The sequence below is a fragment of the Natronobacillus azotifigens genome (assembly GCF_026805325.1).
In the GTDB taxonomy this organism is placed as follows: domain Bacteria; phylum Bacillota; class Bacilli; order Bacillales; family Amphibacillaceae; genus Natronobacillus; species Natronobacillus azotifigens.
In genome coordinates this window covers 1-46,554 of sequence record NZ_JAPRAT010000029.1, presented here as the reverse complement: position 1 = coordinate 46,554, position 46,554 = coordinate 1, and the positions used below count along the sequence as shown (strand labels likewise).

Sequence of the window (46,554 nt, the reverse complement as noted above, 5' to 3'; positions counted from 1 at the left end):
CAATGTTTAGTGACAATAGCGAAGAGGTCACACCTGTTCCCATGCCGAACACAGCAGTTAAGCTCTTCAGCGCCGATGGTAGTTGGGGCCTTGCCCCTGCAAGAGTAGGACGTCGCTATGCATAACAAAATAGCTTATTGTAGATATTATATATATCTACATTGTCGCGGGGTGGAGCAGTTCGGTAGCTCGTCGGGCTCATAACCCGAAGGTCGTAGGTTCAAATCCTACCCCCGCAACCAATAATGGTCCGGTAGTTCAGTTGGTTAGAATGCCTGCCTGTCACGCAGGAGGTCGCGGGTTCGAGTCCCGTCCGGACCGCCATTTTACTTTTAAAAAATACATAAGTTTAAACTGTCTCTTACTATAAAGAGGCAGTTTTTTGTTGTTTTTAGTAATACCACTCAGTGAGGGAATACGCAAAAAACCCCCACGGAGTGAAGGTTCGCTTTACGTGATCTTCCTTTTACTTCGGATATTTTTGTAACACTTCATGCTTAAAATCAATTAACTTCGCTAAAGATTCCTCCGAACTAACAAAAAATTCGTTCTCTTTAACCGACTTATAGGGTACATAGAGATTATCTTCCGTAACACTCAGAATAACATGCTCTTTATCTTCATAATTAAAAATAGGTGGAATAATCAAGCTAGGTGTCTGATAGATCTTCTCATCCGAGTTAAACGTATTAAGCTTGTTATCTAAAAAGATTAAATATTCATTATTCGGCTGCATAAGATTAATAAAACTAGCATTAACAGACATATTGTCAAATATGACGTGCCAATTGAAGTCAATAATCTCAATTTGATCTCCAACTTTTAATCCGTCCCCTCGATACACCTCCTCAACAATGATCTCTTGAGTGAAATTTTGAAATGTATATTTAGTTTTCCCTTCTGATTTAGCTCGAATAATGATAGGACTATCTTCTACTGTTTGGTTCATTATATTTATTAAGTTTGGTGAATAATCAAAGTCCCACAAAGCTACTGAAAAATGATCTAACATGTTTTCATCTGCTGATACATTCGTATAGGTCTGCCGAAAGAATAAACCAGTGCCAGACGCGACAAGCAAGGTCAGACCAATTAAACTAAATAGTATTTTATTCAGCATGAGGGTAAACCTCATCCACTAAGCGACCAGCATCTAAATAGAAAACTTTATCAGCGAGCAATTGAATATCTTCTTTATTGTGACTAGCGAGTAGAATCATCGCACCACGTTGTTTTTCTTCCCGAATAACTTGGCGAATTAATCGCACACCTTCTTCATCCAAGGAATTCGTTGGTTCATCTAATAAGATAAGATCCGGTTGCTCCATGATCGCTTGAGCTATAGCAATTCGTTGTTTCATACCTAATGAATATTTTCGAAACGAACGTGAATCATTTGGTTCTAAACCCACACGTTTGATTGATTTTTTGATTTGTTCAGTGTCAATTTTTCGATTAAGTTTGGCTAATAATTGAAGATTCTTCAAGCCTGTAAACTCAGGATAAAGCCCGGCATTTTCAATTGTGATTCCTAAATTAGGTAGAACTAGAAAGTCCTGATGCAACTTTTTCCCTTGGTAACTAATGTCACCAGCATCAACTTTCATCAGGCCAGAAATGGCTCTAAACAGCATGGTCTTACCTGAGCCATTACGCCCTACAAAGCCATAAATCGTCCCAGCATTTAATGTCAAACTAATATCATTAAGAATAACCTTACTTTTTATGGTTTTACGAATACGATTAACCACTAACACTTACATTCCTCCGCTCTCTTGGTTCAATACAATCCATTCTTTTTGTTTTACGATTAAACTACCGATAAATAATATAAAAACACTTAAACATGCAAATATAATCACGGTTTCATTCAGATCGAATGAAAGATTAAATTGATTGATCTGACCTTTAATCAAGTTAATGTTACTGCTGTGCCAAGTTAATATCAGATGTGCAATTGGGTTAAATTTTAATAATAAACTGTGTAAGGAAATATTTGGACTATCGACTACTGGCCAAACATTTTCCCACAGAAGTAATAGTGCAACACTTGTCAATTGAAAGCCGACCACAATGACAAATGCAGCGCTACTATCTAGCATGATCGCTAATACATTAATAAGTGTGGTAGTGATGAATAACCAGAGCGAATGTATAAGCACATAATAGATCAAGAGTAAAAAAGCAGACTGATCAAAGTCGATTGGTTTTATGAAGTTGACTATCAACGTAGTAGTCAATACCATCACCAATGGGTATAGGACGGCTAACAAATATAACTTCACACTTTCCTTTAGAAACCATCGAATCCGATTTGGACAACGTGAAAAGTAGTATACACTAGCCGAACAAAAACGTTGGTAAAGATAGGTGCCAAAGATAACTTGAAATAATACCAGTGGCAATAGTTTAATGGATAGATCAATTATATACACTAGAATAATTTCAGTATTTGAAAAGCCAAACCACAGAATTAAATTTGACCATAGTAAAGGGTTCGGCATCGTAAGTATAGCAAACGACTGAAGCATTCCTAATCCAGATGCGAAGAGTAAGCATTTCCATAATGCCTGTGTCATTTAAAACGCATCCTTTCTCATTTTAACGCTAAAAATAAGGATGGAGACTAAACAAATACTGAGTGTAATGACGACTAAAGCAATGGAACTACCCGTAGCATTGCGAAAATGATTATAAAATACCAGATAAAAGAAATAGTTTGTTTCCAGGGTTATCGCAGGTATAAGTTGATTCACATACGCCAACAGATGTAGCAGAAGATAGCAGGGCAAAAATAAGAAAATGCGATATCTAATTTGAAACATTGATACTGCTACCGTAAATATTGCTAATACACCTGATATCAGACCAAAAAACAAAGTAAATACAAGGGCATAGGCGTATTGAGATTTTGTGTATAGGTTAGAAAATAATTGCATATCAATTTGATCTAGATAATTTGCGTCATATACGCCAAAATTCGCTGGATCACCAACAGCATTAATTGGAAAAGCAATTATGTTCAGGATGATCTCTAATAAAAATGGTCCAGCAAACACCAAAAAGGTAACCAAAAATACCACCACTAGTTTTCCCCAATAATAAGCCTTAGCACCAACTCTTGTCTGAATAAAGATGTACTGATTGAGCTGTTTATCTGCAAATAAAGCAAAACCAGCAGGAATAACAACTAGTAAGGGGTAATATTGCATTAAATAATAGCTATATTGACTCCAACTGGAAAGTGTTAATAGCTTCATCGGATGATACATATCAAGCACATCTCTTCCTTGATATATCCAAACATTTGAAAAAAAGTTAACTAACATGAGTGCGGTTACTAATGCCAGGATTATTGTAGCTGTTCTTCGTTCCCACAGTACATTCCACTGCATTTTAATAGAGTTTTTTAACATGGCAATGTCAAGACACCTTTCTGGTCATATGAGATAAGAATAGGAGATCTAAGATGTTCTATTTATCCCGGAGCAACCGTCCGTAAGACTCCCACTTCAAAACAAGGAGAATATCATGTTGTTTAAGTGGGAGTAACGGACGCTAGCACCCCGAATGGTTCAACTAACAATCAGTGGGGGAATACCTAAAAAACCCCCACTGATTGAAGTTTCACTTTATCTAGCGTTATAATAAACATCAGCCTTTGCGCCATGGTCTGGATGATTTCCTCTAAACTGAAATTTAATTTTTTTATTATTTAGCGTTCCATTTGACAATTTAATAGATGAGTTTACACTACTCGTTTCATTGAGAGTATAAATGGATGACATCGAAGTGCCACTAGAAGAGGTTACTTTAACTTGTATTCTAGTAAAGTTATCATTTCCACCGTTAGTAGGGTAAACTGCATATAAGCGAGAGTGAACATTGCTATGATCTCCTGATCTAGTAGCGTCTCTGCTTACCCAAGTTTGGTTTTCTGGTAGTGTTAAAGTGGTTCTTGCAGCAAAAACGTGTGAGCTAAACAGTAAACCACAAAAAAGTACTACAGAAAAAATTTTAATCGTTGTCTTCTTCATAAATCATTCTCCTGTCAATAAAAATTTTTAATTTATTCATATCTCCATATCCTTACAGATAATATAGCTGTAAAAATTAGAAAAGTAAATACATTTTTTATAAAATAATAGTAATAATATACAATTATAATTAATTTCAACAAATCTATTGAAGATTATATTTCTTTCGTCATATCAATCGTGAATAACTTCTGTGCATCAATACTCCAACTTACAAATCAACAAAGGTTTTCATTCTCCTTAAAGGAAATGACAATAAAGATAACTCTAAATATCACTTCAAATTCAAATCAACATGCAACTTATACCTTCACCCGAAACTACTATTTGATTTATTCTCGTCCTATTTTTTGCTATAGTATAGGTAACGATAGAAAGGATGACGAGTTCGTTATGGATGAATTTGCATTTATTGATTCAATTAAACAAACTAAATATCGTCACGCTAGTGTTATCAAAGGAATAGGTGATGATGCGGCGGTTTTTCGGGAGAATTATCAAGACGTGGTTACCGCAGTGGATACGTTTGTTGAAAATGTCCACTTTTCTCGAAAAACAATGGCTCCTTTTCATATTGGCTACAGAGTGTTAGCTGCAAATATTAGTGATATGGCTGCGATGGGCGCAACACCGAAATCTTATTTAATCTCCATTGTCGTTCCAAAAGACTGGACAGATGAAGAGTTACAAGAAATATATCAAGGAATGAATCAAATCGCGAAAGAATATCGTCTTGACTTAATTGGTGGAGACACCGTTTCGGGAAATGAACTTGTGGTATCTGTAACAATTAATGGAGCTGTTGAAAAGAATAAAGCACGATATCGAAGTCACGTAAGAGCAGGAGATGTATTATTTGTGACTGGAACGCTAGGAGATTCAGCAGCTGGGTTGGCAGTACTTTTGCGTGAAGAGTTTAGTGAATTTACAAACAAAGATTATCTCCTCAGCCGTCATCGTCAACCAACACCTAGAGTAGAATTTGCCAAAGGATTAGCCGAGATCGATCGGGTAGCTTTGAACGATATCAGTGATGGAATTGCCAGTGAAGCAAATGAATTAGCAAAAGCATCGAATATTACGATACATGTAGAAAAAGACAAATTACCAAAACATGAAGCGCTAGAGCAATTTCCTCAAGAAGATCAATTAGAGTTCTTATTAAATGGTGGAGAAGACTTTGAATTGGTTGGTACGGTTTCTGAAGAAAATTGGGAGAAAGCAAAAGAGATCGCAAAGAAAACGAAAACGAGTATTACGAAAATTGGATATGCCACAGATGTTAACACTACAAATGGTCACGTATTTTTATATACAAATGGAGAAAAAGAGTTGTTAAAGCCCAGTGGATATACCCATCGGAATTAGGTGAATAATAGTGAAGAGTATAAAATTTATAACAAAGACCGAAGGAGAAACAGAACGATTAGCGAAAAAGTTGGCGATTTTATTGCGAGCAGGTGATGTGATAACGTTAAAAGGAGATCTTGGTGCTGGAAAAACGACGTTTACCAAAGGATTAGGTGCAGGGTTAGGGGTAAAGCGTACAATTAATAGTCCTACGTTTACGATTGTAAAAACCTATCAAGGAGAATTACCGCTATATCATATGGATGTGTATCGATTAGAAGGTAGTGAAGAAGATATTGGCTTTGATGAATACTTTTATAGTGACGGTATCTCTGTGGTGGAATGGCCACAATTTATCGAAGAATTTCTGCCGAAAGAAAGGCTCGATATCGTCATTACATCAACAAATGAAAAGGAACGTGAAATTACTTGTTATCCAATTGGTGATCATTTTGAACGAGTTTGTGAGGGGTTGGCACGATGAATATATTAGCCATTGATACGTCCAATGATGCGATGGGAATTGCAATCTATCAGCAAGATAAAGTAATTGCGGAGTATGTCTCGATTAACAAAAATAAACACTCAACTCGTTTAATGCCTGCGATTGCACAAGTGATGGAAGATGCGAACGTAACACCAAGAGATTTGACCAAAATTGTTGTTGCAAAAGGTCCAGGTTCGTATACAGGCGTTCGGATAGGACTTTCGGTCGCTAAAACGATGGCATGGTCACTTCAGATTCCGGTCGTAGCTGTATCTAGTTTGGAAATATTAGCATTACAAGCAAAAGCGATGCAACAGTTGATCTGTCCATTTTTTGATGCCCGTCGAGGATTGGTTTTTACTGGATTATATCAATTCAATTCCGGGGAGTTCACCACTGTGAGAGAAGATCAGAATATTCTATTTGAAAATTGGCTGGAACAAGTAAAATCTTTGAATCAAGCGATTATTTTTATCAGTCCAGATCTATCGATATATCAAGACCTGATCCAAGAAAAACTTGGTGAACTAGCGATTTTCCTACCAGAAGGATTTCATAACGCACGTCCATCACTACTTGCGATTGCTGGAAAAGATCGGACAGGTGAAGAACTACATTCCCTTCAACCTAGTTATTTGCGATTAGTGGAGGCAGAAGCGAAATGGTTGGAAGAACAAAAGGAAAAGCAACATGAGTGAAGTTAACATTCGGCCAATGGAGGTTGACGATATTCCACAAGTCACAATAATTGAAGAACGTTCGTTTACGTTGCCGTGGACACAAGATATCTATCGAAAAGAGATTACTGATAATAACTTTGCGCATTATTTTGTTATCGAAAACAAGGAGCGCATTATTGGTTTTTGCGGCGTGTGGATTGTATTAGATGAGGCACAAGTTACTAATATCGCTATTAGTCCCGATTTTCGTGGCAATGGTTACGGATCGATGTTGTTTCAAGCTATGTTAAATCAAGTGATAACACTTGGTGCAAGAAAGTTATCTCTGGAAGTGCGTGTTTCAAATAATGCAGCCAAGAAGCTTTATCGAAAGTTTGGGCTTAAGCCCGGTGGTATTCGGAAAAAATACTATACAGACAATAATGAAGATGCTTTAGTCATGTGGGTGAAATTATGAGTGAACAAAAAGAAACATACATATTAGCAATTGAAACGAGTTGTGATGAAACTGCTGCAGCCATTATTAAAGATGGTACGGAGGTCGTTGCAAATGTTGTAGCAACTCAAATCGAAAGTCACAAAAGGTTCGGTGGGGTTGTCCCAGAGATTGCCTCAAGACATCATGTCGAACAAATGACGATTGTTTTAGAAGAAGTTTTTGCAAAAGCGAACATGACCATGGAACAAATCGATGCGGTAGCTGTTACAGAAGGTCCAGGATTGGTTGGTGCTTTATTGGTTGGCGTTAGCTCAGCAAAGGCACTCGCTTATGCTCATCAAAAACCACTGATTGGTGTTCATCATATCGCGGGCCATATTTATGCGAATCGATTACAAGAAGAATTCACGTTTCCGTTGCTGGCGCTAGTCGTTTCTGGAGGGCATACCGAGCTTATTTTAATGAAAGAACATGGCGTGTTCGAAGTGATCGGAGAAACCCGAGACGATGCTGCAGGGGAAGCCTATGATAAAGTAGCACGCACACTAGATCTTCCTTATCCAGGAGGACCAGAAGTTGATCGGCTAGCACAATTAGGCGAAGATACGCTCTCCTTTCCAAGAGCGTGGTTAGAAGAAGATAGCTATGATTTTAGTTTTAGTGGATTGAAGTCGGCAGTTATCAATACTTTGCATAATGCAAAACAAAAAGGAAACGATTTGAAACGAGAAAATATCGCAGCAAGTTTTCAAGCCAGCGTTATTGATGTGTTAACTGAAAAAACATATCGAGCTGCTAAAGACCATCAAGTAAATCAAGTAATTATCGCAGGTGGTGTCGCAGCCAATAAAGGGTTACGAGCATCTTTGGAAGAAAAATTCAAAGAAGAGTCGATTCAATTATCGATTCCACCATTATGGCTATGCACGGACAATGCAGCGATGATTGGAGCTGCAGGAACGATTGCTTATCAAAAAGGAAATCGAGCAGGATGGGACATGAATGCAAATCCAGGTCTTGATCTTGAAAGTTATGGAATGCGAGGAAGATCGTAAAAAAAGTTATCAACAAAGTTATACAAGGTTGTGCATAACTTTTGCGAAAACTTGCAATGAAACTGTTTGACTTGTGTGTAAAAACGGTGGATAACTCATAAGTTTTTTGTGGATTATGTGTATAAGTCGCAAAAAAACAGGTAATAACGGCTTTTTTTTGTGGATAAACATCTTACTATCCACATGAGCACCAAAATAAAACAGCGACACAACTTATTAACAGTTTCGTCGCTGTTTTCAACTACTTATTGTATTTGTAGTGTTTCCCACTCTTCCATCAGTTGTTCGATTTGAATGGTATAACGATCGTTTTCTTTGGTTAGTTCCAATGTTTTTTCATGGTCTTGAAAAACTTCTGGTTCACAAAGTAATGCTTCATTATTTGCAATGTTTTCTTCTAACTCTTCTATAGTTTCTTCAATTTCAGCAATTCTACGTGCAGTCTTTCGTTCTTGCTGTTTTCTCTGTTTATCGACATGAAAATTTGTTTTTGTTTCCATGTTGTTCTGTTGCTGCTTTTCTCTTTTCTGTGCATCCCATTCAGCTAATTCGATGCTCTCTTGTTTTTTTTCAACATAATAATCATAATCACCTAAATAGACCGTTGCCTCTGTAGCCTGTTGTTCAATCACTTGAGTAGCGATTTCATTAATAAAATAGCGATCATGAGATACAAAAATAATCGTTCCTGGAAATCCAAGTAAAGCAGCCTCTAATACTTCTTTGCTGTCTAAATCCAAATGGTTGGTCGGCTCATCAAGAATGAGAAGGTTTGCTTTTTCCATCATTAATTTTGCAAGTGCTAGTCTGGCTTTTTCTCCACCACTTAACGCAGAGACGGGCTTTAGCACATCATCTCCAGAAAAAAGAAAGTTTCCAAGTACGGTACGAATATCTTTTTCATTCACACTCGGATATTCATCCCACAACTCCATTAAGACCGTTTTGGTTGAATGAAGTTTGGCTTGCTCTTGATCGTAGTAACCGATTTGAACATTCGTGCCAATGGTAAGCGAACCACTGGCTGGGGATAAATCGCCAATGATTGTTTTTAATAAGGTGGTTTTTCCTACCCCATTTGGTCCGACAAGGGCGATCCGTTCTCCTTTTGTTACAGAAAAACTGATATTGGAAAAAATCGTTTGATTATCATCTGGATAGCGAAAAGCAAGTTGATCAATCTTTAATACATCATTTCCACTTCGTTTATTGATTTGAAAAGAAAAGCTTGCAGACGATTCATCCCCTTTTGGACGATCCAATCGATCGATCTTTTCTAGTTGTTTCCGACGGCTTTGTGCTCTTTTCGTTGTCGATGCTCGAGCGAGATTTTTTTGGACAAAGTCTTCCAGTTTCTTAATTTCACTTTGTTGCTTTTCAAACATCTTTTGTTCACGCTCATAATCCAATGCTTTTTGCTCTAAATATTTGCTATAATTGCCGTGATATTTTTTGGAGCGTTGTCGTGATATTTCATAAACCGTTTGAATCGTTTTATCTAAGAAATAGCGATCGTGTGAAACAATCACAACCGCACCAGCATAGTTGTTTAAATAGTTTTCGAGCCAAGTTAATGTTTCAATATCTAAGTGGTTAGTAGGCTCATCTAAGATAAGTATATCGGGCTTTGCTAACAGAAGTTTCCCGAGCGCCAGACGAGTTTTTTGTCCACCACTTAATTCGCTAATCGATGTAGCAAAATCATAGTTAGTAAAATGAAGTCCGTTTAAAACGGTACGAATTTCTGCTTCATATTGATAACCGCCATTCACTTTGAATGCTTGTTGTCTAGTATCATATTGATTTAACAATTGCTGATATCGTGTTTCATCGTCGATGATCGAAGGATCCCCCATTTGCTCTTCAAGACTACGCAATGCTTTCTCTTCTTCGATTAAATCGGAAAATACTTCAAGCATCTCTGCCCAAATCGTTTCACTGGTTTCTAGACCGGTATTTTGATCAAGATAACCGAGCGAAACATCTTTTGGACGATGAATTTCCCCTTCATCAAAAGAAAGGACACCAGCCATTATTTTTAATAATGTTGATTTTCCCGCACCATTGCGGCCGACAATGGCAATTCGATCATTTGATTGAATTTCTAGTTTTATATTTTCTAAAATAGTTTCCGCGCCAAAGCGTTTGACTAAATTATTTACTTGCATTAATATCATGTGCTTGTTCACCTCATCTGTACCAGTTTATCGTATTCATTCCCATAGTAGCAAGCAAATGAGTATATCTCTTTATGAAAATTGTATATACTGAAAAGTACGTGAAGGAAATCACGACAAATCATTTATTTTTTGGTAGTATAGAATTAGCAGTGATGCATGATCACATGTTTTGTTACATATCTTATGGATGATCGTAAAAAGTAATTAGGTCGGTTAAAAGAGGAGAATTAATATGGCAGCACAAAGTAAAATTCCACAAGCAACAGCTAAACGTTTACCATTATATTATCGGTTTTTAAATAACTTGCATTTGCAAGGTAAAACAAGAGTGTCTTCAAAAGAGTTAAGTGACGCAGTGAAAGTTGACTCTGCCACAATTCGAAGAGATTTTTCCTACTTTGGGGCCTTAGGGAAAAAAGGCTATGGCTACAACGTAGAATATTTACTTGGTTTCTTCCGAAAAACACTCGATCAAGATGAAACAACGAATGTAGCATTAATCGGGGTTGGTAACTTAGGAACAGCCTTTTTGCATTATAATTTTACCAAAAATAATAATACGAAAATACAAATGGCGTTTGACGCTGATACAAATAAAGTGGGAAGTAAAATTGGTGGGGTACCGATCTATCATATTGATCAACTAGAAAACCGTTTAACCGATGTGCAAGCAGCAATTCTGACAGTACCAGGAGCACAAGCTCAACCGATCACAGAACGATTGGTGCAATCTGGGATTACCGGGATCTTGAATTTTACACCGGCTAGGATTACGGTACCAGAAGAAATTCGCGTGCATCACATTGATCTAGCGGTTGAATTGCAATCGTTGATTTACTTTATGAAACATTACCCAACGGACGAATAAATCCAAATGAAAAACTCCTCTTCAGTTGTTACTGAAGAGGAGTTTTTCTGTGGCAAGTTATGCCTCATGTTGCGAATGGGTAATGAAATTTATTTTTTCTTTTGAGCATTCTTTATTTTAAGATGTAAACGAATCGTTCGGATCGCTGCACCAAAATCCAGTGTTGCTACGGCGGTTAGTATAATAGTGACCGGATTCCAGACAGTATCGTCGGCATATTGAAAAGCAAGAAAAAGAAAAAAGCTCCCGATCAAAACATACATGCCCGCACTAAACAAAAGAGAAACACGCATTTGTCTTTATCCTCCAATTGATAGCAATTGTATAAATCCATACTGTTCCATGATTTGTTCTAGTTCTGCGGGATCTATACTAAGCTGAATAAGCACGACTAACGTATTCATCCCAACGTGAGCAAGGATAGGAACAATGATACGTTTTGACTGAACATAGACAAACGCAAAGACAAAACTCATGACAAAATAAACCAATAAATGGGTAAAGTCCATGTGAATGACCGCAAAGAGAACTCCTGAGATAACCCCAGCGATAACGAAATTCGTTCGTTTATATAGTTCACCAAAGATAATTTTTCGAAAAATAACCTCTTCAAGAATGGGACCAATTACCGTGACGACGATAATGAAGACAGGCAGAGTTCTGGCAATCTCCATGATTTGCATCGTATTCTCCGATTGTGGCTCGACTTGAAATAGTAATTGTTGAATTACGTTTGCGATGATTTGTCCAAACATCGCAAGGAAAATACCTAGTAATGACCAAATGACAATCATTAGTTTACTGGCTGCCTCTGGATGTCTAGGCATTTCTTTTTCAGGCTTTAATAGTAAGGCAGTAACAACTAGTGCGACTATAAAACTAAAAATCTGCCAGTAGATGAGTGTGTGTAATGCCTGCTCTCCTTCCATTCCGCTAGCGCTTATATAGACAGCAATAGGATAAGCGGACAGTTGAGCGATTGTATAGGTAAGAATAATAAAGAAATATCTTTTTAACAAATTGAAACGTCTCCTTTATGTATAAAATAACTACAGCTAATAAACGTATTTTACCATAACTTTCGAATAGAATTAAACGTTGACTATTGTCATTATATTTTTTTGAAAAAAATTAATCACAATACTTGCAAATTTTTCTGGAATTCATTAATATAATAATTGTGTTAGCACTCGATGACATTGAGTGCTAATAATAACGATTATACTTATGAAAAAATAAATGGAGGAGGGTTTTTTATAATGCTAAAGCCTTTAGGTGACCGTGTCATTATTGAACTCGTTGAAGAAGAAGAAAAAACTGCTAGTGGAATTGTATTACCGGATTCTGCGAAAGAAAAGCCTCAGCAAGGGAAAGTTGTTGCAGTAGGTTCTGGACGTGTCGCAGATAATGGAGCGAAAATCACTCCAGAAGTTGAAGAAGGAAATACGATTGTATTCTCTAAATATGCAGGAACAGAATTGAAGTACGAAGGCAAAGAATACTTAATTCTTCGCGAAGATGATATTTTAGCAATCATCGGCTAATCGAAGAATCGAAAATACGAATACTTAGAATTATAAGGAGGAATTACCAATGGCGAAAGAAATTAAATTTAGTGAAGACGCACGCCGCGCAATGTTGCGTGGGGTAGATACATTAGCAAACGCTGTTAAAGTTACTTTAGGACCAAAAGGACGTAATGTTGTTTTGGATAAAAAATTTGGCTCACCATTAATCACCAATGATGGGGTAACGATTGCCAAAGAGATCGAACTAGAGGACAAGTTCGAAAATATGGGTGCACAACTGGTATCCGAAGTTGCATCAAAAACAAACGATGTTGCTGGTGATGGTACAACTACTGCAACAGTACTTGCACAAGCAATGATCCAAGAAGGTTTGAAAAACGTAGCATCAGGTGCAAACCCTGTTGGCGTTCGTCGCGGAATTGAAAAAGCAGTTGAAGTAGCGACAAATGAATTGCGCAGTGTATCTAAGCCAATCGAAGGCAAAGATTCGATTGCACAAGTTGCGGCTATCTCTTCAGCTGATGAAGAAGTAGGTCAATTGATCGCGGAAGCAATGGAACGTGTAGGTAACGATGGTGTTATCACAATCGAAGAATCAAAAGGATTCAACACAGAACTTGAAGTGGTTGAAGGGATGCAATTTGATCGTGGATATGCTTCTCCATACATGGTTACAGACCAAGATAAAATGGAAGCTGTGTTAGAAGATCCGTATATTTTTGTAACAGATAAGAAAATCAATAACATTCAAGAAGTACTTCCTGTACTTGAGCAAGTTGTTCAACAAGGAAAGCCATTACTTCTTATTGCAGAAGATGTAGAAGGTGAAGCACTTGCAACATTAGTGGTGAACAAACTTCGCGGTACATTCAATGCAGTAGCAGTAAAAGCACCAGGATTCGGTGACCGTCGTAAAGCAATGCTTGAAGACATTGGAACACTTACTGGCGCTGAAGTGATTACAGAAGATTTAGGATTAGACTTGAAGAGCACAACACTTGAGCAATTAGGTCGCGCTTCAAAAGTTGTTGTAACAAAAGAAAATACAACAATTGTTGAAGGTGCTGGAAATCCAGAAAATATTTCTTCTCGTGTACAACAAATCCGTGCACAAATCGAAGAAACTACTTCTGAATTCGATAAAGAAAAATTACAAGAGCGTCTTGCTAAATTAGCTGGCGGTGTAGCAGTTGTTAAAGTTGGTGCTGCTACAGAAACAGAATTAAAAGAGCGTAAATTACGTATTGAAGATGCATTGAACTCTACTCGTGCAGCGGTTGAAGAAGGTATCGTTGCTGGTGGTGGTACTGCATTAATGAACGTCTACACACAAGTAGCTAGCCTTGAACTAGAAGGTGATGAAGCGACTGGTGCGAACATCGTGCTTCGTGCATTAGAAGAGCCAGTTCGTCAAATCGCAATCAACGCAGGCCTTGAAGGTTCTGTTATTGTAGAACGCTTAAAAGGTGAAAAAGTAGGCATCGGTTACAACGCTGCTACTGGCGAATGGGTAAACATGATCGATACTGGTATTGTAGACCCAACAAAAGTAACGCGTTCCGCACTACAAAACGCAGCATCTGTAGCGGCTATGTTCCTAACTACTGAAGCTGTAGTTGCTGACATTCCAGAAGACAACGCCGGCGGCATGCCAGACATGGGCGGCATGGGTGGAATGGGTGGAATGGGCGGTATGATGTGATGACCGCTTAATCCCTTGCTATATAACGGTTTAGCATAATCTAAGAGTCATTTGGCTAACAAATGGCTAACATTTATTGCATTATTAGAGGCTTCTCAAAAGTTCACTGAACTTTTGGGAGGCTTCTTTTCCATTTCTGACTTGAGGTTACACTTTATTGTAATTTTAATATTGATTGTCTAAGTCTGTCCATAATTTACTTAATTGAGACAGTAATTGTGATGTTAAGTGTTTTTTAATTTTCTTAGGAAATTTTTACGTCTGTTGGGCTAATAGGTTATTGAACCAGATTAAACAAAACAAATACTTAGTTCGATTAAATGAGAAAATATATATAATATAAACAAAATATACAGATAATTGGATTTGAAATATGGATATAGTAAAATAGTATTAATAAATTTGAACGCAACGTTATGTGAGAATAATGCTGACACTAATACTGAACGTAATTAATTTACTTAGGTTTTGGAAAGAAACTGTTGATATCCTATTCGCTCATTTAATATAGTAGAAGAATAAAATTATCCTTACCTAATAAAGAATCCTTTACGCATTGCTTACTAGTTTTTTAAATAAGGAGAGATACGGAGAGTTCAATTTACTCGACGAATTTTTGAATTAGATCAATTTTGAAATAAATTACAAAGGAGATATAAAATGAACGGATTTTTAGATGTGAAAATATGCGAAGATTTTAGAGAATCCATAAATAAAACTGATATTTTTATTTATGACAATGAATATAAAGAACATTACAATCTTTTCTGTGCTGTGATGGATAGAGTGGATAGCAGTATTTCATATCTTAATAGAAATGCTAACCCACCAAAGTCAGAGGCAGAATTACTATTTTTTATCATGTATACATGTATGGTACTAGATGCTGTCAAGCAACTTTTAAAAGCCTTAGATATAGAGAACGTCTATTCAGATAAAGACAATGCAGTTTCATATAAATTTTTCAATGATATTTGCGTTGTTCCCCCATTAAATATTCCTCAAGAAGATTGCCCAACTGATGACAAGTTTTTTGAATATATACGCTCACTTTCGATGGCTCACCCATTTGAAACAAATAGACCCAAGTTTTTTAAAAAGGACGAGATACAATATTCTCCTTGGGTTATCGCGAATAGTAACTTTATGAGTGCAAGAGGCATAAAGGATGGGGTAGGAATTCGGATATATTCCAATAAATTTGAAGAAGTTCAAGATCTACTCTTTCCATTTAGCCTTCTCAAAGAATATATTAACTCTCGGTTTCTTCTTATAAAAAAAGCTACAGAAAAATTGTATCAAATTATTAATAACAAAGAAAAGAATTGGAGAAAGGTCAAAGTTCAAAGAAACTTATCCCCCACTATTACATTGGAAAATATATTAGAAATCCTCAAAAGCCGTTATGAAAATACTTACTATGTAGAACTTGGGATCAATTGTCTTAGTTGTGAAATAACTGAAATGGCAAATAAGGATATTGTTTCATCATATAAAAAAATCATAAGTAATTTAATTCCTTGTTTAATTGAAGCAGTTGAAAAACTAGATTATGAAAAGATGGCTACGGCACTTGATAATGTATTGTCTGCCCGACCTAAAAATATACATGAAATGGGCCATTACCAACTTGAAAAAATTTTTGGCCACCTTCATGTTGGTAATGAATCATTATCTGAATATAAATGGGGCTTACAACAAGCCCAACATTTTGCAAATGAGTTTGCTGTGAAATGGGTCAAAATAAACATAGATAACATGAATGCAGACGAAATTAAACTACTAGTTCGTATTGCCTGTTATTTTGAGAAAAAGGAAGAAGAAAACTTTTAATTCATTCTAGTCAAATAATAAACTGTTATCTTGATTCTTAGCAGATACAACGATTAACTTGAAGCTCTGTTTACTTAAAATCAATCGATTTGGAGGAATGATGATGAATAGAAATAATAATACAAGTATGTTTGTTAGTTATTTAGTAAGACTAAATGAATTTATTAAGGAAAATGGTCGTTTAAACTTGTTATCAACACATGTTCATGCTGAAAATTTATATAGGGATTTGCTAAATTATTTATTTGGATTATCTTTATCGAATATGAATGAGGAAAAACAAAATGCAGCAGCAATTGATTTAATTGATCGAAAGTCAAAACTAATTATACAGGTATCTGCTACTTGTACAAAGCGAAAAATTGAATCTTCTTTATCAAAAGATATAATAGCTGAATATAAAAAAGATGGCTTTACTATGAAATTTCTCTTTATTGGAAACCAGAATGAAAATATTAAAAATGGTACGTTTTTAAATCGTCATAGCATTCATTTCAATCCTAAAATTGATATCCTATTAACTAACGATTTGACTAGAAAATTTATAGATTTAGATATTGATAATCAAAATAGCCTAATTAAATTTTTGTCTAAAGAATTAGACCCCATTAACAATGTAGATAATCAATTTAAATTAAGTGATAACTTTATTGACACTCAGTTATCTATGAGTCTATCCTCTCTTGGACCCCGCTATACTCCTGAACTAAACGTTGAGACGGAGAATATGCTCGCATTTGAAGCAATAACAATGAGTGAGTATTTTCAAAAAGAAAATTACAAATACTTGAGGAAGATTATTGATAGCATTAAGAAAAAGAGTGAAAGTTCAATAGAAAGTATAAAGGGAAAAGAGTTTTATCGTGATTTTATGAATCAAATAGATTTGGATATAAGTAAAATTAATTCCTTTTTGGAAATTCATAAAAGTTTTGAGGAGAAGGTTGATCAGTTAAAAGAAGCACATGCTGTCTTAGATAACATTCAAGCAGCGTCAAACACTTACCTTGTATACGAAGCAAATTTTGATAAGAAAGATAAAGACTCACTTATAGATTATTTTAGAGAAATTACTATACATATTTCAAACTTCAATCGTTTTTTAGATCAAACTTGTTACAGATGTTTATATGATCCGTACTTATTATTACACGGAGAAGCAGGAATAGGTAAATCACATTTATTAGCAGATATGGCAAAGAAGAAAAGGGCAGAAAACCACATTGTCTTTCATTTTTTAGGGCAACATTTTTCGAGTCAAATTGACCCTTTAAAACAATTACTAGACAGTTTGGATTTAGTAGGATCAACTGACCAATTTCTATCGACCATAAATAGGGAAGCAGAAAGAAGTGGTAAACGTGCTATTCTTATAATTGATGCATTAAATGAAGGGGAAGGTAGAGGGCTTTGGAAAAGTCATTTCCAAAGGTTTATAGATAAAATAAAGCAGTATTCAAGTATATCGTTCGTTTTTTCAATTAGAACTCCTTTTATATCACAATTGTTACCGGAGGGTTTTATTGATAGTAACAAAATAACAAAATTTAAACATCATGGATTTAGTGAAGAAGACTACAGTCCAGTTACATCTTTTTGTTCCTACTATAAACTTGAAGAACCAATTTTTCCATTATTAAATCCAGAATATGATAATCCATTATTTCTAAAGCTTGTATGTGAATTACATGCCAGTAGAAGGCGTAGTTCATTCGATCAAGATCTTAAAATATCAAATCTATTTTCATTTATAATTGATAACGTAAATAAAAAGTTGTCTACGCATAATAGATTAGATTTTGACTCAAATCTGAATGTAATACATGAGATACTACAAGAAGTTATAAGGGTGCAGCATATTTCTCAGTATAGGGAAATGGATTATAAGGATGTTTATAAGAGTATAAGAAAAGTTGCTGCAGATTATACTAGCTACGACACAAAAGTGTTAGAAGCCTTAATCCAAGAAAATATATTAATGGACACGGTTAACTATAAGGGAGAAAGAATTGTATATTTTGCATATGAGCGCATGGGTGACTATTTATTAGCTAATTATTTACTTGAGACATTCAGAACAAAAGGATTAAGTAGCGATGAATTACTTGGGGATATTAGAGAGGATCATAATATTAATAAATATTTTAACTCTGAGAGCAATTTATCCTTTAATGTTGGACTACTACAGGCATTATCGGTTATTTTGGCAGATGAGTTCAGTATTGAGTTCTTTGAAGTTTTCCCAGAACATGAAGATAATTTTTCTGTTATGGAGGCATTCAACGAGAGCTTAATATGGAGAGATGGGGCAAGCATTACTAAGAAAACCAAAGATTATATAAATAAACATATATTCCGTTATAAATATTCACTTGACAATTTTTTAAATGTACTAATTCAGAAAAGTTGCTTACTAGATCACCCATTAAATGCTAATGCTTTATTCAAAATTTTGATAAAAAATCCATTGCCAGAAAGAGATTCTTTCTGGACTACAAAAATATCAAAAAGAGATATCAATATATTGAAAATTATTAATTGGTCTTGGGTAAATAGTAGAAAGATAGACGCTAAAACAGTTGAATTATATGAAATAACTTTAATATGGACTTTGAGTTCAACAAATAAAACAATTAGGGACTCTAGTACAAGAAGTTTAGTTAGTTTATTTAAAGAGTTTCCTGAAACGATGAAAAATATGCTAGATAGATTTAAAAACGTAGATGATCCGTATATATTAGAACGATTATATGCAGCTGTATTTGGGGGAGTAGTTAGAAGTAATAAACATGAATTATATCCAGAATTAACCAAATATATTTATAATGAATTTTTTTGTAAAAGTGAAGTATATCCACACGTCTTATTAAGGGATTATGCTAGGCAAACAATAGAATTCATATTAACTACTCATGACGTACAGGAAATAGACAAGAGTAAAATTAAGCCGCCATATAAAAGCGAATGGTATAAATCTATTCCTACAAACTATGAAATTGATCAATTAGAACAAGAATATACTAAAGATGAAAACGGACGGTTAGCATTTTCGGTTAAAAGAATTATCTCATCAATGACAACCGAATATGGTAGAGGTGTCGGTGGATATGGAGATTTCGGTAGATACGTTTTGGGTTCAATAGTTAGAGAATGGGAAAATCAATTTAATAGTGACCAAGAATTAAGTAATATAGCGATAAAAAGAGTTTTTGAAATGGGGTATGATATTAAACTTCATGGTGAATTTGACATAAATATAAGTCCTCATGATAGACATAATGATGTAATTGAAAGGATTGGAAAGAAATATCAGTGGATTGCATTACATGAGTTAATGGCAAAGTTGACTGATAACTTCCCTACGTTTGAGGAAGAAAAAATATATACAATTGAGTATCAAGAATACTTGGATAGAAAAAACAAAAATCTATGGAATCTTATTGAAGGAAAGGAAGAAATGGAGGATATTGAGAAAGAACCAAATGAGGAAGACCATGTGATTAGAGTTAATAAAATTTTCCTCTCGCAATACTCCGGGCCATGGGAACCGTTTATGCGTGATATTGATCCAACTTTTTTATTGAAAGATATGCCCTCAAAAAATTTAGAACTAATTCCAAATCAACTTCCGACTAATCCTACAATAAAATGGGTGAAAAATGATTCTCTTTATGAGAATTCTCAGAAGTATTTGGAGCTCGAGTTTGACGGAACTGAATATATTGCACTGTATTCGCATTTTGATTGGACGGTTAAAAAAGAGAAATCCAAGTTTAATGAAAGAGATGCTAAAATATTCCTAGCAAGTGCATTTTTTGTTAATAAGAGCAGAAAAGAAGAAGTTCTGAAAAAAAGAATGGATTCTATAAATGGCAATGGCCTACCATTACCAAACACATATAGTATATTTGCTTATGAGCACTTTTGGAGTGAATCTTATATTGATTTTGAAAAAGAAAGGACTAGTTATGAAGATAATGATGTAATGCCTGCCTGTCATAAGTATCTATGGGAAACGGATCAATCGATAAATGGCGGGAATATTCCAACATACGTAATGCCATCCAAAATTATTGTCGATTACTTTAATCTAAAACAACAAACTGAAGGGATCTGGCATAATGAAGACGGAGACATGATATGCTTCGATTCTGCACTATTAGGATATGATAGCTGTTTACTCTTCGTAAAGGATAAGTTAATCCAGTTTATTGAAGAAAGTGATTACGCGTTAATGTGGGGCGTCTATGCTGAGAAAGTCGCTAAAAAACATTTTCATGAATGGTGGTATACAGTAGATTATGATAAAGGAAGGTTTAAGAAGTATATTTCAGATGAAAAAAATTTGAAGTACAGAAAATAAATAGTTTATTTAGATTTTTTAAGATACTGCCCCCATCATCCTTCAGTGGAGGGTAGAATGGTGCAAAATATTTTTTAAAACAATAAATTAGTAATCGGTTATTGTGTAGAATGAATAGAATAATTATTTGTCCTTTAAAATTATGTGGTAGAATGCTAACATTTTGCTAACGCAATCCAATGATAAACGGTAAATTCCCGTTAAAGATGTTACAGTAAGAATTTAGTGAGACCTTGATTTACCGCACTTTTTGCACCTCACGTTAACGATGTATTACACACTTTCACTTTATGGGCGGCATGATGTAAGTTTAGAAAGCGGAAAGGGCTTGCCAGTCGCGACACGCATAAGCAGAGCGCCGTAAATGACCTGTTTTTGGGTCATTGGAGGGGAAATGCTTATGACGCGAGCGACTAGCCCTTGTAGCTGGACTGCCCCTGAAACCCTTGATATGATTGTTGCTAACATGAAATTAACGGAAGCTTCTCATGAAATGACTAAACTTGTGGGAAGTTTCTTTTTTAAAATTTTTGAATCTAAATTATGAAAAACCACGTATTATATCTAGCCATTTTCCACGTATTCATTAATCTTTTACTATTTCACCTCCATTAATAATAAAATCCATTTGAGGTTTGGACATAGAAGCAGTGGTGAGCATCACTTATAGTTTTTTTTATCTTAACTTTAAAGCCACTCTGCAAGTAAAGAAAAACCGCATTGTTATAACAAAAACGAACGTAACCAGGGAATAGTGTAAATTAATAAGTTCATGCCATTGTGTAGCACGATTGCCGGGAGTATACTACCAGAATATGCTCTGATCCACCCGAAGAAAAAACCTGAAATACCAGTGGTTATTATTGCCCAATAATCAATGGAAATGTTAAAGTGTTGGTCAACAATTACACCATGAATTAAGCCGAATAGAATTGTGGTAATGATAAGACTCCAACTGACATCTGCTCCCCATAGGCGTCGGGTACTCTGGGGTAACGCCTGCGCTATAAGTACCCATAGTATACCTCTATAAACAATTTCCTCTTCTATTCCTGGCATCGTTCCTTGGAATATTAATGTTTCTAAGCTTGGTGTGCTAGCCTCATAAATAAGTGCATAAAAAAGTGTACTACCACTTAAAACGATTAGAACGCGTGACCATGTCCCTTGCTTAGGTACAGTGAATCCAATATCTTTCCAAGACAATTTAGACGATAATGCTATAAACACTAGGGAAATGATGGATGACACTATTTTCGCCTCAAAATTCCATCTCAAAGGAGCAAACCATCCAAAGGTTGGTGCAGTTATTAATAGATAATTGAGGAAAAAAATGAAAGTCGCAAGAACAATAGGGGACTTTTTCTGGAAGTTTAGGTTACCCTTTTTTGTTAGTCTCCATAAAAAAGGTAAAAGGGGAAGGGCCGTGATCGCTATCGATATTCCCGAAACCAAAATTCCTTGGAAAATAAATTGGTTACTATATAATATAGCTCCTGGTACTATGTATGTTCCAACCATTAAAATTAAGATGGCAATGCTTACTTTTGAGTTTAACTTATTCATGTGATTATGTTCCTCCATGTTCTAAATTGGTAAAATACGAGAGTGCTAACGAACATTCTGAATCTACCAATAAATTAGTTATAGTATATTAAGATTTTATAATATCAAATATTTTAATATTTTGGTACATTTTATTAAATATGTTAGAATTTTATGTTAGAATTTTAATTATATAGTGTTTGTGGTACACACAAACGTGATGCTCGCAGCTGATTCGTCTTGTCACTCTCCTTGTTTCGAAGTGCGTGACAACTAATGGTCAATAGGTTTTACAGACCGATATAAAATGATAAGGGAGGTTTAGGTAATCAAATGTATATAGGGATCTTAATTTTTCTATCTTTGATTGTTAGTTTTTTCTTATTTTACCTTTACAATGAAGAGGAATCAAAAACAGAAATCATGGGTTTTTCCATTCTTTTGGTCTTAGCTGGCTTTGTTTTTTACTACATTGACCAGTCTGGGACGTTTGGTTTTTTTATTGGTTTAGGTTTAGTGTTAGTAGGACTCTTTTTTGGGAGTATGTGTTTCCTGCATAAATCTAACTGAATAAAAACATAAGAACAGTAAACGTTTATCCCGGAGCAACCGTCCGTAAGACTCCCACTTCAAAACAACGAGAATATAAGTTGTTTAAGTGGGAGTAACGGACGCTAGCACCCCGAGTGGTTCAAGCGCCTTTATAGGTCATCCTTTAGGGCTAACAATCAGTGGGGGAATACCTAAAAACCCCCCACTGATTGAAGTTTCACTTTATAAGTACGTGGATACTTGCAGTTAAGGCTAATAGACAAAGTTTCCATCGCCTAATTTTTATACCAATCTTTTGTATTAAATCAAGATCAAAAGAAAGCGATTTGTTTGCTTGATAACGTGTATAGGCTTGGGTGCCGATACACTAAGAGTTGTCTCGTACAAAAGCAAGAAATAATCTAATCATAGTATGGGCCCAGACCTGAATAATAGGTCTGGGCTATTTAATGTTTCAGGGAAGGTGCTGCCTTTGATTTATCTTAGAAAAAACACCCCGCAAAACGGAACAAATTGTGAAAAAAATAATTCTATGCGTAGTAGATGATATATTGCACAACAATAAATTATATTTTTTCGAAACGGAAAGACTCTTGAAAGGTTAAAAGAGTCATAATTTAGGCTATCAAAGGGGCAGACAAAATAAAGATTTTCTCATTTTTGATCGCATTACCTTTGTATATATTAATTCAAATATGACTTATCATATGACAACTTAATATAGAATCACCAAAAGTTTGTAAAATTCATGCTAGCAGTCTGTAATAAGTGCATGATACCTTGAGAAATGTTAGTATTTCAAGCGCTTTTTCAAAACATTTATACGTGTAGGAAGTCCGTGTCAAGTGATAAACAATTGAACAAAGAGATGAAGAAGGAATCGAATAAAAAATAGTATATATATGACAAAGTCCTCTACTATTTTCTATTTTTTACATTTATTTAGAATAATATGATATATTATTCTAAATAGTTAAACAGGAGGATGAGTTAATTGAAAAAATTAATCGTATTATTTACTCTATGTAGCTTGTTTATTGCTGTAAATGTAATGGAAGTTTCTGCAGACGCAATACTAGAGATCGAACCACTAATTTCTTTGGGAGAAGCAGAAAAATTAGATGAGATTGAGATTGATAGTGGACCACCATCTGTGAATCGAATAACTACAAAACAATCTAGGCAAGAACTATTAAAAGGTGAAATTTATTCACCCAACCTATTACAACAATTACAACAAGAATTTTCTCCTCAAGTAGTTATTGGACCAGATAATAGATTAAGAGTTTCTGACACAACAATTTATCCATATTCTTCAGTCGTACAGTTGATTATGCATTGGGAAAAGGATTTTATTAGAACCGTTTGTTCAGGGACATTAATTGATGCTAATTCAGTTGCAACTTCTGCACATTGTGTCATACCATCTCAGGGAGAAAGTGAGAGAAGAGGGAATCTGCAAAGGGTAGAAATTATACCAGCAAGAAATGGAAGTTCTGCACCGTTTGGAATTGCTTATGCAACAAATATTTATGCTCCGCAAGAATATAGAGTTGATCGAACTAGTGCCTTTGATTTTGCAGTGGTAAATGTTAATCTGGATTTTTCTGCCGCAGGGTCAATGATGGTATCTGATTTAACGAGTGATGTACTTCTTAATAATCACTTCACGATAAGTGGTTATCCGGGTGATAAAGCTACAGAGTTAGGAAATTACTTTCAATGGTACCATTCTGGTCCTATAACAGGAATACAAGATTGGACATTTAGGTATCAGATAGATACTTTTTCGGGACAATCTGGTTCAGCTGTCTATTATAATAATTTCGGAGACATTACAATAGGTGGGATTCATAGTGCTGGAAGTGTAGCGGGTCAATATAATGTTGCACACCGAATAACACAAGCTAGTAGGAACTATATGCTGTTAGCAGCCTCTATGAATAACTAAAACAGGTGGTGAAAATGAAAAAATATAAATTATTTCCACTATTGGTTGCTAGTTTAGTTCTCGCTTCTTGCCAAGCAATACAAATAATGTGTTTCATGAAATTCTACCAAGTGAATTAGTTCAACAAAACGCAGATTTATTAGTTTATTTTGGCAGAGACAACTGTTCTAGTTGTATGCTTTTGAATGCAAGGATAGAAGAAGTCTTAAAGTCTCAAGAACAAGAAGTCTACTATGTAGAACTAAATTCTTTGTCACAATCAGAAGAAAACTATCTTTCACAATATAATATCGAGTATACTCCTTATTTTGTTGAGTTAAGAAATGGTGAAATAATAAATGAATTTGATAATTCAGCTTATGCAAATGGGGAACAAACACTAGAAAACATTGAAAAGTTTTTGTTCGTACATTCTAAAAATCGTGGAAGTAGTGACGGATTAATAGAAATTGATTTTTCGTTAAGTATTGAGGAGATAGAAAATTTGAATGTGAATAGCTATTATCTAGAAGAACCTAAGTCAGAAAAACACCCTTCTATAGATATTTATCAACACCATAGTGGCGACTGTTATGAAGAATTAGTACATGTATCTGATATAGATTCAATGTATCTCAATAAACACAAAGATGAATTGGAAATTACTGATGATGGTTGGGTTACTACAAAAACATGTTTTGAATGACAATAATAGACAATTTTCACAAAAAGCAAATGTTATAATTGGTATAACATTTGCTTTTTGTATAGGTATTAATGTAGTAAATAAACCTAGTCTACTAAGGTGGTGTGAACATGAACTATGGGAAGAAATTGCGTGAAGTAAGAAAGCGAAAGAATTTTTCTCAAGAGCAACTGGCTAATCATTATTCTAAAAAGGGCGAAAAGAATACTTTATCAAATCTTTCAAAAGCTGAACGTGAAAACACAAATGTAGGAGTTTTAACATTAAAATGTTGGTTAGATAGGATGGATATGTCACTAGATGAGTACTATTCTTATTGTGAAATGGAAACCAATAATTATATGGAAGAAATAGATGAGATAACTAGTGCGTATGAAGCTAATCAGACTAAAAGATTAGTAGAATTACAAAGATACTATCATAACAAGAGACAGGAAAGGAGAAGATTTAGATTATTTTCACTTTTATGCGATGGATATATCAATAAAATATCAAATAGAGAATTATCCAAAAGAAAATTGTCTTTGATTGAAGAATTTGTTGAAAATCTTGATTATTGGTATAAATTTGAACTAGTATATTATGCTGGAGCTATTACTTTGTTTCCAGAACAAAACAGTGCAAAAAGAATGAAGAAAATTATTCGTTTGTATAAAACAAATCACATAGCTCAACACAATGAAAAATATGTAATTTTAATATCACTGAATACTTTATATAAATTAATTGAAAGCAGAAAACTAGATCTCTATAAAGACTGTCTGCAAAGTTTCAAAGAATTTTCCCTCGGAAAAGACTTGATCTTTGAACAGTTACGTTTGAATTTTATTGATAAATGCTATCATTGTTTAATACAAGGGAAAAATGCTCACTATGTCGAGCTTCTACATTCAATAGAACTTATAAAATTGTATGCAAGTAAAACTGAAGCGGATTTTCATTTTAGATTTGCTGAAGAGTTATTTAGTGAGGCTAAAAAAGGCGATATAATAAGAACATATTTTGAAAAGACAATTAGTAAATAGGATCACTTTAAGAAAATTGTAAGAATAGATTTTCTAGTCCACCCATTTTATTTTTTTACGAGGCTTTCGCAAAGAATTACATTTCCTTTTTTGGGGTTTCATTTTCCTCCTTGAAATCACGCACTTCGTTCTGAAGCGCTCAAGTTCGGCTTAGCGACCAGAGGGACAACTTTACTGATCCACAATCATACCTCCATGGTTTTACCCGTATAATTATTTCTATAAACGACTTCTTGATCCTTTAACACACTGAAAAGCCGACTTAAGTATATAATTAGTCCGAATTCTTTTATCATGATCCGAGTTGCCTATTATGTGAATGTTAACTTTGGGGTTTATGTTTACATAATAAAAGGTCTTTTTATGTTGATTAAGATAATAACGGAAATGGCTCTTTAAAAAGAAGCAAAAAGAAAAGCTTTTATTGGTATAAGCAAGTAATTGCAACAAATGGTGAGGAATTATAAAGAATAATAAAGTGCAACTTCAATTAGTGGTGGTTTTTAGGTATTCCCCCATTGACTCTAGTCGACTAGTACAGCCAGGATATAATACGATCGAAGCGCTTTTCATCGTATAACGAAGTGGTTTGTCGGGTACGGACATCACCGGTCTAGTGGATAAAGATGGAGTCTCCGTGATGGAAGGAGGCGGCACACTGATTGATGCTAGTGATGAACGCTGGATAGGTTCTGAAATTGTGCAGTATTTATGTCAGGAGGATCGTCATTCCTCGTTAATCATGCCTATGATGCTTTCGATGAAGGAAAACAAAATCACAAATCAGACCTTTCTATTGGGATAATGAAGATTGGACTTACGTAAAAAATAATGACGCCCACTTTAATACCCTAGCAACGGTCTCTAAGACTCCACATCATAATGAATGAAAAAGGTTCTGCTTATCAAAAAAAGATAGGCAGAACCTTTTTAGCAAAAAGTGTTCAGAATTAATGAGCAAAAAGTTTTCAAAAGAACTTGACGGTGACAACGGGATTTTCTCGCTTGTTTTAGATGAAAAGATCTCCCTGTCGTTAAAAGTTCATCATATTAAAAGTTTCCCTGTTATCATTTTCTCCATGGCGCATCGAACATCTCTTCCTGTTCTCTATTTATGGGTTCATTATTCAAATATGGAGAGAAAATAATGATTTCCCCATTTTCGATAACGTTTACATTATTTTGGGAAGATTATGATTTTTTAATGAAATTGTAATGAAGTTATTGACATCTAGAAACTACCAATATAAGATTAGTTTAAATGATAATGATTATCATTATCATAATTAACTAGGGAGGTGATTTTATGTCAAACCTATTTGTTAAAGATATAGTAGTTAGTTATTCTGGATTACCAATTATTGATAGATTGAATATCTCAATCCCTGATCATAAGATAACGACAATAATTGGACCAAACGGCTGTGGTAAGTCCACTTTATTAAAGACTATCGCCAGAATCTTAAAGACAGATAGAGGTGCAGTTTTTTTAGATGGTAAAGCTATACAGCAGCTTTCAACGAAAAAGGTCGCAAAAAGAATGGCTATTTTACCACAATCCTCTGAAGTTCCTCCTGGATTAACGATATTTGAATTAGTGTCTTATGGGAGATTTCCACATCAACGTGGTCTTGGGACATTGAAATTGGAAGACTTGAAGCAAATAGATTGGGCGATTCAGGTAACGGGACTAAGTGAACTAAAAGATCGACCAGTCGTGGCTTTATCTGGTGGGCAAAGGCAACGCGTATGGATTGCTATGGCTTTAGCACAAGATACAGACATACTTATATTGGATGAACCGACCACATATTTAGATTTAGCTCATCAATTAGATATTTTGTTATTGCTTGAAAAATTAAATAAAGAAGAGGAAAGGACTATTATTATGGTGTTGCATGATTTAAACCTTGCCTCTAGATTTTCTCATAATATGATTGCGATGAAAGAAGGAAGCATAGTAGCAGAAGGGCCTCCCTCCAAAGTCATGACCTCTTCCACGATTCAAAAGGTTTTTGATATTGATGCTAATCTAACAATCTGTCCATTTAGTACAAATCCTATTCTTCATTCGTATCAGCTAAGTGGGTGTACGCAAGACCTATTGGAAAATGCAAATGAAGGATGAAAGTAGAATGTCAATATTAGAAAAAAGAACACAAATAGCTACAGAAGATATCGTTTATCGATCGCGTCCCATTATCGCAAGCATAATAATTATTGGTGGCTTAATAGGATTAGTAGCTGCGATAGGTCTTTCTGTCTCATTTGGGGCTGCAGATATCGATATAGGGACAGTATGGTCAGCTATTGTGCAATATAACGATGAGTTAACTTCCCATCAGATCATCAAGGAAATTCGACTGCCACGAGTATTAGGGGCTGCACTGGTCGGTGCTTGTTTTGCGGTATCTGGTTCGATTATGCAAGGTATGACAAGAAACCCATTGGCTGATTCAGGTTTGTTAGGTTTAAATGCTGGGTCTGCATTCATGTTAGCCATTTGTTTTGCCTTTTTTCCAGGCATGCCGTATATGTACATCATTTTCTTTTCCTTTCTAGGAGCAGCGCTTGGTGCAGGTCTTGTATTTGGAATTGGATCGTTGTCAAGAGGTGGATTGAAGCCTGTACGCCTTGTTTTAGCAGGTGCTGCAGTCAGTGCATTATTGATCGCTTTAAGTGAAGGGATCGCAATTTATTATCGAATTAGTCAAGACTTAGCGTTTTGGTATGCAGGTGGTGTGTCGGGGACAAAGTGGGAGAACCTTGAAATTGTTGCTCCATGGGTAGTCGTTGCATTTGTTGGAGCGATGTTTTTCTCCAAATCAATCACCATTATTAGTCTTGGTGAAGAAATAGCGATAGGACTTGGACAACGGACAAAAAAAATTAAATTCTTTTTAGCAATTATCGTTTTAGTTTTAGCTGGAATTGCAGTCTCTGTAGTAGGTGCAGTCGGATTTGTAGGGTTAATTATTCCACACATTACTCGATTTTTGGTTGGACATGATTATCGCTGGATTATTCCTTGCTCTGCAATATTAGGAGGACTACTCGTCGTACTTGCCGATTTTGCTGCCAGGATGGCCAATCCTCCGTTAGAAACACCAATTGGCGCTTTAATAGCTTTGCTCGGTGTTCCTTTCTTTCTTTACTTAGCTAGAAAAGGAGGAGAGGGAATATGATACCAAACAAATATGTATCTGAGTACCAACAGAGAAGAAATAAAAAGAATATATCAATTATCTTTGTGGTTATTCTCCTTATTATATCTATGCTTATTATTAGTATGAATACAGGCTATATCCGTTTATCCCCGAAGGAATTATTTGAGACGTTTTTTGGTATGGGGACAGAGAGACAAAGCCTTATTTTATTTGAATTTAGATTACCACGAATTGTGTTGTCTATTTTAGTAGGGATGGCTCTTGCTGTATCAGGATGTATCTTACAAGGTATTTCACGTAATGCTCTAGCGGATCCTGGAATATTAGGTATTAATGCTGGAGCTGGTTTAGGTGTTGTTTTATTTATATCCTTTTTCCCCTCTACAACAGAGACTCCGGTATTTCTTCTACCATTTATTGCTTTCTTGGGATCGGGTATAACAGCTGTTTTGATTTACTTGTTGTCTTATAAAAAAGGAGAAGGAATTTCCCCCGTTCGGCTATTGTTAACAGGTATTGCGATAGCGGCTGGAATTAGTGCTGCAATGATAGTTTTAACATTGAAATTAGATTCAGAGACTTATCAATTTGTTGCGGTATGGCTAGCTGGGAGCATTTGGGGATCCAATTGGAAATTTGTACTGTCATTACTTCCCTGGATACTTATTTTGATTCCTTTTGTTATCGCGAAAGCTCGTGTTATCAATACACTGAATTTGGGAGATGTCCGAGCAACAGGCTTGGGATTAGCTGTGGAGAAAGAACGAATCTTATTGTTAGGTGCAGCAGTTGCCCTCGCTGGTGCCGGTGTATCAGTCAGTGGGGGAATTGGCTTTGTTGGTTTAGTAGCACCCCATATGGCACGTCAATTAGTTGGTGCTAGACATCAATTTGTCATACTAGCCTCTGCAATGATGGGTGGATTATTACTTTTAGTTGCAGATACGATAGGAAGAGTAATATTACAACCATCAGAGATTCCAGCTGGAATTGTAGTAGCTATCATCGGTGCCCCTTATTTTCTGTATTTACTTGTAAAGTCAAAAGCTTAAATCGAAGAAGAAAAGAACGAAAAGGAGATGAAGTTGGAATGAACAGAGAGGAATTGTATGATCTAACTATTGTAGGTGGAGGGCCAGCTGGCCTTTTTTCAGCCTTCTATAGTGGGTTGAGAGGAATGAAGACAAAGATAATTGAATACCAGCACTTCCTAGGTGGGAAAGTAAATGTTTATCCTGAAAAAATAATCTGGGATGTTGGAGGACTTACACCTGTTTCAGGTGAGCAACTGATAAAGCAAATGGAAGAACAAGCGCTAACTTTTTACCCTACTATTTTTTTGGGAAATAAAGTTACATTTATCTCCAAGAGAGAAGATGGAATCTTCTTATTAAAAACTGATTCTGGTCAAACACATTATTCAAAAACAGTAATTTTAGCAGTCGGCGGAGGGATATTAAAACCAACCAAGTTAGAAATAGAAGGTGCAGAGCGTTTTGAAATTACTAACCTGCAATATACAGTGAAATCTCTCAAAAAATTTAAAGGGAAAACGGTTTTAATTTCCGGTGGAGGAAACACAGCAATTGATTGGGCAAATGAACTAGAGCCGATTGCCAAGAAAGTAATTTTAACGTATCGCAAAGATATGTTAAAAGGACATGAAGCACAAGTTTCAAAACTATTAAATAGTTCTGTAGAATGCTTGCTCAATACTTCTATTCAAAAATTATTGGCATCAAGTAATCAAGAGAGAATCGAAAAAGTGAAATTAAAGACCCAGGATCACGAATTAGAAATATCAGTGGACGAAGTAATTATTAATCATGGATTTGAACGCGATAAAGAACTGATTGATAACAGTGGTGTACAAGTGGAGATGGCAGATGAGTTTAGAATAGCTGGTAGCCCCATGAGTGAAACATCTGTTGCAGGTCTTTATGCGGCGGGAGATATCCTGCAACATGAAGGTAAGTTGAGACTTATTGCAGGGGCGTTCCAGGATGCTGCAAATGCTGTTAATAAAGCAAAACAATATTTAGAACCTGAGGCAAAGGATAAAGGCATGGTTTCTTCACATAATGAAATTTTTAAAGAACGAAATCGGGAACTAATTAAGGATTTATTTACATCGTGAACGAATATTTTATCCCAGAGCAACCGTAACGGACGCTAACACCCCGAATGGTCCAAGGGCCTTTAGGGCTAACAATCAGTTGGGGGAATAACTAAAAATCTCCACTGATTGAAGTTTCACTTTATCGTTTAGAAAGGAAGGTTGACATGAAAAGAACTATCTTTATCATACTTGCGTTATTATCTGCCACATTAATCGGTTGTCAGAGCGAAGAGGGAGGTACATATGCACAAGATCCCGATAATCAAAAAGAATCAAAAGTAGTAGAGCATGCACTAGGTAAAACAGAAGTTCCAGTAAATCCAGAACGTGTCGTAGTGATTGGCTTGGAAGATATGATGTTGTCACTTGAAATTCCGATGCTTGCCGCTACAGGTGTGGAAGGGCAGTACTTGTATGATTTATTAAAAGAAGAAGATATTCACATTATTGGTACAGTAGGCGCAGAATATAACTTTGAAGCGATACTTGATCAAGAGCCTGATATCATTGTCGCCAGTGAATCACCAGCTGGAAGAGAGAATGTATATGAACGATTAACGCAAATAGCACCGACCATAACATATGACAGAGAGGACTGGAGAGAATCAATCAAGGCTATTGGAAGTGTATTTGGTAAGGGAGAGAAAGCAGATCAAGTAATTCAAACGCTTGATGAGAAATTAGAAAAAGCGAAGAAGAAAGTTACAGATAGTATAGGAGAGGATCAAACCGTTGCATTCATACGACCAACCAATAAAGATGTACAAGTATTCTTTCCAGGCTATTCTTATACAAGCGTTTTGTATGACGAGTTAGGTTTTACAACTGGTGCATTAGTATCGGAATTACAGGAGAATGAAGAGGAAGGTGCATGGGGATCTGTGGTTTCCTTAGAAAAAATGCCTGAACTGACAGCTGATTATCTCTTTGTAACCGTAGGATCCTCTTTAGCAACTATAGAAGATAATGAGCAAGCAAGTTTAGCTTTAGAAGAAGCTAAAAAACTTCCGGTTTGGCAAGGTATTCCAGCTGTACAACAAGAACGGGTGTATGTTGTTTCCCCAAGACATTGGATGTTAAATGGCCCAATTGCAGAATCAAGAAAAATAGATGACGTTGTTGAAGCATTAACAACAAACTAAACAAAAAATGAAAAAGGTGAGAAACTATCATGAAAAACAAGAAACTATTACTAGTATTTTTATTGTGCGGAACGTTACTTATCGGGTTGCTTAGTGCGTGTGGACAAAATGCAGAATCTAAAAGAAGTGCAGATAATGACCTAGGCAAATCTGAAGAAAAAGAAGAGAAAAAAACAAAGACATATGAAGCGACAAACGGAACTGTCGAGATTCCTAGTAATCCAGAACGAATTATAGTGATTGCAGATAGTTATGTAGGTTATTTTTTAACATTAGGGATTCAACCATTAGGAATTAGTGATTTTTCTATGAATAATAGATACTTTGAAGGTAAGTTGGATGGAGTAGAAAGCTTAGGTGATAGCAACAATCCATCGATGGAAAAAATGATTGATTTAAATCCGGATCTGATTATAACATTTAATGATCCAAAAGCGGTCGAAAATCTGGAAAAAATCGCCCCAACCATAGCTATTAACTATGGTGAAAAATCCTATAAAGAACAATTAAGGGAGTTTGGTGAAATTACAGGTAGAGAAAGGTCAGCAGAAGAATGGATCGAACAATGGGAAAGTAAAATTGCGGAGTGGAAACCAAAAATAAAGGAAATGGTCGGTGATCAGACTGTATCTATCCTATCCCCGTTTTCAAAAGGAATTTATGCTTTTGGTCATAGCTACGGAAGAGGTGGCGAAATTATTTATGGGGAATTTGGTTTGAAAGCACCAGATACCGTACAAGAAATGGCTATTGATAGTGGTGAAGGTTGGGCGGATTTCTCATTAGAGACGTTGCCGGATATTGCTGGTGATATTATATTTACCTGCCCATGGTCAGGAGATGAGGCTGATCCAGAACAAGTGTATGGAAGTAAGCTGTGGAAAGAACTCCCTGCTGTGAAACAAAACAAAGTAATTGAATTAGATCCGAGTGCAGCTTTTTTTAATGATCCTACTTCGCTGGATCAGCAGTTGGATTTTATCATAGAATCACTGCAAAATAATATGTAAAGGAATGGGTAGACTAATATGTTTATCCTTTAGAGAGAAAAGAAACTTTTCATTGGTTAATGAAGAGCTTCTTTTCTATGAATTGTGTTTTAGGAGATTCGAAGGAATATACTTGGCGTTTATGCTAAGTATCTTCATATTAGGTTGTGAATTCTGCCCAAATTCCCACGAAAGAAATAAAGTGAAACTTCAATCAGTGGGGGTTTTTAAGTATTCCCCACTGATTGTTAGCCCTAAAGGATGATCTAAAGACCCTTGAACCATTCGGGGTGCTAGCGTCCGTTACTCCCACTTAAACAACTTTGTATTCTCGTTGTTTTGAAGTGGGAGTCTTACGGATGGTTGCTCCGGGATAAAAGTCTATAAACTTCTATTTCTTTCTCTGGACAGATTTTTATCATCCGAAATTCCTCCCTTTTCGTGTTTACGAATTGCCCACCTGTTTACAGGTCTGAGAATAATTTATCATTGTAAAAGTTTTTCACTTAATATACAATATTTTCAAAGGGTTAAAGTTATATTTTGTAAAACTGATTAATGAAAAGGTATATTGATAAGTCTATCATTGTATTTCTATAAATAGGAGGAAAGAAATGCTGAATCGCGTCTTAACAATTGAGTTAAGGAATGACAAAGCGCTACATACACCAAGAAACCTGCTAAAGCTGTTTTATACATTTATTTTCCCCAACTTAACAGCTGTTCAGTTCGCTTACATGATTCTTAGGATTCCTAGAATTGAAAAGGAAAAGTAAAGCTATCATTGTTTCTACTCATCAGTTGGATATTGGTCAAGAACTGGCAGATGAAATTCTATTTTTACATAACGGTGAAGTACGGCAAATCAATAATCATTTCCAAACCCCAGCTGAATTAAAAAATTATATACGTAAATTCATTTAGAGTGCAGGAGCAGAAGGAGTAGAAACCTCGTAACGGCTGTTTCATGTTAAATTTGTTCCCAAACAATAAAGAGAATCATAAGAAATACAGATAAACTGAGTTTTCACTTTGAGTAAAAAAATTTTAAATTGAAGAGAGAGGGATCAACTATCTTAAAACGATATGTAAAAACAAACCTATGGAAATTAGTAACTAAAGTAATTGTTTATAATACGATCGTATTGCTTTCTGCTGCTATATTATATACTACATTTATTAAAGGTAACCCTGATTATCTATATATTTCAATCGGTTGCACTTTTATGCTAATAATTTTTAAAATAATTGATTATAGAGTTTGGTTGCGAAAAGCAAGTAAAACTCAATAAAACGAAATTGGAAACAGGTGAAATTCTTTCGATTATCAAAGAGCAGTTTGACTTAGCTTTTCAAAAAAAGGGTGTAGAGCTAATCATCAACAAATCGACCGAAGATCACTGGTTTGTAGCAGATCAAGATAAAACAATTCAAATTTTAACTAATATCGTTAATAACGCACTCCAATATACGCCTAGCGGAAAGAAAGTGACGGTTGATATTGAAGATCATAAAGAATATCTGCGCTTTATCATAAGCGATGAAGGGATAGGAATAGATCAACAGGATCACCCATATCTATTTGAACGATTTTATCGTGGTGATAAATCAAGGGATCGAAGGACAGGTGGGATAGGAATTGGATTGTCCATTGTGAAGGCGCTAGTTGATGCTCATCAAGGAGAAATCATAGTAGAAAGTGAATTGGATGTTGGCACAACGTTTTCTGTCACATTTCCAAAGTGATGATCCTATCCCAAGTGATCTTTAAAAAAGTTGATGGTTGTGAGGAGTTCTCGTAGGAAGAATAATTCAGTGTAACGTTCATATAATGCACCATTAGGACAAGTTTAGGGGAGCGTGTATGATGACGTTATCATTATCTATAACTTTTTTTATTATCATTGTGGTTGTGGTTTTCATCATTTGGAACACCATCTATTATCGGTATAATATAACGCCGATGTCTGGCATGATGATTTCTATGGTGCTCGGAATGGGAGCGGGACTAACGATAGGAGTAATTATTGGTATTTTATTATCAGGCAATCTTTTTTATTCAACTGTCTTAGCAATGATGATTGGGATAGCGATTGGTTTTCTGAGCGGGATAGCAACAGGTATGATCGCCGTTTTAGATGGGATATTTGCTGGTTTAATGGGTGGGATGATGGGAGCGATGTTAGGAGAGATGGTTGCAACAGACCATCAAGACGCAATCATCCGTTTATTGTTTCTCATATTTATTGGAACGATCATCATCTTATATTGTATGATGCAACAAGATATTATTAAGAGCAAATCATGGTTTAGTAAACCAATTGTGTTGTTACTTTTTTATATCGTGATTATTGTTGGCTATGATCAATTAGGTCCTATTATTACAACGTCACAATTATCAAATAGTCAAAATCATCAACATACACGTAACAATGTAATGATAACAGCTGATGAATATTCCTTCTCTCCCATCCAAACACCTTTATCAGTTGGTGAAAAAATAATATTAACTTTAAATAATCAAGGCAAATTGGAGCACCATTTTGAAATTGTAGGATTAGAAGTTGACATGAATGAAAAACATAGTGGTTTGCATGATGATATCGAATTGTCCAACACCGTTCATCTACACAGCAAGCCAGGAGAAAAAGCGGAATTGTCCTTTACTCCGCTGAATCCAGGTTCCTATCGCTATTCATGTAGCGTTCCCGGGCACGAAGATTTAGGAATGACAGGTGTTGTGGAGGTAGGGTTATAACTAGTACCAAGCGCCATAAGCAATATTCAGGAAGTATCAAATTCGAAAAATATTGAGAGCAGCCAAAATGAAAAGATTTGGAGTGTTCAAAGAAAAGTCCAAATAATGGCGGGAATAGAAGTAGCTAATAGTAGAGTTAACCTACAGATCCGGGTATGAAGTTTTTTAATCCTCGGGTCTGTTTGACGTGGCACAAAATCATGAATATAGGAAACAAACATGAACATGGATACTAACTGGTTAAACAAGGTAGTTTTCTTCAGAGGTTAATTAAGATGACTCTAATCATAAAAAAAACTCACATATGATAGTTTTACAGATTATGTTATATTGGTGATGGATAACTTAACCGTACGTAGACCTTTTGAACGAGAAGTAAAAAGTGTGACGAATGATTATTAATAACTTCATATATTCTGCAAAATTAATGGTTATACTAGAAAAGATAGATTATTATCGTATCCGAAGTAATAAGATACTAGAGGAGCTGAAACCATATGAACAAGAAGTTACTGACGATTGCGGGAGTGATTGTGGTTGCACTTATCGCAATAGTTGTACTAACAAACAATAGCAATACAAACACAAACGAGCAAAATGAAGCAACAACAGAAGATATAAAAAAATTAGTAAATGATTTCACAGTAGGTAACGTACAAGCCCAAAATGCTTCGATCACGTCAGAGCAATTAATTGTGACGGAAAGTGATAACAGCGAGAAAGTTTATGAATTGCTGGAAGACGAGTTTTTTGTGTCTATTGCACCATTCATAGAACAAACACATCCCTGTGCCGATCATAACCTAACGGGATGTCAGGGAGAAATGATAAAAGAAGATTTTGTTGTTCATATTGAGGACGAAGAAGGTAATGTAGTAGTAGATGAAACGTTAACATCAGAGGAGAACGGGTTTATTGATCTGTGGTTACCACGTGACAAAAACTATAAGATTAACATTTCAAATGGTGATAAAACCGCAGAGTCCGAGTTTTCTACATTCACAGGAGACAACACTTGTATAACGACTATTCAATTAACCTAGGAATCGAGTCCATGATACAAACACTTTGTTAAAATTCAGATTACATTAAAAACAAAGACCAGACGGTACTCTACGTCTGGTCTTTGTTTTCGTGTAGGAAAAATAACATCTCCGGCTCTGCCACAGCGCTTGTCTTAGGAGACTTCAATTACTCACCCATTAAAATATTTAGTGCCGCGTAAAGTGAACGTCTGTGACTGGATTATCATAACTATTTCAAAGGACCAGGGTGAACTTCTAGGGTTTATTCTACGTCTCAGAAAATAAAAATACATCCAGAAGCAACCTGCCGAAAACTTCGAAAAGCCAAATGATAGATGTCTATTTTCTCGATTGAGTAATTGTAATAACATAAATGGTTGGACATTTGTATCAATTCTGCATAGAAAATGGATAATTTATTTCTATAATGCAGTTATCTCGGAGCAATCGTCCAAAAGACTCCCAATTCAAAACAACAAGAATACCAAAACTACTTAAGTGGGAGTAACGGGTGTTAGCGCTCCGAGGGCTTCAAGGGCCTTTATTAGGTCATCTTTTAGGGCTAACAATCAGGGAGTACCTAAGAACCCCATTGAATGAAGCTTCACTTTATGAGAAGAGGTATGTTTTTGTAAAAGTATTTGGCTAACTATATCAAAAAAAGAAATGGATGAGGAGAATATAAATGAAGCCTTTGATAAGTTTTGGGCCCTTTACCCTGCATTTGTTTGGGTTAATGATTGCGATTGGGGCAGCAGTAGGTATCTTTTTATTTATAAGAGAGGCAAAAAAACGCGAAATGAATCATCAAGTATTGCTAGATGTAGCGGTCTATTCCCTGGTTGGTGGAGTAATAGGAGCACGTCTTGTTTATGTTTTCATTTATAACCCTATTTTTTATTTAGCAAATCCGATCGAGATCCTATTTATTCATCAAGGAGGACTTTCTATTCATGGGGGGATAATAGGCGGTCTTTTGGCAGGGTATTTATTATTAAAGCGGCGTCAGATTCCCGTTTGGAAATCACTAGATTTAGTTGCGCCTGCATTGATATTAGCACAAGGAATTAGTCGAATAGGGTGTGATGTATTCGGTATGCCCGTTTCTTCAAACTTTCCATTGGGAATAGAAGTAAATGGGGAGTATTTACATCCCGCACAGGCATATGAATTTACTTTAAACTTCATCTTGTTTGGTTATTTATGGTTACGATTGAAAAGAACTGCTTATAGTGGTCAGGTATTTCTGCACTATTTTATCGGTTTTATGATTATCAGAGCCATTGTTGAATTTTCAAGAATAAATCCAATAATTTTTGGGCCATTCACAGTTAGTCATCTAATGAGTTTGATTGGAATAATTGTTGGGCTTGTTCTCATTAACTATCGAAAAAAAGAGGAAGTAGTTAAGAAAGGTCGTTTCATGACAATAAATAAAAGTGATGTTATTAAAGTTGCTTTAGTGGTGGTGGCTCTTATACTATCATCGCTTCTCTTATATTATGGTGTACAAGGCTAACTTTTTCGAATCAATCAGATATGAATATACAAGCATGAAAAAATGTTTAATGAATGGAGAAACAAAACAGAACCAATGTATTTCTGGAGGATATTCGTTATGGACAAGAAATTAACCGAAAAAATCAAGATGCGATATAATCGGATTTCGGGAATATACGACTCCATGGATAAAATGATAAAAGAAAGTTGGAGAAAAGATCTGCTTAGTAACGTATCAGGTAACGTTCTAGAAGTAGGCATCGGTACTGGAGCAAATTTGCCTTTTTATCCTGACGATATTCATTTGACGGCGATAGATTTTAGTTCGGGTATGTTAAAACAAGCAAGGGAAAAAGCAAACGCTCTAACTCTACCATACGAAATAACGTCGAAAGAAATGGATGTGCAACAGATGAACTTTCCTGACAATACTTTTGACTTTGTGGTAGCTACATGTGTGTATTGCTCTGTACCTGATCCTGTAAGAGGATTGAAAGAAATGGCCAGGGTTCGTAAACCTGGTGGGAAAATTCTTCTGTTGGAGCATATGAGAAGTGATAATGAAGTGATCGGAAAAATGATGGATCTGGTTAATCCGATTACGGTCAATATGTGGGGAGCAAATATCAATCGTAAAACATTGGAGAATATCAAACTGGCTGGACTAGAAATTGAAGAGAAAGAGGATTTGTTTTCTAGCATTGTGAGAAAGTTGGTAGTTAAACCGAACTAGTCGGTTCAATAATTAGGAGGATGAAATGGAAACGATAATTTTTTATGTCGAGGGTATGTCATGCGGTCATTGTGCCAAGTCCATTCAAGGATCGCTGGAACAATTGGAGGGAGTTTGGCATTCAGACGTCAGTGTAGTTGATAAAACAGTGAAGATTATGTATGAAATCTCGAAGATTGATATAAAAAATTTAATAAAAGCAATTACTGATACGGGCTATCAAGTTATCGCATATAACTAAATTAATTTATTAAGGAATTTTGGAGGTGTTTATTTTGGAATGGTCCCTATTATTAGTGCTTTTGATTTGTCCTCTTATGATGCTATTCATGCACGGGAGTCATAAAGGACACGGTGGAGGAAACCATCACAAACAAGCGAGTGGTGTTGAGAAAGATCAACGTTGTAAAGTAAAGCAATTAGAGGAAGAGATTAAGATCTTAAAAGAACAAAACGAATCCTTACAAAAGAAAGTAGACGTATCACAGAGTACTATTAACAACACAAAATAAAGGAGAGGATGTATACTAAAAGAGATTTTTTAGTTACATCCTTTTTTCTAAATTGTAGACATTTTTGCTCTTCCACAACGTTGTTACCTATTCACAGGATGATAAAATAAACAATCTACACAATTTACTTGTAAGATAGAAGATGTAACGGAAACTATCGATAGCACAAGAGAAATACAAATGGATTTGCAAGAAAAGGGGTTGTAGACATGATAAAAATATTGCTAGTAGATGATGAAACCAGAATGCTTGATTTACTAGAACTATATCTTGAACCAATCGGATTTACATGTGAGAAAACAATTTCTGGAGCGGTGGCCGTAGAAAAGGTTAAGAGTAATCGTTATGACGTTGTTTTACTTGATATCATGATGCCGGAGGTTAGTGGTTTTCATGTATGCAAACAGATACGTGCTTTTTCTAATGTGCCAATTATTATGTTGACAGCAAGAGAAGCGAAGGAAGATGTGGTGAGAGGTTTAAAATCTGGGGCAGATGATTATATAACAAAACCATTTAATGAAGAAGAACTTATTGCGAGAATTGATGCGGTCTTACGTAGAAGTGGGCATGAAAATACAATGGAAATCAACGAATTAACATGGGACGAATCAACCCATGAACTAACTTATATGGACCAAACCATTCCGCTCACTCCAAAAGAATTCTCAATCATAGGCTATTTAATCAAAAAACCAAATCGTGTTTATTCAAGAGAACAGCTGATCGATTTGATTTGGGGAATGGATGCAGATACGGAAGGAAGAACGATTGATTCTCACGTTCGTAATATGCGGGAAAAAGTAAGAAAATCAGGCTTCCCAATTGATGACCATTTAAAGACAGTATGGGGTGTTGGTTATAAATGGGTAAATGAATAAACTCGATTCAGTCAAAAATGATGAATAGAAAGGAGGTAAGCATTTGAAAAAAATCTCATTTAAGTTGGGGATTTCATTTTTACTAGTAATTCTAATATTGGAAATGCTTTTGTTTTTCTTTCTTTACATATTTATAGCAAGGGAGAGAATAGAAAATGAAACGGATAATTTATTAGGACGTGGGATGAATCATCGAGATGTATTAGAAAAAAATTTCACTCCGAATACCATCGAACATGTGGCTTTAATGGAGGCGGAGGGAGATACAAAAGTGATTATCACAGATGATCAGTTTGATATTATTGGTGCCTCCCATGATTTCAATGAAAATATGGAGATTCTTATAGATATAGGAAAGTCAATGGATTTCACCCACCATGGTACATTGGTAGAAGAAAGGTGGAATACAGAGAGGTACTTAGCTACCATAAGTCCTATTGAAATAGATGGTACTTATGAAGGATATGTCTTTATGTTTGCCGACACGAATCCAATTCGTACGATGATAAGAAATATTACCCTGCTATTTCTCGTTATCGGTGGGATAGCGATTATCATATCTATTATTGCTATCTTTTTCTTATCTCAATTTATCACACAGCCTTTAATAAAAATGAAAGAAGCAACGAAAAATATAACGAGACAAGGCAATGCTGTAACCTTAGATATTCACCGGGATGATGAATTAGGCGAGCTTGCTAGGGAAATATATACACTTTCTGAAGAATTAGAACATCTAAAAAATGAGCGAACGGAATTTTTGTCTAGTGTTTCCCATGAACTAAGAACGCCTCTCACCTATTTAAAAGGGTACGCAGATATTTTAAACAGACCAAATCTTAGTGTCGAAGATCGTGAGAAGTTTGCATCAATCATCCAAGAAGAGGCGACACAACTAACCGAGATGGTAAAAGAGCTATTTCTTCTTGCTAAGATGGATAAAAATCAATTTTCTATTTCTAAAGAGGAGATTCCATTATGTGATTTTCTTAAAGAAATTGTTAGTAAACTAACGCCGGCATTTATGGAAAAAAACATATCTCTGCAATTAATCTGTGCGAAAGATATCTATGTTAATATCGATCCCATCCGGTTTCGACAAGTCATTAATAATTTACTTGATAATGCAAGGAAGTATTCATCTGAATCGACAAGTGTAGAGGTTGTTGTCCATGAACAAAAGTATGGTGTTAGCATAGACGTTCGCGATCAGGGAGAAGGTATTCCCGAAAAAGATCTCCCATACATTTGGGAACGACTATATCGTGTAGATAAATCACGGTCACGAGCATTGGGTGGAACAGGATTAGGCCTAGCGATCGTGAAAGAAATTGTTGAGCTACATGGTGGTACTGTAGAAGTGAAAAGTGTATTAGGAGAGGGGACTACATTTACAATAAATATAAGTCGATAAAATGAACTAAGGGTTGGTATGCTGTAGTACGGCCAAATAAAAAAGCAGACGAAAATTATCGAAAGAAAAGGGATTAAAAGGTGCCATGACGTGAGAAGGCTGTTCGTTTCGAAAAAAGATACTAAAAAGAAATTATAGAATTAACCAAGAAGAAAGGGGCTTAACCTTTCTTCTAAAACAACTATTTAAAGTTTTTTTCATTCGATTTTATTTACTATAAATGTCGTGGCTTGACTGTCCATTAATAAGGAACCTAGACCCAGGGCCTTTTTTAGAATTCTAATCCCCATTCTTTTTTAGCGATGGACTTAATCTCATTAATAGCAGTTTGTTTCGTTTTAAGTAATTCTTTATAATCATCATCTTCTGTTTCTAAGTGTTCATTCACGTCAATTTGGTAGCTTATTTCATTTTTATCATCTGTCACAACGAGACCATAGGACAAACTTTTACTATAGAGAGGAACCCAGATAATTAAATCTACTTTTTCTTTGCTGTTGTGAATTGCTAAATTTGTATAGGTCTGAAAAAGAGGTGCATCATAGACTGATAGAATTAAATTAGATTCACTTTTAACATAATCATCAAGCGGATTTTTTCCAAACCCGGATGCATAGGTGTTTATCACCTGTTGATTGACATATAGATGAATTGCTAAATATAATAAAAATCCGAATACAAGTCCAATACTTATTTTTAAAATATTTTTCTTATAACTCAATTATAACATCTCCCAATTTTTTCAATTCTTCATCATGTGTAACTAAAATGATCGTCTTCCCAATGCTGTTTAATTCTTTTAAATGCTCTACAATGAGGTTAGCATTGTATGTATCTAAACTTCCTGTTGGTTCATCAGCTAATATAATGCTACATCTTTTCATGAGTAGACGAGCTATTGCAACTCTTTGTTGCTCTCCCCCAGATAAAGTATATATTTTATTATGCTCATAACCTTTCAAGCCTACTTTTTCTAAAGTTGATGAGACTGTCAGTTGGTTTCGGTATCTTTTATCAATCATTAAAATGTTTTCTTCAACCGTCTTATTTTCTACCAATGCAAAGTTCTGAAAAAGGAAGCCAATCTTTTCTCTATATATCTTAATAATATTAGCATTCTTTGCTAAGTCTAAATCATCAATGAATACCTTCCCGTTATCTATTTTCTCAATGCCTCCAATAATATTTAACAGTGTAGTTTTACCACTTCCACTCCTACCACTGAATACGACAAACTCCCCTTGTTTTATCGAACATGAAAAGTTATTAAATATCACGCGCTCTTCAAATTTTTTAGTAATATTTCTAATTTCTATCATTTTACACACCACCTTTTAATACGCGGGGTATACTAATTTTTTCATATTTATTGATAAAGAACAAAAGAATAATAATCGTGTTTATGAGTACAATGAAACTTGCAGCTAAGATATATACAAGGGAGAATTGATAAAAGAAAAATTTTCCTGAAAAAGCAGTTATTATTCCAGAAATAAGAGCACCAATTAAAATTTTAAAAATACCTTTATAGCGCTGAAAAAGGGTTTTTCCAAGCACTTTAAAAAGAGCTATCTCAACAGATCTGGAATTAAAGTCCGCATTAAAAATAGTAGATAGAGAGACATTAAATAGAATTAGGATCATGATACTTAAAATAATATTAATCAATAAAATTAGAATCTTTTCATTACGTTTTTCTAAATACAAGTCCTTTATATTATTTTTGTAAAAGGTTTCATTTTCATAACCTATTTCCGTGATAAAAGTTTCAAAATTGTTATGATTTTTAAAATTAACTAGAGAATTAAAAATATAGCTCGTCATTAGATTGCTAGGAAATTTATCATGAGTATCCAGAATAATAATAGGATTTTTTTTATAATTATCTGCTAAGTTCGAAATATTAATATCGTAAACGAGTAATTCATAAGAATCTTCAATAAAGATTGTTTCAAAATTTCCGGTATTACTTTGTAACAAGTTGGTGATCTCGTTAGAGGCGATTGGATCAAATATATTTTTTTCTTTTAATTCCTTATTAGTATAACGAGAAATAATATAATAACGATTATCTTTTAGCTTATTTAAATCAATTGCTAAATGCTCGATGCTATTTTTAGCATATTTATTCAAGTAAATAAAGGATTCATTTGTATCTGTCATGCTTGATGCCACACCACCATTGTTTGAGAAATCAAACGACAGAAAAATTTGGTATTTATTTAGATTGTCATTATAAAAATTACTAGCATGGAGCTTATCAGTATCAAAATTTGTAGTAGGAGATAAATCCTTAAATAAAAAGAAGATATTATCATAATCATAAAATTCTTTCCAATCATCTTCTTGGTTAATGGTTAATGCCGCATCATGAATAGATTTTAAATTGATGGTTAACGTTATGATTAGTGTTACAGTTATGATAAATAATAAGATAAGGGCTAGTATTTTATTTCCTAATGTATAAAAGCTTTTTACAAATGTCTTTTTAACATCTAGATTATAAAGCCTAAAGTAGAGTGAATTGGAAAAAATAATAATACCACTCACTGCCAGACAAGAAATCAAAGTGAATTTAAAAGATTCCGTTATCATTTGGGCAAATAACATACCGATAAGAGCACTACTGGCAATGGAAATTGAATTATTAATCATTAAGGAACAAATGATATCTTTTTTTTCAGAACCATTTAAGTATTTAATTAGAACTTCTTTTCTTGAGTTATTTACTTCAAAAAATACAGTTAAAAATATGATTATAAATAAAAAAATCCATGAAGAGATAAGCATAAACACGGCATCGTTGGGATAGTTGTTTTCTTCAGGCTTGCTCATTCCGTATTTATCAATTGTCTTTGATCGTAATATTTCTACATTTTCTTTCTTACCAAAAACATAATAATTTTCTTCTCCTATTTCTGTAGTTAAATCATGGAAGGATTTAAATATGACCTTTCTTTTCCCACTAATTAATGACTTAAATACGGAAACATCATTATCTACTAAAATTCTATTCTTAAAATATGGTTTGTTTTCATCTGTAGAATAGATAGTATAGCTAGCTGCGTTTTTAGAATTAACAGTTGATTTTAACACGTATATACGTAAGTCTAACTCCTTGCCGTACTTTTTCAAGTCATGTAAGTATTCTTGATTTAAGTCTTCATCTTTAATTCCCGTTGTGTACTTAAAATCACTCTCAGCTATTTTTCCATCTAAAAAATAAATATATGCATCTCCAATAATTGTAAATCCGATAAAAAATATAAGAGAAAAAAAAACTAGTTTTTTTGGGTTTACCATAATTTAAATAATCCTCCATATCAAAAAAACATAAGATGTTGAATTGTTAATCTTAGGAAGCATAACGGGTGAAGACATTCGTGTATTATATTGGGAATATCATAGAACCAAAAAACTCCGTTTATTATTTTGATCATAAAAGCTTCATTTATTCCGTAGCAACCGTCCGTAAGACTCCCACTTCAAACAACGAGAATATCAAGTTGTCTACGTGGGAGTAACGGACGATAGCACCCCGAGTGGTTCAAGGGCCTTTAGGTCATCCTTTAGGACTAACAATCACTGGGAATACCTAAAAACCCCCACTGATTGAAGTCTCACTTTATTAAAAAAAGTGTCAGTGAATGTTATTTCCAATGAACTAACCTTCTATCATCAAAAATCATTTCACCAACACCCGCTTTATTGTTATAACAGGAAATAATATATTTTTCTTAAATAGTTAATAGCTATAAGAGTAGTAAACTGTTCCAGGTCGATGTCTTACTTCCACTTTTGCATATTTCCCGGGATTTCCCTTTTTTTCTTGTGCTGTGCCAGTGTTCTTAACATATGCATAGTGTGTTTTGTCCTTATGGTAAGTATGTGTGTAATCTTCATTAATCCACGTTGTATTATAGCCATATTTCATTGTTCTTGTTGATGTATTAATTGGTGTAGAACTCCAAGCTTTTGAAAAGTTTTTTCCACTGGAATTATAATTATATTCTACTGCACTAACTGGATTAAC

44 protein-coding genes, 2 tRNA genes, 1 rRNA gene and 1 pseudogene are annotated in these 46,554 nt (G+C 35.0%); 35 read left to right on the top strand and 13 right to left on the bottom strand.

Annotated elements, in window-relative coordinates:
- Positions 1-5 precede the first annotated feature (5 nt).
- The 3 genes from rrf (at position 6) to OWO01_RS13375 (ending at position 324) form a co-directional block, all read left to right on the top strand.
- Positions 6-121 (top strand): 5S ribosomal RNA (gene rrf / locus OWO01_RS13385).
- A 44-nt stretch (positions 122-165) separates the two neighbouring features.
- Positions 166-242, top strand: a tRNA-Met gene (locus tag OWO01_RS13380).
- A gap of 5 nt (positions 243-247) precedes the next feature.
- Positions 248-324: transfer RNA gene (locus tag OWO01_RS13375), tRNA-Asp, on the top strand.
- Between the two features lie 142 nt (positions 325-466).
- Here OWO01_RS13375 and OWO01_RS13370 read toward each other — a convergent pair.
- From OWO01_RS13370 to OWO01_RS13350, 5 genes are all read right to left on the bottom strand, one after another.
- Positions 467-1,120, bottom strand: coding sequence for a hypothetical protein (locus tag OWO01_RS13370; RefSeq protein WP_268780967.1), 654 nt, complete (start codon positions 1,118-1,120; stop codon positions 467-469).
- On the bottom strand, positions 1,110-1,757 hold the full coding sequence (locus OWO01_RS13365) for an ABC transporter ATP-binding protein (RefSeq protein ID WP_268780966.1): 648 nt from the start codon (positions 1,755-1,757) through the stop codon (positions 1,110-1,112). Before OWO01_RS13365 ends, OWO01_RS13370 begins: the two co-directional genes overlap by 11 nt.
- On the bottom strand, positions 1,758-2,579 hold the full coding sequence (locus OWO01_RS13360) for a hypothetical protein (protein ID WP_268780965.1): 822 nt from the start codon (positions 2,577-2,579) through the stop codon (positions 1,758-1,760).
- Positions 2,580-3,416: a hypothetical protein gene (locus OWO01_RS13355; protein WP_268780963.1), complete on the bottom strand. Its 837-nt coding sequence runs from the start codon at positions 3,414-3,416 to the stop codon at positions 2,580-2,582.
- A gap of 216 nt (positions 3,417-3,632) precedes the next feature.
- Complete coding sequence (locus tag OWO01_RS13350; protein ID WP_268780962.1) at positions 3,633-4,037, bottom strand: hypothetical protein; 405 nt, start codon at positions 4,035-4,037, stop codon at positions 3,633-3,635.
- Between the two features lie 393 nt (positions 4,038-4,430).
- Here OWO01_RS13350 and thiL point away from each other — a divergent pair, with 393 nt between their 5' ends.
- Genes thiL through tsaD form a run of 5 tightly spaced genes read left to right on the top strand, consistent with a single transcriptional unit; the run spans position 4,431 to position 8,048 of the window.
- Positions 4,431-5,405 (top strand): thiamine-phosphate kinase, encoded by a 975-nt coding sequence (thiL, locus tag OWO01_RS13345; RefSeq protein ID WP_268780961.1) that lies wholly within the window; start codon positions 4,431-4,433, stop codon positions 5,403-5,405.
- A gap of 10 nt (positions 5,406-5,415) precedes the next feature.
- Positions 5,416-5,871 (top strand): tRNA (adenosine(37)-N6)-threonylcarbamoyltransferase complex ATPase subunit type 1 TsaE, encoded by a 456-nt coding sequence (gene tsaE, locus OWO01_RS13340; protein WP_268780960.1) that lies wholly within the window; start codon positions 5,416-5,418, stop codon positions 5,869-5,871.
- Positions 5,868-6,572 carry a tRNA (adenosine(37)-N6)-threonylcarbamoyltransferase complex dimerization subunit type 1 TsaB gene (gene tsaB, locus OWO01_RS13335; RefSeq protein ID WP_268780958.1) on the top strand — a complete coding sequence of 235 codons (705 nt, stop codon included), beginning with the start codon at positions 5,868-5,870 and terminating at the stop codon, positions 6,570-6,572. Before tsaE ends, tsaB begins: the two co-directional genes overlap by 4 nt.
- Positions 6,565-7,011 carry a ribosomal protein S18-alanine N-acetyltransferase gene (rimI, locus tag OWO01_RS13330; protein WP_268780957.1) on the top strand — a complete coding sequence of 149 codons (447 nt, stop codon included), beginning with the start codon at positions 6,565-6,567 and terminating at the stop codon, positions 7,009-7,011. The genes tsaB and rimI overlap by 8 nt, the downstream gene beginning before the upstream one ends.
- Positions 7,008-8,048 (top strand): tRNA (adenosine(37)-N6)-threonylcarbamoyltransferase complex transferase subunit TsaD, encoded by a 1,041-nt coding sequence (tsaD, locus tag OWO01_RS13325; RefSeq protein ID WP_268780956.1) that lies wholly within the window; start codon positions 7,008-7,010, stop codon positions 8,046-8,048. Before rimI ends, tsaD begins: the two co-directional genes overlap by 4 nt.
- Positions 8,049-8,293: 245 nt before the next feature.
- On the opposite strand, the gene OWO01_RS13320 is transcribed toward tsaD, so the two are convergent.
- On the bottom strand, positions 8,294-10,225 hold the full coding sequence (locus OWO01_RS13320) for an ABC-F family ATP-binding cassette domain-containing protein (RefSeq protein ID WP_268780955.1): 1,932 nt from the start codon (positions 10,223-10,225) through the stop codon (positions 8,294-8,296).
- A 235-nt stretch (positions 10,226-10,460) separates the two neighbouring features.
- Here OWO01_RS13320 and OWO01_RS13315 point away from each other — a divergent pair, with 235 nt between their 5' ends.
- Entirely contained in the window at positions 10,461-11,096 is a 636-nt protein-coding gene (locus OWO01_RS13315) for a redox-sensing transcriptional repressor Rex (RefSeq protein ID WP_268780954.1), read from the top strand.
- A gap of 89 nt (positions 11,097-11,185) precedes the next feature.
- Here the strand turns inward: OWO01_RS13315 and OWO01_RS13310 are convergent, their stop codons facing one another.
- Both OWO01_RS13310 and OWO01_RS13305 read right to left on the bottom strand, forming a co-directional pair.
- Complete coding sequence (locus OWO01_RS13310) at positions 11,186-11,389, bottom strand: YdiK family protein (protein ID WP_268780953.1); 204 nt, start codon at positions 11,387-11,389, stop codon at positions 11,186-11,188.
- 6 nt (positions 11,390-11,395) lie between these two features.
- Entirely contained in the window at positions 11,396-12,115 is a 720-nt protein-coding gene (locus OWO01_RS13305) for a CPBP family intramembrane glutamic endopeptidase (RefSeq protein ID WP_268780952.1), read from the bottom strand.
- Positions 12,116-12,355: 240 nt separating this feature from the next.
- Between OWO01_RS13305 and groES the strand changes: the two genes are divergently transcribed.
- The 5 genes from groES (at position 12,356) to OWO01_RS13280 (ending at position 21,070) form a co-directional block, all read left to right on the top strand.
- Positions 12,356-12,640, top strand: coding sequence for a co-chaperone GroES (groES, locus tag OWO01_RS13300; RefSeq protein WP_268780951.1), 285 nt, complete (start codon positions 12,356-12,358; stop codon positions 12,638-12,640).
- Between the two features lie 49 nt (positions 12,641-12,689).
- A complete protein-coding gene (gene groL / locus OWO01_RS13295; RefSeq protein ID WP_268780950.1) occupies positions 12,690-14,327 on the top strand; it encodes a chaperonin GroEL in 1,638 nt (545 codons plus the stop codon).
- 660 nt (positions 14,328-14,987) lie between these two features.
- Positions 14,988-16,160, top strand: a complete 1,173-nt coding sequence (locus tag OWO01_RS13290; RefSeq protein WP_268780949.1) for a hypothetical protein — start codon at positions 14,988-14,990, stop codon at positions 16,158-16,160.
- A gap of 103 nt (positions 16,161-16,263) precedes the next feature.
- Positions 16,264-20,523: an SMEK domain-containing protein gene (locus OWO01_RS13285; protein WP_268780948.1), complete on the top strand. Its 4,260-nt coding sequence runs from the start codon at positions 16,264-16,266 to the stop codon at positions 20,521-20,523.
- Positions 20,524-20,923: 400 nt separating this feature from the next.
- The gene (locus tag OWO01_RS13280) at positions 20,924-21,070 is read left to right on the top strand and encodes a hypothetical protein (RefSeq protein WP_268780947.1); all 147 of its coding nucleotides are present in this window, start codon (positions 20,924-20,926) and stop codon (positions 21,068-21,070) included.
- Between the two features lie 176 nt (positions 21,071-21,246).
- Here the strand turns inward: OWO01_RS13280 and OWO01_RS13275 are convergent, their stop codons facing one another.
- On the bottom strand, positions 21,247-21,774 hold the full coding sequence (locus OWO01_RS13275; RefSeq protein WP_268780946.1) for a CPBP family intramembrane glutamic endopeptidase: 528 nt from the start codon (positions 21,772-21,774) through the stop codon (positions 21,247-21,249).
- Positions 21,775-23,614: 1,840 nt separating this feature from the next.
- Here OWO01_RS13275 and OWO01_RS13270 point away from each other — a divergent pair.
- From OWO01_RS13270 to OWO01_RS13170, 21 genes and pseudogenes are all read left to right on the top strand, one after another.
- Positions 23,615-24,571 carry a trypsin-like serine peptidase gene (locus OWO01_RS13270; RefSeq protein WP_268780945.1) on the top strand — a complete coding sequence of 319 codons (957 nt, stop codon included), beginning with the start codon at positions 23,615-23,617 and terminating at the stop codon, positions 24,569-24,571.
- Between the two features lie 88 nt (positions 24,572-24,659).
- A complete protein-coding gene (locus tag OWO01_RS13265; RefSeq protein WP_268780944.1) occupies positions 24,660-25,256 on the top strand; it encodes a thioredoxin family protein in 597 nt (198 codons plus the stop codon).
- 110 nt (positions 25,257-25,366) lie between these two features.
- A complete protein-coding gene (locus tag OWO01_RS13260) occupies positions 25,367-26,281 on the top strand; it encodes a helix-turn-helix domain-containing protein (RefSeq protein WP_268780943.1) in 915 nt (304 codons plus the stop codon).
- Between the two features lie 374 nt (positions 26,282-26,655).
- Positions 26,656-26,748, top strand: a pseudogene (locus OWO01_RS13255) (family 1 glycosylhydrolase); the annotation flags it as partial.
- Positions 26,749-26,921: 173 nt separating this feature from the next.
- A complete protein-coding gene (locus tag OWO01_RS13250) occupies positions 26,922-27,086 on the top strand; it encodes a hypothetical protein (protein WP_268780942.1) in 165 nt (54 codons plus the stop codon).
- Positions 27,087-27,587: 501 nt separating this feature from the next.
- On the top strand, positions 27,588-28,409 hold the full coding sequence (locus OWO01_RS13245; protein WP_268780941.1) for an ABC transporter ATP-binding protein: 822 nt from the start codon (positions 27,588-27,590) through the stop codon (positions 28,407-28,409).
- 7 nt (positions 28,410-28,416) lie between these two features.
- Positions 28,417-29,466 carry a FecCD family ABC transporter permease gene (locus tag OWO01_RS13240; RefSeq protein WP_268780940.1) on the top strand — a complete coding sequence of 350 codons (1,050 nt, stop codon included), beginning with the start codon at positions 28,417-28,419 and terminating at the stop codon, positions 29,464-29,466.
- Entirely contained in the window at positions 29,463-30,500 is a 1,038-nt protein-coding gene (locus OWO01_RS13235) for a FecCD family ABC transporter permease (protein WP_272506134.1), read from the top strand. The genes OWO01_RS13240 and OWO01_RS13235 overlap by 4 nt, the downstream gene beginning before the upstream one ends.
- A 38-nt stretch (positions 30,501-30,538) precedes the next feature.
- Entirely contained in the window at positions 30,539-31,585 is a 1,047-nt protein-coding gene (locus OWO01_RS13230) for an NAD(P)/FAD-dependent oxidoreductase (protein ID WP_268780939.1), read from the top strand.
- A gap of 146 nt (positions 31,586-31,731) precedes the next feature.
- Positions 31,732-32,709, top strand: a complete 978-nt coding sequence (locus OWO01_RS13225; protein ID WP_268780938.1) for an ABC transporter substrate-binding protein — start codon at positions 31,732-31,734, stop codon at positions 32,707-32,709.
- A 29-nt stretch (positions 32,710-32,738) separates the two neighbouring features.
- The gene (locus tag OWO01_RS13220) at positions 32,739-33,719 is read left to right on the top strand and encodes an ABC transporter substrate-binding protein (RefSeq protein WP_268780937.1); all 981 of its coding nucleotides are present in this window, start codon (positions 32,739-32,741) and stop codon (positions 33,717-33,719) included.
- 738 nt (positions 33,720-34,457) lie between these two features.
- On the top strand, positions 34,458-34,622 hold the full coding sequence (locus OWO01_RS13215) for a hypothetical protein (RefSeq protein WP_268780936.1): 165 nt from the start codon (positions 34,458-34,460) through the stop codon (positions 34,620-34,622).
- Between the two features lie 324 nt (positions 34,623-34,946).
- Entirely contained in the window at positions 34,947-35,444 is a 498-nt protein-coding gene (locus OWO01_RS13210; protein ID WP_268780935.1) for a sensor histidine kinase, read from the top strand.
- A gap of 121 nt (positions 35,445-35,565) precedes the next feature.
- Positions 35,566-36,456 (top strand): cupredoxin domain-containing protein, encoded by an 891-nt coding sequence (locus OWO01_RS13205; protein WP_268780934.1) that lies wholly within the window; start codon positions 35,566-35,568, stop codon positions 36,454-36,456.
- Between the two features lie 497 nt (positions 36,457-36,953).
- Positions 36,954-37,499, top strand: coding sequence for a CueP family metal-binding protein (locus tag OWO01_RS13200; RefSeq protein WP_268780933.1), 546 nt, complete (start codon positions 36,954-36,956; stop codon positions 37,497-37,499).
- A gap of 667 nt (positions 37,500-38,166) precedes the next feature.
- A complete protein-coding gene (lgt, locus tag OWO01_RS13195) occupies positions 38,167-39,000 on the top strand; it encodes a prolipoprotein diacylglyceryl transferase (protein WP_268780932.1) in 834 nt (277 codons plus the stop codon).
- A gap of 99 nt (positions 39,001-39,099) precedes the next feature.
- A complete protein-coding gene (locus tag OWO01_RS13190; protein WP_268780931.1) occupies positions 39,100-39,714 on the top strand; it encodes a class I SAM-dependent methyltransferase in 615 nt (204 codons plus the stop codon).
- A 25-nt stretch (positions 39,715-39,739) separates the two neighbouring features.
- Positions 39,740-39,955 (top strand): heavy-metal-associated domain-containing protein, encoded by a 216-nt coding sequence (locus OWO01_RS13185; RefSeq protein ID WP_268780930.1) that lies wholly within the window; start codon positions 39,740-39,742, stop codon positions 39,953-39,955.
- A gap of 34 nt (positions 39,956-39,989) precedes the next feature.
- Entirely contained in the window at positions 39,990-40,226 is a 237-nt protein-coding gene (locus tag OWO01_RS13180; protein ID WP_268780929.1) for a DUF2933 domain-containing protein, read from the top strand.
- A gap of 209 nt (positions 40,227-40,435) precedes the next feature.
- Complete coding sequence (locus tag OWO01_RS13175; RefSeq protein WP_268780928.1) at positions 40,436-41,107, top strand: response regulator transcription factor; 672 nt, start codon at positions 40,436-40,438, stop codon at positions 41,105-41,107.
- A gap of 43 nt (positions 41,108-41,150) precedes the next feature.
- Positions 41,151-42,521, top strand: coding sequence for a HAMP domain-containing sensor histidine kinase (locus OWO01_RS13170; RefSeq protein WP_268780927.1), 1,371 nt, complete (start codon positions 41,151-41,153; stop codon positions 42,519-42,521).
- A 271-nt stretch (positions 42,522-42,792) separates the two neighbouring features.
- On the opposite strand, the gene OWO01_RS13165 is transcribed toward OWO01_RS13170, so the two are convergent.
- The 4 genes from OWO01_RS13165 to OWO01_RS13150 all read right to left on the bottom strand — a co-directional run.
- On the bottom strand, positions 42,793-43,242 hold the full coding sequence (locus tag OWO01_RS13165) for a hypothetical protein (protein WP_268780926.1): 450 nt from the start codon (positions 43,240-43,242) through the stop codon (positions 42,793-42,795).
- Positions 43,232-43,840, bottom strand: a complete 609-nt coding sequence (locus OWO01_RS13160) for an ABC transporter ATP-binding protein (protein ID WP_268780925.1) — start codon at positions 43,838-43,840, stop codon at positions 43,232-43,234. Before OWO01_RS13160 ends, OWO01_RS13165 begins: the two co-directional genes overlap by 11 nt.
- A 1-nt stretch (position 43,841) precedes the next feature.
- Positions 43,842-45,824 carry a hypothetical protein gene (locus tag OWO01_RS13155; protein WP_268780924.1) on the bottom strand — a complete coding sequence of 661 codons (1,983 nt, stop codon included), beginning with the start codon at positions 45,822-45,824 and terminating at the stop codon, positions 43,842-43,844.
- Positions 45,825-46,266: 442 nt separating this feature from the next.
- Positions 46,267-46,554: mediterrocin family bacteriocin (locus OWO01_RS13150; RefSeq protein ID WP_268780923.1), on the bottom strand; the 288-nt coding region annotated here is incomplete at its 5' end.

Coding starts and splice junctions, on each gene's coding strand:
- OWO01_RS13370 (WP_268780967.1), bottom strand. CDS start 1,120: ATGCTGAATAAAATACTATTTAGTTTAATTGGTCTGACCTTGCTTGTC.
- OWO01_RS13360 (WP_268780965.1), bottom strand. CDS start 2,579: ATGACACAGGCATTATGGAAATGCTTACTCTTCGCATCTGGATTAGGA.
- OWO01_RS13355 (WP_268780963.1), bottom strand. CDS start 3,416: ATGTTAAAAAACTCTATTAAAATGCAGTGGAATGTACTGTGGGAACGA.
- OWO01_RS13350 (WP_268780962.1), bottom strand. CDS start 4,037: ATGAAGAAGACAACGATTAAAATTTTTTCTGTAGTACTTTTTTGTGGT.
- thiL (WP_268780961.1), top strand. CDS start 4,431: ATGGATGAATTTGCATTTATTGATTCAATTAAACAAACTAAATATCGT.
- tsaB (WP_268780958.1), top strand. CDS start 5,868: ATGAATATATTAGCCATTGATACGTCCAATGATGCGATGGGAATTGCA.
- rimI (WP_268780957.1), top strand. CDS start 6,565: ATGAGTGAAGTTAACATTCGGCCAATGGAGGTTGACGATATTCCACAA.
- tsaD (WP_268780956.1), top strand. CDS start 7,008: ATGAGTGAACAAAAAGAAACATACATATTAGCAATTGAAACGAGTTGT.
- OWO01_RS13320 (WP_268780955.1), bottom strand. CDS start 10,225: ATGATATTAATGCAAGTAAATAATTTAGTCAAACGCTTTGGCGCGGAA.
- OWO01_RS13315 (WP_268780954.1), top strand. CDS start 10,461: ATGGCAGCACAAAGTAAAATTCCACAAGCAACAGCTAAACGTTTACCA.
- OWO01_RS13310 (WP_268780953.1), bottom strand. CDS start 11,389: ATGCGTGTTTCTCTTTTGTTTAGTGCGGGCATGTATGTTTTGATCGGG.
- groES (WP_268780951.1), top strand. CDS start 12,356: ATGCTAAAGCCTTTAGGTGACCGTGTCATTATTGAACTCGTTGAAGAA.
- groL (WP_268780950.1), top strand. CDS start 12,690: ATGGCGAAAGAAATTAAATTTAGTGAAGACGCACGCCGCGCAATGTTG.
- OWO01_RS13290 (WP_268780949.1), top strand. CDS start 14,988: ATGAACGGATTTTTAGATGTGAAAATATGCGAAGATTTTAGAGAATCC.
- OWO01_RS13285 (WP_268780948.1), top strand. CDS start 16,264: ATGAATAGAAATAATAATACAAGTATGTTTGTTAGTTATTTAGTAAGA.
- OWO01_RS13280 (WP_268780947.1), top strand. CDS start 20,924: ATGACGCGAGCGACTAGCCCTTGTAGCTGGACTGCCCCTGAAACCCTT.
- OWO01_RS13260 (WP_268780943.1), top strand. CDS start 25,367: ATGAACTATGGGAAGAAATTGCGTGAAGTAAGAAAGCGAAAGAATTTT.
- OWO01_RS13250 (WP_268780942.1), top strand. CDS start 26,922: ATGGAAGGAGGCGGCACACTGATTGATGCTAGTGATGAACGCTGGATA.
- OWO01_RS13245 (WP_268780941.1), top strand. CDS start 27,588: ATGTCAAACCTATTTGTTAAAGATATAGTAGTTAGTTATTCTGGATTA.
- OWO01_RS13240 (WP_268780940.1), top strand. CDS start 28,417: ATGTCAATATTAGAAAAAAGAACACAAATAGCTACAGAAGATATCGTT.
- OWO01_RS13235 (WP_272506134.1), top strand. CDS start 29,463: ATGATACCAAACAAATATGTATCTGAGTACCAACAGAGAAGAAATAAA.
- OWO01_RS13230 (WP_268780939.1), top strand. CDS start 30,539: ATGAACAGAGAGGAATTGTATGATCTAACTATTGTAGGTGGAGGGCCA.
- OWO01_RS13225 (WP_268780938.1), top strand. CDS start 31,732: ATGAAAAGAACTATCTTTATCATACTTGCGTTATTATCTGCCACATTA.
- OWO01_RS13220 (WP_268780937.1), top strand. CDS start 32,739: ATGAAAAACAAGAAACTATTACTAGTATTTTTATTGTGCGGAACGTTA.
- OWO01_RS13205 (WP_268780934.1), top strand. CDS start 35,566: ATGACGTTATCATTATCTATAACTTTTTTTATTATCATTGTGGTTGTG.
- OWO01_RS13200 (WP_268780933.1), top strand. CDS start 36,954: ATGAACAAGAAGTTACTGACGATTGCGGGAGTGATTGTGGTTGCACTT.
- lgt (WP_268780932.1), top strand. CDS start 38,167: ATGAAGCCTTTGATAAGTTTTGGGCCCTTTACCCTGCATTTGTTTGGG.
- OWO01_RS13190 (WP_268780931.1), top strand. CDS start 39,100: ATGGACAAGAAATTAACCGAAAAAATCAAGATGCGATATAATCGGATT.
- OWO01_RS13185 (WP_268780930.1), top strand. CDS start 39,740: ATGGAAACGATAATTTTTTATGTCGAGGGTATGTCATGCGGTCATTGT.
- OWO01_RS13175 (WP_268780928.1), top strand. CDS start 40,436: ATGATAAAAATATTGCTAGTAGATGATGAAACCAGAATGCTTGATTTA.
- OWO01_RS13160 (WP_268780925.1), bottom strand. CDS start 43,840: ATGATAGAAATTAGAAATATTACTAAAAAATTTGAAGAGCGCGTGATA.
- OWO01_RS13155 (WP_268780924.1), bottom strand. CDS start 45,824: ATGGTAAACCCAAAAAAACTAGTTTTTTTTTCTCTTATATTTTTTATC.